Origin of the sequence: Hungatella hominis, assembly GCF_014288005.1 — a bacterium.
GTDB classification, from domain to species: Bacteria; Bacillota; Clostridia; order Lachnospirales; family Lachnospiraceae; genus Hungatella; species Hungatella effluvii.
The window spans coordinates 57672-115342 of record NZ_JACOPB010000002.1 but is presented as its reverse complement, the minus strand read 5'-3'; the positions used below and the strand labels follow the sequence as shown (position 1 = coordinate 115342).

General features: G+C 48.7%; 51 protein-coding genes (2 of these 51 cut by a window edge). 47 read left to right on the top strand and 4 right to left on the bottom strand.

Going from position 1 to position 57671, the window contains the following annotated elements:
* The 26 genes from H8S75_RS04810 to H8S75_RS04685 form a co-directional block, all read left to right on the top strand.
* A protein-coding gene (locus H8S75_RS04810) for an NUDIX hydrolase (protein ID WP_002602129.1) crosses the window boundary here: on the top strand, positions 1 to 100 show its 3' end. Its footprint begins 449 nt before the window's first position; the window shows 100 of its 549 coding nt (coding positions 450-549); the start codon falls outside the window, past its left edge; it ends in the stop codon at positions 98 to 100.
* Between the two features lie 91 nt (positions 101 to 191).
* Positions 192 to 818 (top strand): stage II sporulation protein M, encoded by a 627-nt coding sequence (locus tag H8S75_RS04805; RefSeq protein ID WP_187019774.1) that lies wholly within the window; start codon positions 192 to 194, stop codon positions 816 to 818.
* A 263-nt stretch (positions 819 to 1081) separates the two neighbouring features.
* Entirely contained in the window at positions 1082 to 1969 is an 888-nt protein-coding gene (xerD, locus tag H8S75_RS04800) for a site-specific tyrosine recombinase XerD (RefSeq protein ID WP_187019773.1), read from the top strand.
* A 224-nt stretch (positions 1970 to 2193) separates the two neighbouring features.
* The gene (locus tag H8S75_RS04795) at positions 2194 to 3420 is read left to right on the top strand and encodes a helix-turn-helix transcriptional regulator (RefSeq protein WP_187019771.1); all 1227 of its coding nucleotides are present in this window, start codon (positions 2194 to 2196) and stop codon (positions 3418 to 3420) included.
* A 152-nt stretch (positions 3421 to 3572) separates the two neighbouring features.
* Complete coding sequence (locus H8S75_RS04790; protein ID WP_187019769.1) at positions 3573 to 5045, top strand: MFS transporter; 1473 nt, start codon at positions 3573 to 3575, stop codon at positions 5043 to 5045.
* An 18-nt stretch (positions 5046 to 5063) separates the two neighbouring features.
* On the top strand, positions 5064 to 5942 hold the full coding sequence (locus tag H8S75_RS04785; protein WP_187019767.1) for a sugar phosphate isomerase/epimerase family protein: 879 nt from the start codon (positions 5064 to 5066) through the stop codon (positions 5940 to 5942).
* Between the two features lie 18 nt (positions 5943 to 5960).
* A complete protein-coding gene (locus tag H8S75_RS04780; protein ID WP_187019766.1) occupies positions 5961 to 7154 on the top strand; it encodes a Gfo/Idh/MocA family protein in 1194 nt (397 codons plus the stop codon).
* Positions 7155 to 7209: 55 nt separating this feature from the next.
* Positions 7210 to 8214 (top strand): Gfo/Idh/MocA family protein, encoded by a 1005-nt coding sequence (locus H8S75_RS04775; protein ID WP_117633361.1) that lies wholly within the window; start codon positions 7210 to 7212, stop codon positions 8212 to 8214.
* Positions 8215 to 8234: 20 nt separating this feature from the next.
* Positions 8235 to 9101, top strand: coding sequence for a sugar phosphate isomerase/epimerase family protein (locus tag H8S75_RS04770; RefSeq protein WP_187019764.1), 867 nt, complete (start codon positions 8235 to 8237; stop codon positions 9099 to 9101).
* A 60-nt stretch (positions 9102 to 9161) separates the two neighbouring features.
* Positions 9162 to 9536, top strand: coding sequence for a TM2 domain-containing protein (locus tag H8S75_RS04765; protein ID WP_187019762.1), 375 nt, complete (start codon positions 9162 to 9164; stop codon positions 9534 to 9536).
* Positions 9537 to 9827: 291 nt separating this feature from the next.
* Positions 9828 to 10352 carry an adenine phosphoribosyltransferase gene (locus H8S75_RS04760; RefSeq protein WP_187019760.1) on the top strand — a complete coding sequence of 175 codons (525 nt, stop codon included), beginning with the start codon at positions 9828 to 9830 and terminating at the stop codon, positions 10350 to 10352.
* A gap of 31 nt (positions 10353 to 10383) precedes the next feature.
* A complete protein-coding gene (locus H8S75_RS04755) occupies positions 10384 to 11997 on the top strand; it encodes an amidohydrolase (RefSeq protein WP_187019758.1) in 1614 nt (537 codons plus the stop codon).
* A gap of 14 nt (positions 11998 to 12011) precedes the next feature.
* A complete protein-coding gene (locus H8S75_RS04750) occupies positions 12012 to 13100 on the top strand; it encodes a LacI family DNA-binding transcriptional regulator (protein WP_002602141.1) in 1089 nt (362 codons plus the stop codon).
* A 273-nt stretch (positions 13101 to 13373) separates the two neighbouring features.
* Positions 13374 to 14747, top strand: a complete 1374-nt coding sequence (locus H8S75_RS04745) for a sn-glycerol-1-phosphate dehydrogenase (RefSeq protein WP_187019756.1) — start codon at positions 13374 to 13376, stop codon at positions 14745 to 14747.
* A 14-nt stretch (positions 14748 to 14761) separates the two neighbouring features.
* The gene (locus H8S75_RS04740) at positions 14762 to 16417 is read left to right on the top strand and encodes a ribulokinase (RefSeq protein WP_187019754.1); all 1656 of its coding nucleotides are present in this window, start codon (positions 14762 to 14764) and stop codon (positions 16415 to 16417) included.
* On the top strand, positions 16414 to 17709 hold the full coding sequence (locus H8S75_RS04735) for an alkaline phosphatase family protein (protein ID WP_187019753.1): 1296 nt from the start codon (positions 16414 to 16416) through the stop codon (positions 17707 to 17709). Before H8S75_RS04740 ends, H8S75_RS04735 begins: the two co-directional genes overlap by 4 nt.
* Positions 17710 to 17749: 40 nt before the next feature.
* Complete coding sequence (locus tag H8S75_RS04730) at positions 17750 to 18799, top strand: ABC transporter ATP-binding protein (RefSeq protein WP_002602145.1); 1050 nt, start codon at positions 17750 to 17752, stop codon at positions 18797 to 18799.
* Positions 18796 to 19680, top strand: a complete 885-nt coding sequence (locus H8S75_RS04725) for a carbohydrate ABC transporter permease (protein ID WP_002602146.1) — start codon at positions 18796 to 18798, stop codon at positions 19678 to 19680. The genes H8S75_RS04730 and H8S75_RS04725 overlap by 4 nt, the downstream gene beginning before the upstream one ends.
* 12 nt (positions 19681 to 19692) lie before the next feature.
* Entirely contained in the window at positions 19693 to 20523 is an 831-nt protein-coding gene (locus H8S75_RS04720) for a carbohydrate ABC transporter permease (RefSeq protein WP_002602147.1), read from the top strand.
* Between the two features lie 20 nt (positions 20524 to 20543).
* Positions 20544 to 21929, top strand: coding sequence for an ABC transporter substrate-binding protein (locus tag H8S75_RS04715; RefSeq protein WP_187019751.1), 1386 nt, complete (start codon positions 20544 to 20546; stop codon positions 21927 to 21929).
* Positions 21930 to 22012: 83 nt separating this feature from the next.
* Entirely contained in the window at positions 22013 to 22699 is a 687-nt protein-coding gene (gene rpe / locus H8S75_RS04710; RefSeq protein ID WP_187019750.1) for a ribulose-phosphate 3-epimerase, read from the top strand.
* Between the two features lie 22 nt (positions 22700 to 22721).
* Complete coding sequence (locus H8S75_RS04705) at positions 22722 to 24089, top strand: sn-glycerol-1-phosphate dehydrogenase (RefSeq protein WP_187019748.1); 1368 nt, start codon at positions 22722 to 22724, stop codon at positions 24087 to 24089.
* Complete coding sequence (locus H8S75_RS04700) at positions 24086 to 24859, top strand: sugar phosphate isomerase/epimerase family protein (protein WP_187019747.1); 774 nt, start codon at positions 24086 to 24088, stop codon at positions 24857 to 24859. Before H8S75_RS04705 ends, H8S75_RS04700 begins: the two co-directional genes overlap by 4 nt.
* A 6-nt stretch (positions 24860 to 24865) precedes the next feature.
* On the top strand, positions 24866 to 25690 hold the full coding sequence (locus tag H8S75_RS04695; RefSeq protein ID WP_187019745.1) for an HAD-IIA family hydrolase: 825 nt from the start codon (positions 24866 to 24868) through the stop codon (positions 25688 to 25690).
* 309 nt (positions 25691 to 25999) lie between these two features.
* Positions 26000 to 26872 carry a helix-turn-helix transcriptional regulator gene (locus tag H8S75_RS04690; RefSeq protein ID WP_187019743.1) on the top strand — a complete coding sequence of 291 codons (873 nt, stop codon included), beginning with the start codon at positions 26000 to 26002 and terminating at the stop codon, positions 26870 to 26872.
* 188 nt (positions 26873 to 27060) lie between these two features.
* Positions 27061 to 28278 carry an NAD(P)-dependent oxidoreductase gene (locus H8S75_RS04685; protein ID WP_187019742.1) on the top strand — a complete coding sequence of 406 codons (1218 nt, stop codon included), beginning with the start codon at positions 27061 to 27063 and terminating at the stop codon, positions 28276 to 28278.
* 157 nt (positions 28279 to 28435) lie between these two features.
* Here H8S75_RS04685 and H8S75_RS04680 read toward each other — a convergent pair whose 3' ends face one another.
* Genes H8S75_RS04680 through H8S75_RS04670 form a run of 3 tightly spaced genes read right to left on the bottom strand, consistent with a single transcriptional unit; the run spans position 28436 to position 30668 of the window.
* On the bottom strand, positions 28436 to 29590 hold the full coding sequence (locus tag H8S75_RS04680; RefSeq protein WP_187019740.1) for a hypothetical protein: 1155 nt from the start codon (positions 29588 to 29590) through the stop codon (positions 28436 to 28438).
* A complete protein-coding gene (locus tag H8S75_RS04675) occupies positions 29572 to 30117 on the bottom strand; it encodes a nitroreductase family protein (protein WP_187019738.1) in 546 nt (181 codons plus the stop codon). The genes H8S75_RS04680 and H8S75_RS04675 overlap by 19 nt, the downstream gene beginning before the upstream one ends.
* 5 nt (positions 30118 to 30122) lie before the next feature.
* Positions 30123 to 30668 (bottom strand): cupin domain-containing protein, encoded by a 546-nt coding sequence (locus H8S75_RS04670; RefSeq protein WP_243270180.1) that lies wholly within the window; start codon positions 30666 to 30668, stop codon positions 30123 to 30125.
* Between the two features lie 159 nt (positions 30669 to 30827).
* On the opposite strand from H8S75_RS04670, the gene add reads away from it, so the two are divergent.
* From add to H8S75_RS04645, 5 genes are all read left to right on the top strand, one after another.
* Positions 30828 to 31817: an adenosine deaminase gene (gene add / locus H8S75_RS04665; protein ID WP_187019736.1), complete on the top strand. Its 990-nt coding sequence runs from the start codon at positions 30828 to 30830 to the stop codon at positions 31815 to 31817.
* A 244-nt stretch (positions 31818 to 32061) separates the two neighbouring features.
* Positions 32062 to 33525, top strand: a complete 1464-nt coding sequence (locus H8S75_RS04660) for an ABC transporter substrate-binding protein (RefSeq protein WP_187019734.1) — start codon at positions 32062 to 32064, stop codon at positions 33523 to 33525.
* Between the two features lie 63 nt (positions 33526 to 33588).
* Complete coding sequence (locus tag H8S75_RS04655) at positions 33589 to 34509, top strand: carbohydrate ABC transporter permease (RefSeq protein ID WP_187019732.1); 921 nt, start codon at positions 33589 to 33591, stop codon at positions 34507 to 34509.
* A gap of 2 nt (positions 34510 to 34511) precedes the next feature.
* Positions 34512 to 35339 carry a carbohydrate ABC transporter permease gene (locus H8S75_RS04650; RefSeq protein ID WP_187019730.1) on the top strand — a complete coding sequence of 276 codons (828 nt, stop codon included), beginning with the start codon at positions 34512 to 34514 and terminating at the stop codon, positions 35337 to 35339.
* A gap of 12 nt (positions 35340 to 35351) precedes the next feature.
* On the top strand, positions 35352 to 36590 hold the full coding sequence (locus H8S75_RS04645; protein WP_187019729.1) for an FAD-dependent oxidoreductase: 1239 nt from the start codon (positions 35352 to 35354) through the stop codon (positions 36588 to 36590).
* Here H8S75_RS04645 and H8S75_RS04640 read toward each other — a convergent pair.
* Entirely contained in the window at positions 36555 to 37424 is an 870-nt protein-coding gene (locus tag H8S75_RS04640; RefSeq protein ID WP_187019727.1) for a helix-turn-helix domain-containing protein, read from the bottom strand. The genes H8S75_RS04645 and H8S75_RS04640 overlap by 36 nt on opposite strands.
* A gap of 103 nt (positions 37425 to 37527) precedes the next feature.
* Here H8S75_RS04640 and H8S75_RS04635 point away from each other — a divergent pair, with 103 nt between their 5' ends.
* From H8S75_RS04635 to H8S75_RS04560, 16 genes are all read left to right on the top strand, one after another.
* The gene (locus H8S75_RS04635) at positions 37528 to 38853 is read left to right on the top strand and encodes an endo-1,4-beta-xylanase (RefSeq protein WP_187019725.1); all 1326 of its coding nucleotides are present in this window, start codon (positions 37528 to 37530) and stop codon (positions 38851 to 38853) included.
* A gap of 19 nt (positions 38854 to 38872) precedes the next feature.
* Complete coding sequence (locus H8S75_RS04630; protein WP_187019724.1) at positions 38873 to 40246, top strand: mandelate racemase/muconate lactonizing enzyme family protein; 1374 nt, start codon at positions 38873 to 38875, stop codon at positions 40244 to 40246.
* A gap of 4 nt (positions 40247 to 40250) precedes the next feature.
* Positions 40251 to 40979, top strand: coding sequence for an SDR family NAD(P)-dependent oxidoreductase (locus tag H8S75_RS04625; RefSeq protein WP_207729069.1), 729 nt, complete (start codon positions 40251 to 40253; stop codon positions 40977 to 40979).
* Complete coding sequence (locus H8S75_RS04620) at positions 40976 to 41878, top strand: RraA family protein (protein ID WP_187019722.1); 903 nt, start codon at positions 40976 to 40978, stop codon at positions 41876 to 41878. The genes H8S75_RS04625 and H8S75_RS04620 overlap by 4 nt, the downstream gene beginning before the upstream one ends.
* A gap of 17 nt (positions 41879 to 41895) precedes the next feature.
* Positions 41896 to 42960 (top strand): lactonase family protein, encoded by a 1065-nt coding sequence (locus H8S75_RS04615; RefSeq protein ID WP_187019721.1) that lies wholly within the window; start codon positions 41896 to 41898, stop codon positions 42958 to 42960.
* A gap of 294 nt (positions 42961 to 43254) precedes the next feature.
* A complete protein-coding gene (locus tag H8S75_RS04610; RefSeq protein WP_117623155.1) occupies positions 43255 to 45594 on the top strand; it encodes a RelA/SpoT family protein in 2340 nt (779 codons plus the stop codon).
* 107 nt (positions 45595 to 45701) lie between these two features.
* Complete coding sequence (locus H8S75_RS04605) at positions 45702 to 46346, top strand: MBL fold metallo-hydrolase (RefSeq protein ID WP_187019720.1); 645 nt, start codon at positions 45702 to 45704, stop codon at positions 46344 to 46346.
* A gap of 13 nt (positions 46347 to 46359) precedes the next feature.
* Entirely contained in the window at positions 46360 to 47820 is a 1461-nt protein-coding gene (gene hemZ, locus H8S75_RS04600; RefSeq protein WP_187019718.1) for a coproporphyrinogen dehydrogenase HemZ, read from the top strand.
* A gap of 15 nt (positions 47821 to 47835) precedes the next feature.
* A complete protein-coding gene (locus tag H8S75_RS04595; RefSeq protein ID WP_187019717.1) occupies positions 47836 to 49575 on the top strand; it encodes a cache domain-containing sensor histidine kinase in 1740 nt (579 codons plus the stop codon).
* Positions 49576 to 49587: 12 nt separating this feature from the next.
* Positions 49588 to 51117: a response regulator transcription factor gene (locus tag H8S75_RS04590; RefSeq protein WP_187019714.1), complete on the top strand. Its 1530-nt coding sequence runs from the start codon at positions 49588 to 49590 to the stop codon at positions 51115 to 51117.
* A 143-nt stretch (positions 51118 to 51260) separates the two neighbouring features.
* The gene (locus tag H8S75_RS04585) at positions 51261 to 52559 is read left to right on the top strand and encodes an ABC transporter substrate-binding protein (protein ID WP_187019713.1); all 1299 of its coding nucleotides are present in this window, start codon (positions 51261 to 51263) and stop codon (positions 52557 to 52559) included.
* Between the two features lie 96 nt (positions 52560 to 52655).
* Complete coding sequence (locus H8S75_RS04580) at positions 52656 to 53537, top strand: carbohydrate ABC transporter permease (protein WP_187019711.1); 882 nt, start codon at positions 52656 to 52658, stop codon at positions 53535 to 53537.
* Complete coding sequence (locus H8S75_RS04575) at positions 53538 to 54371, top strand: carbohydrate ABC transporter permease (protein WP_187019709.1); 834 nt, start codon at positions 53538 to 53540, stop codon at positions 54369 to 54371.
* 101 nt (positions 54372 to 54472) lie between these two features.
* Positions 54473 to 55414 carry a glycoside hydrolase family protein gene (locus H8S75_RS04570; protein ID WP_187019707.1) on the top strand — a complete coding sequence of 314 codons (942 nt, stop codon included), beginning with the start codon at positions 54473 to 54475 and terminating at the stop codon, positions 55412 to 55414.
* A gap of 210 nt (positions 55415 to 55624) precedes the next feature.
* Positions 55625 to 56902: a PTS sugar transporter subunit IIC gene (locus H8S75_RS04565; protein ID WP_187019705.1), complete on the top strand. Its 1278-nt coding sequence runs from the start codon at positions 55625 to 55627 to the stop codon at positions 56900 to 56902.
* A gap of 7 nt (positions 56903 to 56909) precedes the next feature.
* Positions 56910 to 57671: the beginning of a BglG family transcription antiterminator gene (locus H8S75_RS04560; protein WP_187019704.1), read on the top strand. The gene runs 1257 nt beyond the window's last position; the window shows 762 of its 2019 coding nt (coding positions 1-762); it begins with the start codon at positions 56910 to 56912; its stop codon lies beyond the right edge, outside the window.

Genomic DNA, 57671 nt, shown 5'->3' with positions numbered 1-57671 from the left:
AGTTGCTGATTTGGAAAAGCTTATTTTTGAAGGTAAAATTACGGACGGAAAGACGATTGCTGCCATCATGGCATACGCCAGAAAATACCACGTGGAATAACCGGACGGTTTAGCCGCCCCGACGAATCCGGTGCATAGAAATCCCCTTACAGGCATAGATTGTGACAAGACCTGTGAGGGGGTTTTTGTATATGGCCATACGACTTCGAACCATGGGACCGAGACTTCGGATACGGGGCGGTACGTTTACGCCCATCCATTTTCGAAAAAGCCCGGCTGCCCTGCCTGCCGTGGGATACGGAAGCGGCGGAAACCGTTTTATCCTGTTCTTTTTTGCCGGACTCCTGGCAGGGACAGCCGCGGCTAATTTCCTGCATGCTTCTTTAAGCGATCAGGCGGGATACTATTTAAATCTGCTGAGCCACCAGTCGAATCTGGGAAGAACGGAGCAGCTGGCGCTGTTTGGAGATATCTGTCGTCAGAGAATGATTGAAGTGCTGATCGCCTGGCTGATCGGCCTGACCGCCTACGCGGTGCCGTGCTTCTGCGTTCTGAGCACCGGTTTCGGCCTGTCGGTGGGGGTGGTCTTATCCGTTATGACGGGACAGAAGGGAATTCTGGGACTGCCGTTTTTTCTTGCGAGTGTGATGCCGCAGGCATTTCTGTACGTACCGGTCTGGTGTCTGCTGCTTATGTGGGGAATCAGGAGAAACGGAAGACTGAGAATTCCGGCGCTGCTTCTGGTGCTGGCATTTGTGGCTGCCGGAAGTGCGTGCGAGGTGTGGCTGAATCCCTACTTCCTGAGTATGACTGGGTAAAAATGTCTGAAAGACCGCATGAAAAGGGCATTTTCAGGCTAAATGACGAAAAAAGTCAAAAAAATATTTAAAACTTTTTTTACAACATGTTGCGAGAAAAATCCCTGCGTTTCCAACATGTTGTACTTTTTATGTAAAGTAGTACGAAAATGCCCCCAAAGTGGGAAAAATGTGTTTGATTTTATCGAAATAACTCTATATAATGGATAGGAAGAGGCCGATTTTGGGGCTGTTTTGATACCGGCAGGTTAGGGGACGTAGAGATGGTTACGGAGATAAATGAGTTTGTAAAGTACTTAAGAGAGGTGAAGAAGACCTCTAAGAATACGGAGGTCTCTTATCAGAGAGACTTACTGCAGCTGGCTTCCTATCTGGAGGCACAGGGAATTACGGATGTGGAAAAGGTTACAAAGACAAGCCTTAATTCCTATGTGCTGTATCTGGAGAAGGAGGGCAGGGCTACTACAACCATTTCCAGGACTCTGGCTTCCGTGAAAGCGTTTTTTCACTATGAATTCGGAGAGGGACGGATTCGAAGAGATCCGGCGGAACTTATAAAGGCTCCGAAGATTGAGAAAAAAGCCCCGACCATACTGACGGTGGAGGAAGTGAACAGCTTACTGGAGCAGCCAAACGGCGATTCGCCGAAGGAGATCCGGGACAAGGCCATGCTGGAGCTTCTTTATGCTACGGGAATCCGTGTTTCGGAATTGATTAATTTAAAGGTGGAAGACATCAATCTGGCAGTCGGTTTTATCACGTGCCGGGATGAACATAAAGAGCGCATGATTCCTTTCGGGAAGGTTGCGAAGCAGGCCATGCTGAATTACATGGAAAACGGACGCGTCAGTCTGTTAAAGGGCCAGGAGAGCGAGTGGCTGTTCACCAACTGCAGCGGCCGCCCCATGAGCCGCCAGGGCTTTTGGAAGATTATTAAATTTTATGGAGAAAAGGCCGGTATTCAGGCGGATATAACGCCTCATACGCTGCGCCACTCCTTCGCTGCCCATCTTCTTAAGAACGGAGCCGATATTCACGCGGTTCAGGCCATGATGGGCCATTCCGATATGGCGACGACCCAGATGTACATGAATTACGCCCAGGGAGAGGCGGTTCGCAGTGCATACGCGGGGGCACATCCGAGAAATTAACAGAGAATTTTATGAAAGAGCCAGTTTTCAGTACCTGGCTCTTTTTTTGATGCAGTAAACAGCAAAATTTCAGGAGTAACGATCATTTGGGGTAAAAATTTTACGATATATGCTTGAAATTGTTCTACCGATTTCAAATCGTTTTAGGGTATATTAGCAATTAGATCACAGGCAGTGTGTCCTGGTGCAGAATTCGTATATTTGTAAAACAGATGGAGGAAAAGATGCAGGTAGATTTATTGGAAGTCATTGAGGCGTTCGTAGGGGGCTTTGGAGTTAATATGACGGTCATAAAAACGCCTGATGACGAAATCGGGGATTTTGACCTGGGTATCAGGAAGATGTTTATGGCTGAGGGCGGGACCGGACAGACGGTGAGGCATCTGTACAGTATCTGTCAGGAGGGTATCCTGTACTTCTTAAATGACTGTTTTGAAATGGAATACTGCCTGTTCCGAATACCGAAGGAAGAAGGCCAGTATGGAGAAATGGTGTTAGTTGGGCCGTATCAGAAGGAATATGTGGATGAGTATCAGCTCAATATGCTTGTGCAGTCCCATAAAATCCCCATGGGACTGATGAAGGAGCTGCAGGAATACTATAATGCGGTTCCGGTTATGCTGCTCTATGAGCCATGGCTGGCAGTCCTTACAGCCCTGGCAGGGAAACTATATGGCGGACGGGAACTGGATATTGTCCGCAGAGAAAGCATTGATGAATGCGGGGATATGAATTCTTTCAGCAATCCTCCAACTGAGCCTCTGGCGGCAAAGCTGATTGAAGAAAGATATAAAGCAGAAGAGGAGCTGATGGCTGCCATAGCTCAGGGAAACTTAGAAAAAGCCTTAAAGGTCCATGGGAGATTTCGTAATTTCCACATTGCCAAACGGTATAAAGACCCTGCAAGGAACTTCAGGAATCTTATGATTACGGCCAATACGCTTTACCGGAAGGCGGCCCAGGCGGGATGCGTGCATCCGGTACATATTGATGAATTGTCCTGCAGGTTTGCGAAGAAGATAGAAACGCTGATGACGAAGACGGAGGCAGACCGGTTCAATCTGGAGATGATTCGCAAGTACTGTATGCTCGTGAGGAATTACTCTCTTCAGGGATATTCGCCTCTGGTTCAAAAGGTAGTCAACCATATTGATTTAAATCTGATGTCCGACTTATCACTCAGGAACCTGGCGGCAGAGTATTGTGTCAATCCCAGCTATCTGTCCTCGCTGTTTAAGAAGGAGATGTCAGTAACCATAACGGCATACGTAAACCAGCAGAGGATGAAGCAGGCGATCCGTTATCTGAATACGTCCAATATGCAGATTCAGAATATTGCGGCAGATGTGGGAATCTCGGATGTGAATTATTTCAGCAAGCTGTTTAAAAAGGCTACAGGTAAAACTCCCAGCGAGTATCGGGAGCTGATTCTCGTCCGGACCCAATTGTAGGGAGCTGACAAAAAATATAATAATATTACAGATTTCTACAAAAACTCTCCTCATACATTTTTTCGGGCAGTGTTAAAATGTCGTTAGAAAAAGGAGGACGACTGTCCTAAGGGGACCATGCTTTTATTAAATTATCAGGAGGGTTTATACATATGGGAACATCAACGAATACAAGCGGTATGCACCGCGCGAAGTTGTGGCAGATCGGGGGATTTGCATTTAATAATACGGCTACGAACCTGTACATGTTTATGATGAACTTTATCGCTTATTACTTAACCGGTTATGTGGGGGTAGGTGTAGTCGTTGCATCAACGTTGATCACCACGATGCGTATCTGGGACGGTGTCACAGACCCGTTCATCGGATATCTGGTAGATAAGACGAATACAAAATTCGGCAAAAACCGTCCGTTTATGGTCATCGGTAATGTGATTCTTGCCGTCGCAAGCTTTATCCTGCTTCATGTGACCCATCTCTTTCCGCAGGGGGCGCGTTTTATTTTCTTTGTGCTGATTTACATGATTTATATCATTGGCTATACGTTCCAATGTGTAGTTACGAAATCCGCCCAGTCCTGTCTGACCAATGACCCAAGGCAGAGACCTCTGTTCTCGATATTTGACGGCGTTTATAATACGCTCGTATTTGCGGTGCTTCCGATCTTTATTTCCGGTTATTTAGTACCGAAACACGGCGGCTTCAACGCCTCATTCTTCCACGAAATCTGGTGCTATGTGGCGGCCGTATCCGCGATCCTGACCTGTATTGCCATTTACTGCATTTCCAGCAAGGACCGCCTGGAGTTCTTTGGTACAGGCAAAGCGGTCAAGGTAGGGTTTAAGGATTACTGGGAAGTGCTTAAGAGCAACAGGGCTATCCAGATGCTGGTAGTAGCGGCATCTACGGATAAGCTGGCATCCTCTGTCCGAAGCAACTCTACCATAGGCGTTATCCTGTATGCCATCGTCTGCGGCAACTATGCGCTGTCCGGCGCTGTAGCCGGTTATACGTCCATTCCGAACATGCTGATCCTGTTCTTTGGTGTAGGCTGGATCGCAACCCGTTTAGGACAGAGAAAGGCCATGCTGTTCGGAACCTGGGGAGGTCTCATTTTTACAATTTTAAATATTGTACTGTTTGTGGTCGGAGATCCGTCCCAGATGTCATTTCCGGGTATTGCAGGCTTCACCGGCTGGAATTTCTTCACCCTGGCATTTCTGGTGTTGTATATTCTGGGACAGGGGTGTATGGGAGTATCCGGCAACATCGTTATTCCCATGACTGCTGACTGTGCCGACTATGAAGTTTACCGTTCCGGGAAATACGTTCCTGGCCTGATGGGAACCCTGTTCAGTTTTGTAGATAAGCTGATTTCCTCTCTGGCGGCGAGTATCGTAGGCGTTATGTGTGCCATGATCGGTTTTAAAGAGACTCTGCCTACTGTAGATACTCCCTATAGCCCTCAACTGAAATTCATCGGCCTGACCTGTTTCTTCGGATTGATTTTATTCGGCCTGTTCTGTAACCTGGTAGCCATGAAGTTCTACCCTCTGACAAAGGAAAAGATGGAAGAAATTCAGGAAAGGATCGCAGAAATCAAAGCGCAGGCGCAGCATGCTTAAAACAGGAGGTTGCTTCATATGGAGAAAATTATGATTTCCGGGTTTTCCGATGAGATCAGTTCTGATTTTGATGAACAGCTGAAGGTGGTTACAGGACTTGGTATGGAGTACATTTCCCTTCGTACTGCCGATGGTAAGAGTATAGCCGATTATACGGCAAAAGAGGTGAAGGAGAAGCTGCTGCCGAAGCTTAAGGACGCGGGAGTCCGGGTATCTTCCTTAGGCTCTCCCATCGGTAAAGTTGAAATCGGTGATGAGGAAGGGTTCGCAAAACAGCTGGTTCAGCTGGAGGAGTTATGCAGGATCGCAAAGGTACTGGACTGTCGTTACATTCGCATTTTCAGTTTCTATATTCCGGAGGGACGGAATCCGGAGGACTACCGGGAAGCAGTGATCGAAAAGCTGATAAAGTTTGACGCGGCAGCCAGAACGTACGGCGTTGTACTGATCCATGAAAATGAAAAGGGGATCTATGGAGATGGGAAGGAGCGCTGCAGGGTGATCCTGGATGCGTTGGGAAGCGATCATTTTAAGGCAGTCTTTGATTTTGCCAACTTTGTGCAGTGTGGAGAGGACCCTGTGGAGTGCTGGAAGCTTCTACATGACCAGGTTGTTTATATCCATATTAAGGATGCCGTGGCATCGGATAAAGAAAATGTGCTCTGCGGGACCGGCGAAGGAAAAATTAAAGAGATTCTGGAGAGAGCTGTCAGAGAAGAAGGATATGAGGGCTTCCTGACACTGGAACCCCATCTGGTAGTATTTGATGCGCTGAAATCCCTGGAGCTCGCGGATGCGGACAGCATCATCCGGGAAAACAAGGCCACGGACGGTGCGGAAGGCTACGCGATGCAGTATCATGCTCTGAAAGAGATATTAAACGCTATAGAGCGTTAGGTGGAAAGGAGAGTTTCTATGGATAAAGTAAGATTTGGATTAGTTGGAATCGGGGCGCAGGGAGGCGCGTACGCTGGATTTTTAACAGGCAGGGGCGGCTTCCCTGGGATGCCTGCGCCGGAGTGTCCGCCGCACTGTGCCCTCGGTGCATTGTGCGATACGGACCCTGCGAAGGAGGCCATGTGTAAAGAAAAGTATCCCGAGACACCGTTTTTTAGAGACTGGAAGGATCTGGTGGATTCCGGTACGGTTGACGCGGTAGTTACGACGGTTCCCCACTATCTCCACACAGAGATTGCGATTTACTGTCTGGAAAGGGGGATGAATGTCCTGGTTGAGAAGCCGGCGGGCGTATACGCAAAGTCTGTGCGTGAGATGAACGAATGCGCGGCGGCGCATCCGGAGACGGCTTTCGGTATTATGTTTAATCAGCGCACCAACAGGCTGTATCAGCAGGTTAAGGATATCATCGAGTCCGGAGAGCTGGGACAGATCCGCCGTTCTAACTGGATTATCAATTCCTGGTGGCGTCCGGACAGCTATTACCGTCAGAGCGGCTGGCGCGCGACCTGGGGAGGAGAGGGCGGAGGCGTCCTGGTCAATCAGGCTCCTCATCAGCTGGATCTGTGGCAGTGGATATGCGGAATCCCCAATAAGGTTTACGCAAAATGCATCTATGGCGATCACAGGGATATTATTGTGGAGAACGACGTTACCATTGTTACGGAATATCCTGGCGGAGCGACCGGGAGCTTTGTAACCTGTACCCATGATCCCATCGGTACAGACCGTCTGGAGATCGACCTGGACGGCGGAAAGATTGTCGTGGAAGACAGCAGAACAGCGACAGTTTACCGGCTGAAGAAAAAGGAAGACGAGTTAAACCGCACGATGTCCATGATGGAGCTGGTGAAATTGACACAGGGAAACGCTGCCGGAGCTGATGGCCTGTACACGGTGGAAACCTTTGAGAATACAGATGGATGGGGCGTGCAGCATATGACCGTAATGGAGAATTTCGCATGCCATATACTGGAGGGAACCCCTCTTTTGGCACCGGGGGCCGACGGCATCAACGGTGTAAACCTGGCGAATGCGACCCTGCTTTCCAGCTGGCTGGGAAAGGAAGTGGATCTGCCGGTTGACGAGGATCTGTATCTGGAAGAACTAAACAGGAAAATTGCCGCCGAAGGCAAATTCCCAACCCGTTAGCGTAAATGCGCCGGTGCAGAACCGGCGTATATCCGCAGAACCTGGAGGAAGAAAGATGAAGAAGGCCGCAGTTATTGGACTGGGAGATATATCCAAAATACATATACCGATCATAGAGTCAAGTCCGGATATGGTTCTGTGCGCGGTTTGCGACAGCAATCCGGAGGCGAAGGAAGCAGCACCGTCCGGCACAGCCTTTTATACGGATTACCATGAGATGGTGGAGAAAGAAAGACCGGACTGTGTTCATGTGTGTCTGCCCCATTACCTGCATTATCCGGTGACGAAAGAACTGGTGGAGATGGGCTGCAGCGTCTTCTGTGAAAAGCCGGTGGCCCTAAATACGGAGGAAGCCGAACGGTTTGTCCGGCTGGAAGAAGCGCATCCGGAGGTCCGTATCACCATCTGCCTGCAGAACCGTCTCAACGAGAGCGTGGAGCTGTTAAAGAAGCTCATAGAAAGTGGTGAATATGGGCAGGTGGTGGGGACGAGAGGCATCGTCCCCTGGTACCGTCCGGCCGAGTATTACCGCGTAAAGCCCTGGAGAGGAAGCTGGATTACGGCAGGGGGCGGTTGTATGATTAATCAGTCGGTGCATACTCTGGACCTTCTGTACTATTTAGGCGGAAACATGAAAGGGCTGAAAGCCTCTGTAAGCCAGATCCTGGATTACGGCATCGAGGTAGAGGATACGGTGACCGCAAGGCTGGATTATGCAAATGGTGCGAGAGGTCTGTTCTTTGCCACGAATGCCAACTATAAGAACGAGGCGGTGCAGATTGCGGTCCAGCTGGAACGCGCTGAGTTCCGTATAGAGGAAAATATCCTGTATCAAATCCTGCCGGGTGGAGAAAAAAAGTATCTGACTGAGGACAGGAAATTTCCAGGGACCCGTTTCTATTACGGCGCCAGTCATGAAAAACTAATTCGCAGGTTTTATCAGGTACTGGAAGAGGATAAAGGGGACTATATCCGAGTAAAGGACGCGGAAATGAGCATTCGCCTGATAGACGCCATTTTAGAGTCTGGCAGGAGCGGCGCTTACGTAACCATATCGTGATTTCAGAGAGGAGATATCGTATGAATAAGGGACTGATCGGAATTCAGATGAGTACCATCAAAGATAAAATTGCAGAGCTTGGGGCCTATGGGACATTAAGGGCCTGCGCAGAGCTGGGGTATCACTGCGTGGAGGTGTCTCAGATACCTATGACAGAGGGGAATGTTGCAGGCATGAAGAAGGCCTGTGAGGAATTCGGAATTAAAATCGCAGCTTTAAGCGCAGCTATGGAGCCGATGATGCCGGGGATGCCAGGGGAGTACCTGACTACGGATTTTGATAAGATTGTGACGGACTGCAGGACGTTAAACTGTGATATGCTGCGTATCGGCATGCTTCCAATGACCTGCATGGGGAGCCGTGAGAAGGCTCTGGATTTTGTGAAACGTGCAGATGAGATCGCCGGCAGATTAAAAGAGCAGGGAATTGATTTGTATTATCACAACCACCATGTAGAGTTCGTAAAGTATGACGGTGAATATCTGCTGGACATTATCAGGAACCATACAAGATATATGGGATTTGAGCTGGATATCCACTGGATCCACCGCGGTGGAGAGAATCCGGTGGAATTCATAAAGAAGTATGATGGAAGAATCCGGCTGCTCCATTTAAAGGATTACCGCATCGGACAGATTCAGATGCCGGAGGGACCGTTTGATCCGAAGGCCTTCATGGCTGCATTTTCTGACATCGTGGAATTTGCGGAGATAGGAGAGGGGAATCTTCCGGTTAAGGAATGTATAGAAGCCGGTTTTGCCGGAGGCAGCGAATATTTTCTCATTGAACAGGATACCACGTACGGGAGAGACCCGTTTGAAAGCCTGAGGATCAGCAAAGAGAATCTGGAGAAGATGGGATATGCGGACTGGTTTTTCTTGGATTAGAGCGTGTTTGAAAATTGCTATCTGCCAGATGTGCGGCTCCCGGCGGCAGGAGGCAAAACGATGAGGAAAAGAAGTATGCAGGACCATCCAGACTACATTGATCCCAACCAGATGATCGCTCTGGAAGAGGAGATGGCTGCGCTGAAAAAAGAGTACGGAATCGTGGATAAACCGAAGTGGTGGATGCGTCTTGGTGATTTCATCGCAAACCATGCCGGGAACAGACAGCCGGTACCGGTATACAGAAAGAAATATATCCTGCTGGCCCTGTGCCTGGGATGGGCCGGCGGCCATCGGTTTTATACGAAGCAGTATGCCCTGGGCTTTATTTACCTGCTGTTTTGCTGGACAGGAATTCCGTTTGCAATGACATTAATTGATTTGATGATTGCACTGCCCAGGCAGGCTGACGAGCAGGGCAGGCTGTTTCTGTAATGGCGCTGGGGTTTCTGCGTCCCGGCAGGCTGGAAGCTTTGGTACATTTTTTCGGCCGTATAGAGATAAGAAATGTAAAAAGAAAAGCAAAAAAATAGACTGATTTCTTTGTGGGCCTGTGCTATAATGAAAGAGCCGCGAAGAGCAAGGAAGATTCGGAACGCTGCCGGAAACCGCTCATGGTTTCCGGTTATTTTTATTTCGGTTATTTTTATTTCATAGGAACTCTTGTCCTATGAAATGATGTATGAAAAAAGTAAAACTACAAAATATAAAGAAGAGGTAAAAAGCATGAAAAAACTAGAAGATTACGTAACAAGTATCCCGGATTTCCCGGAGCCGGGCATCATTTTCCGTGATGTCACCACTATTCTGCAGGACGCGGACGGGCTGGCACTGGCGGTTGACGGCGTGCGCGGGATGTTAAAGGATGTGGATTACGATGTCGTAGTCGGCCCGGAATCGAGAGGGTTTATCTTCGGCGTTCCGGTTGCCTACGCGGAGCACAAAGGCTTCGTCCCGGTGAGAAAGCAGGGAAAGCTTCCGAGAGAGGTTATCTCCGCCGATTATGAGCTGGAATACGGCAAAGCCACCATCGAGATGCACAGAGATTCCATAAAGCCAGGCCAGAAGGTCGTGATCATCGATGATTTAATCGCCACGGGCGGCACTACCCAGGCCATTATCGGACTGATAAAGGAGATGGGCGGTGAGGTTGTAAAGATCTGCTTTATCATGGAGTTAAAGGGCTTAAATGGAAGAGAAAAATTAGATGGATATGAGGTGGAATCCCTGATTGCCTACGAGGGTAACTAAACGGAGAACATGAATCACAGAGGTGTAGAGAATGGATAAAATCCTGTACCATGGAACCTTTTTAACAATGGATGAGTCCCGGACTGAACCGGAGGCGGTTCTGATCCGGGACGGAATGATCGGCGGAACCGGCACGCTGGAGGAGATGAAGGCGCTGGCTCCGGACGGCGCGCTTTGGGACATGGAAGGCCATACGGTGCTTCCCGGCTTTATCGACGGCCACTCCCACTTAAGCGCGGTGGCGTACCAGCTGTTAATCGCCAACCTAAAACCGTCGCCGCTGGGAACCTGCGACAGCGTGGAGGACGTGGTGCAGGTGCTGAAGACCTTTTTGGAGACGCATTCACTAAAAACGGGCCAGTGGCTGCTGGGCATGGGATACGACAACAGCGTCTTCCCGGAGGGCGTTCATCCCACCAAGGAAGATTTAGACCGCGTGAGCACGGAGATTCCCGTCGCGGCGACTCACGTCTCCGGCCATCTGTGTGTGGTGAACACGAAAGGGCTGGAGCTTTTGGGATACACGGGAGATCATTTCACAGTTCCCGAGGGCGGAGTCGTGGAACCCACAGGGCTTTTGAAGGAACAGGCATTTCTCGGGAAAAACGGAGAGATGCAGGGGCCTGCTCCCGAAGATGTGGTGAAGGCGGTGGGAGATGCCTCAGAGCTGTACGCATCCTATGGCCTGACTACGGTTCACGACGGCAAAGTCACGGAAGGGCAGTATCAGCTCTTAAAGGGAGCCGCGTCCATGGGACTTCTAAAGAACGATGTGGTCATGTATCTGATACCGGAACTGGCCGGTCAGTTTCTGACGGAGCAGGGACCGGAAGCGCTTGCGGCGAAAGGCTATGAAAACCATCTGCGCCCCGCGGGAGTGAAGCTGTTTCTGGATGGCTCGCCTCAGGGAAAGACGGCCTGGCTGTCAGAGCCGTACTATGTGGTTCCGGACGGCGAGAAGCCGGATTACCGGGGATTTCCGGTGCAGACGGAAGCCTATGTGATGGATATCATGCGCACCTGCGTGAAAAACCGCTGGCAGATCAATGTACACGCCAACGGGGATGAAGCGATCGAGCAGATGATCCGCTGCTATCAGTCGGTACTTGAGGAGACGGGGAGTGAGAAGAATCTGCGCCCTGTGGTCATTCACTGCCAGACCGTGCGGGAAGATCAGCTGGATCGGATGAAGGAGATCGGCATGATCGCCAGCTTTTTCCTCGACCATGTGTATTACTGGGGCGACTACCACTATGAGTCCGTGCTGGGCCCGGAGAGGGCGGCCCGCATCAGTCCGGCCCGTTCGGCCCTGGAGCGCGGAGTCTCCTTTACGCTTCATCAGGACAGCCCGGTGGCTCCGCCCGACGTGATGGGGGCGGTACACAACGCTGTGAACCGGAAGACGGCAAAGGGCCGTGTGCTGGGAGCAGAGCAGACGATCACTGTAATGGAAGCGCTTAAGGCCGTGACGGTGAACGGAGCGTACCAGATTTTTGAAGAGGACAGGAAGGGAAGCATAGCGGCGGGGAAGGCTGCGGATTTTGTGATCCTGAAAGAGAACCCGCTCCTGGTTCCTGAAGAGAGACTCAGGGATATAAAAGTTCTGGAGACGGTCAAGGCCGGAGAGACGATATACAAACGATAAGGAATAACTACATTATGACAAAGAAGAAACCGACTTCCAAGGATGTTGCCCAGTTGGCCGGTGTTTCCCAGCCCACTGTTTCCATGATTTTAAACAACTATGATAATGTCCGCTTTTCGCCGGAGACGGTACAGCGTGTGATGGACGCCTGCACGAAGTTGAACTACCGGGTTCCTTCTAAAAGAAAAGGAAACAGCGGGGAGCGGTACGAGAAGCTGATTATGGCCATGTGTCCGTCGTACACCAATCTGTACTATATCAGTCTTCTGGAGGCCATGTGTAATCAGGCGGAGGAGCGGGGGTATTCTCTCACGGTCTTCTCCAGCGGACGAAATATGAAGCTGGAAGGCCAGTTTGCCAACCTCGCCTGCCAGCAGGACGCGCTGGGAGCGCTGCTTCTTTACAAGCCCGCAAATTCCGTGGCGCTTCAGCAGCTCATTGCGAATATGCCCGTGGTAGCCATCTGCGACAAGACGGAAGTCTCCAATATGGATATCATAGAACTGGACAGCGAAAAGCTGGGGATGATCATCGCCGAGCATCTTCTGAGTCTGGGACACAGGAAAATTGCCTATATTTCCACCGAACTGAACGAACGCCATCCGGCCAGGCTTTACCGGCTGAAGGGCATGCAGAATGCCTATGCCAGGGCAGGAGTCAGTCCCTTCAACATCCTGACCTGTACCATGGACAGCGAGAAGATTGCGTATACGAAGGACATCACATCGTATGAGACCGGCTACTGTCTTGGAAAACGCGTGGTGGAAAAGTATGATGACATCACCGCCCTAGTCGGGATGAACGACATGGTGGCCATAGGAATTATGGATGCGCTGGCAGACAAGAAGTATAAGGTTCCACAGGACTATTCTGTCTGCGGCTGTGATAATACGATGATTTCCCAGTACAGGACTATTTCCATGACATCGGTAGAGCATTTTGATGCCAACCGGGGACGGGAAGCCGTCGATGTGTTGATACGAAAAATCGAGCAGGAAAATGGAACCGACGGGGATTTGTGGCCGGCCAGTGCCGTGCGTGTGGAATTTGTCCCAAAACTGGTTGCGAGAGCCTCGACAGGGCCAAACCGGAGAAAAAAATAGAAAAATTTTGAAAAATTATTACTAATAATATTAGTAAGCAAAAAGCAGGGGAACGGCGAAACGAAGAAATATTGATTTAAAAAGTGGATAAAACCGTAATGGACGGATAAATAGTTAATTTTATTACTAATAAAATTAACTATTTATCCGTTTTTTTGGGGTTTATTAATTTTTGAGTAAAAGTGCACAGGTTGACAAAGGGAATATTGACATTATTATATAAAATATACAACAAAAAAATTGATAAATCAAAAACAGATAGGAGACTGAAAGATGCAGATCGAGCCTGAATGCTTTACTATTGAGGATTATTTACATCATACCTTTTCCTGCGAATGCGGACGTTCTCATCATACCGATGTGGAAAAAATCCTGATTTCGCAGGGAGCACTGGAGCGGGTGCCGGAGGCAGTGGAAGAACTGGGATACCATCACGTATTTCTGGTATCCGACTATAATACGTATCAGGCGGCGGGAGAACGGGTGGAGAAGCTGTTGCGGGATCGGAACCAGGCCTGCACCTCTTATGTGATTCCCAGAAAGATTGTGGTGCCGGATGAGCATACGCTGGGTGAGCTGCTTGTCCACTTCAATCCGGAGTGCGACCTGATTATCGGAGTCGGCACCGGTACGATCAACGATATGTGCAAGTTTTTAAGCTATCAGATGAAGATGGAATACATGATTATCGCATCGGCCCCTTCCATGGATGGCTTTGCTTCGGTTGGCGCGGCTTTAATTGTAAATAATCTGAAAACAACTTATAATGCTCATGTACCGAAGGCAATTGTTGGAGATGTTGATATTCTTGCAAAGGCCCCCATGAATATGATCGCGGCCGGCGTGGCGGACATTCTCGGAAAATACACCTGCCTCTGTGACTGGCATTTATCGAATCTTGTGAACGGCGAATATTTCTGCCCCGTCATTGAGCGGATGGTGAGATATTCGTTAAAAAAGATGATGGAGCAGGTCAAGAACTTAAAGGAACGGACCCCGGAGACGATTCAGACGGTCATGGAGTCCCTGGTTCTTACCGGCATTGCCATGAGCTTTGTGGGAAATTCCAGACCGGCTTCGGGCTGTGAACATCATATGTCTCATTATTGGGAGATGAAGTTCCTGTTTGAAGGGAGACCGGCGGTCTTACACGGCACAAAGGTAGGCGTAGGAACGATGACGGCGATTCGGTTGTATCAGAAATTTATGGAATCAGAAATCGATTATGAGGAGGCGGTGAGGAGAGCAGAGGCATTTGATTTTGCGGAATGGTCGGAGAATATGAAACGGACTTACGGTGCAGCGGCGGACGGAGTGATCGCCAATGAAAAGACAGAACTAAAAAATGACCCGGAGGAAGTGAAGAAACGTCTGGTGGTTATACGGGAAAAGATGGGAGACATCAGAAGAACCGTCAGCGATTTAGTGCCGAAGGAAGCGCTTATAAGGGGGATTTTAAAGGATTTGGAAGCGCCCGTTAATCCGCTGGAACTGGGAATCGACTGCGGCATGGTGAGTGACAGCATAGAGGTGGCTAAGGAGGTCAGGGACCGCTATACACTGCTTCAGCTCCTGTGGGATCTGGGAATTCTGAAGACTGTCGCAGAGGAGACGGCCGCTTCTTTTCAGAAAGAGATGGAAAAGTAAAGAGGGATAGATGGATGGAGAAACGATATGCAATCGGTCTGGATTATGGAACTCTTTCCGTGAGGGCACTGCTCCTTGATATGGACAGCGGAGAGGAAGCCGGCACAGCGGTGTATGAATATCCCCATGGCGTGGTGTCAGGGAGTCTGCCGGATGGCAGCCCGATCCCGCCTGAATATGCACTCGCGGTTCCGGAGGACTATCTGCAGGGATTAAGCCAGGTGGTAAGGGATTTACTGAGGGAGAGCGGCGCGGTGCCGGAGTCGGTGAAGGGGATTGGCCTGGATGCCACGTCGGCCACGGTGATTCCGGCAGATAAAAGCGGTATGGCCATATCCATGCTTCCAGGTTTTGAAAGCAGCCCTCACGCTTACATCAAGCTGTGGAAACACCATGGGGCAAAAAAATACGCGGAAAAGATGTACAGTCTGGCAGATAACTGGAAAGAGGAGTGGCTGACTCTTGTGGGAGGCAAAGTAAGCTGTGAGGCATTTCTGCCGAAGACCCTGGAGACCCAGGAAGAGGATGAAGCCGTTTACAAACGCTGCCACACCTTTCTGGAGGTGGGGGACTGGCTGACATGGTATATGACGGGAGAATGCGTCCGGAGCACGTCCATGGCGGGCTGCAACAGCTTCTACCAGCGGGGAATCGGATATCCAGATGAGGATTTCTTAAGGAAAATAATGCAGGAGTCAGAGCCGGTTACCAGAAAGTATAAAGGCCGGTTTGTTGCCCTGGGGGGCTGCGTAGGACGGCTGACACAAAGGGCGGCGGACCGTATGGGACTTCTGCCGGGAGTGCCGGTGGCAGCGGCCATGATTGATTCTCATGCCGCGGTGGTCGGCGCAGGGGCCGACCGGGTAGGCGACGTGACGGCGGTTATGGGAACCAGCGCCTGTTACCTGCTGAATTCTCATACCGGGGAGGGGATACCGGGAATTTACAGCTGTGCTTATGAGGCTCATATACCGGAGCTGTTTGGATATGAAGGAGGCCAGTCCTGTGTCGGCGAGTGTCTGGAGTGGTTCGTGGACAACTGTGTACCGGAAAGCTATATGAAAGAGGCAGGGCAGGCGGGAATCGGCATTCATGAGCTGCTGCAGAGGAAGGCGGCCGCCATACGGCCGGAGCAGCGCGGACTGGTGGTTTTAGACTGGTGGAATGGGGTGAGAAGTCCGCTGATGCGACCAGAACTGACGGGAGTGATGACCGGACTGACTATCTATACGAAGACCGAGGAAATGTACCTGGCGCTAATGGAGGGAATCTGTTTTGGGGCCAGGGTCATAGTGGATACCTTCCGTGATTCGGGGCATTCCGTGGAACGTCTTATTGCGGCCGGCGGGATCCCGATGAAAAGCCCGTTGATGATGCAGATGCTGGCTGATATCTGCGGTACGGAAGTACGGGTGTGCGAAAGCAGACAAAGCAGTGCCAGAGGAAGCGCCATTATGGGCGCGGCGGTGGCGGATGGGACGGAAAAAACGTCTAGAATACTGAAGGACTGGATTCATAAGCTGGGAGCGGGGACGTCCGCAGTCTATGATCCAGACTGCGGAAACAGGGCAGTTTATGAGGAAAAATACAGGAAATATATACGGTTAAAAGAAATATTTGTGAACATTGACAGCAAAGGTTTACTAAACGGGGAGGAAGACAAAAAATGAAGAAGAAACTGATTGTTTTTTCGGCAGATGCAATGGTGTCTGAGGATGTCGATTATTTAAAAACATTACCCAATTATCAAAAATACTTGGCAGGCGGCTGTATGGTCCAAAAAGTCGATTCTGTCTACCCGACCATTACGTATCCCTGCCATACCACGATGTGCAGCGGCGTGTGGCCGGATAAGCACGGCGTCGCGGGGAATCTGCAGATGATACCGGGAACATCGCCGCTTCCATGGAAGTGGGATTACAGTAATACCAGATGGAAAGAGGATATTTTTACTGAGGCGAAAAAGGCGGGATACACGACAGCAGCCGTCTTCTGGCCGGTAACGGGCAACCATCCGGCCATTGATTATCTGATCGATGAATACTGGACTCAGTTTCCGGAGGATACGCCCCGTGAGGCGTGGAAACGCATGGGCTCCAGCGAGGAGATGCTGGAGATCGTAGAACGCCATATCGGGGACAATAAGATCAGAATTCATCCGCCGACGGAGCGGTTTATCGTGAGCTGTACCTGCGATATTATCCGGCAGTATAAGCCGGATGTGATGTTCCTTCATCCGGCCAACATTGACGCCTACCGCCATCAGACAGGGCTGTTTAACGACAGAATTCTGACCGGTATTGAAGAGACAGACCAGTGGATCGGTGAAATCATGCAGGCCGTGGAGGAGATCGGGGAGCTGGAAAATACGAATCTGGTGCTGACCAGTGACCACGGGCAGATGGAGATCAAACGCGTGATCAACCCCAACGTGATTCTGGCGGATCATGGACTGATCCGGAAGAATGAGGAGGGAACGCTGGAAGACTGGGAGGCATGGTGCCTGTCAGGGGGATTGTCGGCACTCGTATATTTAAAGAATCCGGAAGACCGGGAGACTTATGAGAAGACATACAGCCTTTTAAAATTTATGGCGGAGGAAGGCATTTACGGAATCAGTCAGGTGTTTACCACAGAAGAAGCAGATGAGAAGTATCATCTCGACGGCCCGTTCTCCTTTGTACTGGAATCGGATGACTATTCTTCGTTCGGCGATTCGATTCATCGTCCAATTGTGACGAACTATGAGGTATCAGACTATCGTTATGGAAGAGCTACCCACGGGCATCTGCCCTTTAAGGGGCCGCAGCCAGTCTTTCTGGCAAAGGGACCTGACTTTAACGAACATGTGACGCTTCAGAGAGGAAGGCTGGTTGACCAGGCGCCGACCTATGCGAAACTGCTCGGATTCGAGCTTCAGGGAGCCGACGGTCAGGCCATCGAATCTTTCATACGAAAATAGCGAAAAAGACAAAAACCAGTGAATGGAAAGGAGTATTACAGTGGCAGCCATTGAATTTAAAAGTGTTACCAAAAGCTTCGACAACAATGTGGTCATCAGGGATATCAATCTGAAAATAGAGGATGGCTCATTTACTGTTTTAGTAGGACCGTCGGGGTGCGGAAAGACTACGCTTCTACGCATGATCGCAGGAATCGGACCGCAGACATCGGGAAAGGTATTGATTGATGGGCAGGATGTAAGTGAAATTGCTCCGGGAAAACGGGGTGTAGCCATGGTATTTCAGAACTATGCGATTTACCCCACCATGACCGTGCGGGAAAATATCGAGTTCGGACTGAAGAATAACAAGATACCGAAGGATGTGAGAAAGCAGCTGATCGAAGAGGCCAGCGATAAGGTGGGACTTTCCCAGTTCCTGGACCGCATGCCAAGCACTCTGTCCGGCGGTCAGCGTCAGAGAGTCGCGCTTGCGCGTGCCATGGTGAAAAAGCCATCCGTGTTCCTGATGGATGAACCGCTGTCCAACCTGGATGCAAAGTTAAGAGTCCAGATGCGCGTGGAATTAATCGAGCTTCACAAAAAACTGCAGACGACCTTCGTCTACGTTACACACGACCAGGTGGAGGCCATGAGTATGGCCGATACGGTAATTCTGATGAATAACGGTCTGATTCAGCAGATCGCCTCCCCGGAAGAGATATACAGCGATCCGGCAAATTTGTTCACCGCCCGCTTTATCGGTTCTCCGGCAATGAATATCGTGGCACTTCAGGGGGGAAACCGGCTGGGGTTCCGGCCGGAACGGGGAATTCTCACAAGAGAAAAACGGGACTCCGGCGTCTTCCATACGAAGGGGATTGTCGTTACAAGAGAGATGCTGGGGCGTGAGACGACCTATTCCGTGCGGGATAAGATGGGGAGAACCTATATGGTAACCGGGCTGGAGGATCCGTTCCGGGTAGACGATATGGTATTTTTAAGCGTAGATATGGAGCATATCTATTTCTTTGGAAAGGATGAGACGCGTATCCGCCCGGGAGATGAGGAGTACGATCCCTGCCTGGAACTGTTAAGGAGGGACGTATGAAAGGAAAGATTACTGAAAAAATAGTTCCCTATATCCTGGTGGCTCCGGCAATGATTGGGATTCTGCTTTTCGTGGTCTATCCTATCATCAAGCTGATACATATGAGTTTTTACAAGGTAAACCAGTTAAACGCAGCCAAGACGAAATTTGTGGGACTGGAAAATTATGAGAAGATATTTAAGACTTCAGAGTTTCAAAAGGCGCTGGTCAATACAGGGTATTACTCCCTTTTCATGATTCTGATCGTGCTGGGATGTTCCCTGATCTTCGCGGTATGGCTCGGCTCCCGCGCGACAAAGATGAATTCCTTTACGCAGGCGGCCGCATTTCTTCCGCATATCATTTCCATGGTATCCATCGGCCTTATTTTCCAGCAGATGATGGACCCGGACTTCGGCGTTTTTAACTCGGTGTTAAAGGCGCTGGGGCTGCCTGCAAGCCAGTTCTTAAGGAGTTCCGACACTGCGCTGGCATCGGTTATCTTTACCTCTGCGTGGAAGAGTATCGGATATTACACACTAATTTTAATCGCAGCGCTCCAGAGTATACCGCAAAGTATCTACGAAGCTGCGGATCTGGACAACGCGGGAAAATGCCGGACATTTTTCAAGATTACGCTGCCTCTTATCTCACCTCAGATCTTTTTCGTGCTGATCGTTATGACAATCGGAAATTTCAAGGTGTTTGAGACCATCCGCGTCATGACGGCGGGCGGCCCCAATAACGCGACTACGTCGCTGGTATACTACATCTACAACAAGGTGTTTATGGACTTCAATGTAGGGCGCGCCGCGGCGGGCGGGGTGGTGCTTCTGGTTCTGGTAGGAATCATGACCGTTCTCTATTTTGTCAGCTTGTCGAAAAAAGTACATTATCAGTAGGGGGGACGAAACATGTATAAATTGAATCAGAAAATATGGGCAGCCATAGGGATCGTGTTAAAAGCAGCGCTGGTGCTGGTGTTTGTATTTCCGTTTTTCTGGATGGTCTCCGTGGCCCTGCAGACGGAAGCGGAAATCAGTTCTTCTCCGCTCACGCTGTTTCCGGCAGTTCCTCAGTGGATCAACTTTATAACCGCGTGGCAGAAGGGACCGTTTTTGCTGTATTTGAGAAACTCCCTTTCTATCATTGTAAGCGTGATTGCGCTTCAGATGGTGATCATGGTACCCGCGGCCTATGCGTTTGCCAAATATGAGTTTAAGGGGAAAAAGATCATGTTTGGTCTGGTGCTGATTGCATTTATGACGCCGGGGCAGATCACCTTCCTTCCGATCTATCAGATGATGTCAGATTGGGGAATCATGAATTCCCTGCTTCCGCAGATTCTGCCGTTTATGACGAATGCGTTTGGAATTTTCCTGCTGAGACAGTATTTTATGCAGGTTCCGGACGAATTAATCGAAGCGGCAAAGCTTGATAATGCAGGCGCGCTGAAAATTGTCTATAAATTAATGCTTCCCATGGCGAAACCGGCCATGAGCACGATCGTGCTGTTCAGCTTTGTCAGCCACTGGAACGATTACTTCTGGCCGCTGGTTATGACCCAGTCCACAGAGGTCCGTCCGCTGACAATCGGAATCGCAATGCTTAAGAATACCGAGGGTGTAACAAACTGGAATACCATTATGGCGGGGAACTTGATTCTGGTATTCCCGATTCTGATCGTATATGTATTGTGTTCAAAATCAATTATAAAGTCATTTGCCTATTCAGGCATCAAATAAAAAAGAGGAGGATTTACAACATGAAAAAAGGATTAAAGAAAGCAGCAGTACTGGCGATGGCAGCGGCGATGGCGGCAGGTCTGACCGCATGCGGAGGCGGTGAGACCGCAGCTACGACGGCAGCGAAAACGGAGGATGCGTCTAAGGCAGAGACCACGGCAGCTGCGAAGACGGAGGAGGCGAAAAAAGAAGAGACGGCTTCCGGATCAGACAAGGCGGAGGTGACGTTCTGGCATTCCATGAGCGGCAAGAATGGGGATCTCTTAAATTCGATCGTGGAGATCTATAATACCTCTCAGGACAAAATCAAGGTGGTCGCCGAATACCAGGGAAATTATTACGATGCCATTGCTAAGGCGCAGACGGCAATTTCCGCAGGCAACAGCCCGGATATTCTGCAAACCGGTTCCGGCCAAGTATCGATTCTGGCAAAGGAGGAAGGAATTCTGGAAAATCTGGTCCCTTATATGGAGAAGTCCGACATGAAAGTATCAGACTTCAACCCGACCTTTATTACTGGCATGAGCCTCGATCCGACCGTCGCAGACCAGCTGGTGGCGTTCCCCATGGGCTGTTCCACACCGGTTCTGTTCTGCAACATGGACTTACTGGAGGAGGCAGGTGCCGAGGTTCCCGTGACATGGACGGATTTATCGGATATTTCGAAAAAACTGATCAACGAGGGCAAGGTAGAATATGGATTTACGATTCCTCACGATCCATGGTATTTCTGGATGTTTGTAGCGCAGAACGATACGAAGGTGTTCAGTGAAGACGGATTAAAACTGGCCTGCGTGGATGATGGCACCGGCATTGACGCAATGCAGAAGGTTCAGCAGATGTGCAAGGATAAGGTGATGTATTTCGGACCGGTATCTGACTCTGATTCGACCTGCCGCGGCATGTTCCTGGAAGGAAAGAGCGCGTTCTATGTATCTTCGATCGCAAACCTGGGAAATGTGGACTCAAACGCCAAGTTCCAGTATTCCGTACAGTACGTTCCCAGATTCAAAGTAAACGCGGTTCCAAGCGGCGGTAATACGCTGACCATGCTGGCTTCCGCAAAGAATAAGGATGCGGCCTGGGATTTCCTTTACTGGCTGTACAACGACAACGCGGGTGTAGCGACCTTTGCTGCTGAAACCGGCTACCTGCCGTGTTCCACGAAGATCAGCGAAATGCCGGTAATCAAAGAGAAATGGGCTCAGAATCCCAATTGTGAAATCGCCTATAACCAGCTTGAATACGGCAATAACGACCATATGGTTATGCAGCCCAACAATGGAGATATCGCCAACAACGTAGCTGCTATGATGGAAGCGTGTTTCTACGATTATGAGGATGTAACAGAGCAGATGAACATATTGAAAGAAGAAGCCGAAGATATTCTGGCTGATCTCCAGTAAAGAAACAGAACATACACTGCGGGGCTGCTGTCAGAAATGGCAGCGGTCCCGCAGCCGTTTGAGGAAAGGAGAAGGACTGCGGTATGAACCCAATGATTTCGGCCTCTATTATGTGCGCGGACATTATGAATCTGGAACCCCATCTCAGGGATCTGGAGAAAAGCTGCTGTGATTATATCCATGTCGATATCATGGACGGCACGTTTGTGCCAAATTATACACTTGGTACGGAATTGATACGCAGGCTGCATCAGGACACCAGGATACCACTGGATATCCATTTGATGGTGGAGAAGCCGGAAGAAAAGCTGAACTATTTTGAGCTGCTTCCCCAGGATGTGGTGAGCGTTCATGTGGAATCTACGAAGAATATCCAGAAGATCATCGAAACAATACGGAAGAAGGGGGCCAGGGTCTGTGTGGCTCTTAATCCGGCGACGCCTCTCTGTTATCTGGATTACCTGTATGATGAGATCGATATGATCTTAATTATGACTGTTAATCCAGGATTTTCAGGACAGAAACTGATTCCGGCCACGTTAAAGAAGATTGAAGATTTGAGGGCGCATTTAGATGCCATAGAGAAAAGCGGTATTCTGATTGAGGTGGACGGGAATGTCAGTTTTGAAAATGCACCGGTGATGGCGCGGGCAGGAGCCGACGTCTTTGTCGCCGGCAGCAGCAGTATATACTGGCAGGGAAGTTCTTTTACAGATAATGTCAGCCGTCTGAGAAACGTGGTTCTGGCGGAGATGAAAAAAACATCATAGGAAACAGCGGAAGGAGCGCGGAATGGAAGGAAAAACTTTGGCTTCAATGCCACTTGAAAGCCTGCTGTGGGACGAAGGGGTGGCCTGTTCCTGCAAAAGGCTGCACAAGTCGCCAGTAAGGCAGATCGAAGTGGGAAAGAACATTCTGTGGAAAATCGCGGTCATGGCAAAGGAGCGGGGAATGAAGAACCCTGTCGTGACAGCGGATCGGAATACGCAGAAAACAGGAAAAATGGTCTGTGAGATTTTGAAGGAAGCGGGGATCCAGCCTGTCTTTTTTGTCATGGATTCCAGGCGTCCGGAACCGGATGAGTTCTGGGTGGGCTCTCTCGCCCTGCAGTTTGACAGGCAGTGGGACGGCATCGTGGCAGTTGGTTCGGGAACGATCAACGATATCTGCAAGATTGTGGCGGATATGACAGGGCTTCCCTATCTCATCGCGGCGACAGCTCCCTCCATGGACGGGTACGCGTCGAATACCTCCTCCATGCTTCGAAGCGGAGTGAAGGTTTCCCTGCCTTCCAAATGCCCCGAAGGGATTCTTTTGGATACCGCGATTCTCGCACAGGCGCCGATGGAGATGATTCAGGCTGGAATCGGTGATATGGCTGCAAAGTATGTCAGCATCTGCGAATGGAAGATTGCCCATGTTATCACAGGAGAATACTATTGCGGGGAGATCGCGGAGCTGGTAAAAAAGTCCTTAAAGACCTGCATGGATTCTTCCGCGAAGCTGGCAGAGCGAAACGAAGACGCGGCGGGGGATACGGCCTTCGGTCTGGTGCTTTCCGGAATCGCCATGAGCTATGCCGGAATTTCCAGACCGGCTTCCGGGACCGAGCATTACTTTTCCCATATCTGGGAGATGAGGGCACTTCAGCAGAAGAAGCCGCGTTCCCTTCACGGAATCTCCGTAGGGGTAGGAACGCTTTTGACAATTCCCGTGCTCAAATATATTGGACAGCTGGAGCCGGACCGTGAAAGGGCGCTGAGGCACGCAGAAGATTTTGATCCGGAGGAGTGGAGAGCCTTTGTGAGGCGGGTGTTCGGCACTGCGGCCGACACGATAATCCGGCGCGAGGACGAGGAAAAGAAGTACGACAAGATGCTGCATAAGGAGCGGCTGGAGATCATTCTTTCCAGATGGGATGAAATACAGAAGATTATCAGGGAAGAGTTGCCGGACGAGGAGTGGCTGAAAGAACGGCTTCTCCTCGCAGGAGTACCGGTCAGTCCGGCGCAGCTGGGCCTGTCTGCGGACGATGTCAGGACAGCATTTCTGGCCACAAAGGATATACGGGATAAATATATTTGCACGAGGCTATTATGGGATCTGGGAATGCTGGAAGAGGCGGCAGACCGTCTCTTTGGATCATGGAGGGCAACATGAAGTATACAGTCAGTTCTTTAAGCTTTACCTGTCTTACCGGCAGTCAGATGGCCTTGCTGCCGGAGCACTTCGGAATAGAGATTTTTTATGGCTGGGCATCGGAACGATACTGGACAGAGCTGCTGAAACGTTGTTATCGGGGGAAACGGAAATCATTCAGCATCCATTCGCCGTTTGATTTTTACCATATGGACAGTGATATATCGGACGATCAGTTGTTTGATTATCTCTCGGAGCCATTTGACCTCTATCACCGGTTTTCCGGTACGCATTACGTGGTTCATACCGACAGCGGGGGCTGCCGGAAGCTGAATGAGAGGGAGAAAGAGCGCCTGAGAGCCAGATGTATGGAACGGATTAACCGGTTTTCTGAAATCTGTGAAAGCAATGGGATCGGTCTGGTCATTGAAAATGTTCCGTGTCCCGGCGGCAGCGGTCTTTTCAGCCAGAAGGATTTTACCCGCCTGTTTCAGGAAAACTCCGGTCTGCACGCGCTTTACGACACCGGTCATGGAAATATGAGTGGTTATGATGTGAGAATGCTTCAGGCAGAGCTAAAAGGTCAGCTGGCCGGGTATCACCTCCATGATAATTTTGGAGATTCGGACAGTCATCTGCGGATTGGCAAGGGCAATATGGAGTGGAGAGCGTTTATGAAAGGCGTCAAAGCGGATACGCCGGAGGCGTCCATGGTTCTGGAGTACAATGAGGCCTCAGTGAGCGATTATGAAGAGGATCGAAAAATCTTAGAAAGTTTAGCCGGAGAATAAGAAAAAATGAAGGAAATGTATGAGACAGAGGAACGCAAAAAATGTCTGCTGGATCAGACGGAATTATTTGTCATCGATATGGATGGCACCTTCTACTGCGGGGAAAAGATGATAGACGGCGCGCTGGATTTTTTGAAAGCGGTGGTGAAACGGGGAAAGCAGTTTCTGTTTTTCACCAACAACACGTCAAGGGCGCCGGAAGAGTACATAGAAAAGCTTCACCGCATGGGCTGCAATATAAGCAGATCACAGATTATGACCGCAGGGGACGTGACTATCCGGTACCTGAAGACTTATTACGGCGATCAGCGTGTCTACCTTATGGGAACGCCTCAGCTGGAGCGACAGTTTGCAGACGCCGGAATTCGGTTATCGGAGGATGACGCGGAGATCGTGATGACGGCCTTTGATATGACGCTGACCTATGAAAAGCTGGACAGAGGCTGCCGCCTGATCCGCGAAGGAGCCTCCTTTATGGCGACCCATCCGGACATCAACTGTCCGGTCGAGGGGGGCTTTCTGCCGGACTGCGGGGCCATCTGTGCGGCAATCACCCTTTCTACGGGAAGGGAACCTCGCTATTTTGGGAAACCCTATAAGGAGACAGTGGAGATGATCGTGGACAGCATGAAGGTTCCCGTCGGGCAGATCGGCTTCGTAGGGGACCGGCTCTATACGGATATCGCCACCGGTGTGAATCATGGAGGCAAAGGCTTTCTGGTTCTGACGGGGGAGACTGTGCCGGAGGATCTGGAGACATCAGCAGTGAAGCCGGACGCGGTCTTTGAATCGCTGGGAGAGATGGGGAAATATTTATTGCTGCAGGAATAAGGGCAGCAGCTGCAGTGCATTTTTGACTTATATATATTGTGTCAACCCTCCCTTTATGATATGATGTGGTCGATAAACAGTAGACAGGGTTGTGAAGGAACGGTTATCCGTGAGGGAGGACCGGCCGCATGATCGGGCTGCCAGGAGGCAGGTCATGCGGCCGGCCTTTCTTAACTTTTTGGCCTGAAATAAGGGATGCAACCGCAAGTAGCATGAAAAAAATGGAATTGCTACGTCAGGTTGGTGGAAGTGGCGGCCATGCAACTGTAGAATAAAAATATAAAATATATCCTACAGGAGGGAAAATATATGAGCTTTTCTGATAATTTACAAGTGTTGAGAAAAAGAAACAATCTGACCCAGGAACAGTTGGCGGAGCAGCTGGAGGTATCACGGCAGGCGGTTTCCAAATGGGAATCAGGTCAGTCTTATCCGGAGATGGAAAAACTGTTAATCATCTGCGATATGTTTCACTGTGACATGGATTCCCTGGTCAAGGGAGATATGACGCTGGAGGACCAGGCGGATGCTGCGGGATACGACCGTTTCATGAACAGCTTCTCCCATCGCATAACAGGCTGCGTTACATTAATTCTGGCAGCGGTCACGCTGATGGCTTTCCTGGATGGAATCGTTCATGAGGATATTCTGGCGATCTTTTTGATTGCAGTCGTGGGTGTGTCGGTGGCCGTTATGATTGTGACTGGCATCAACATGGAAGCATTTGAAAAGAAATATCCACATATCCAGGACTTTTATTCGGAAGAAGAGCGTTCCGTCTTCACCAGAAGATTCGGCATTGCCATCGCTTTTGCAGTATGTTTGATCCTGTTTGGAATCTGTGTGAATATCGCGCTGGATTCCATAAACATTCCTTTAAAAGAACAGTTTTCAGGCGGCTTTTTCCTGCTCTGTGTCACCATTGCGGTTGGCATGTTTGTGTACTTTGGAATTCAGAAGGAAAAGTACGAGGTCGAGGAATACAATAAGCGCCACGATGGGAGCAAAGAGAAAGGGGAGGCGATCGTGGGAAAGGCGTGCGGCGTCATCATGCTTCTGGCTACGGCTCTCTTCCTCTATCTGGGGCTGGCATGGGATATGTTCCGAATTGCCTGGATCGTTTACCCCATCAGCGGAATTCTCTGTGCCGTTGTAGCGGTGATCTGGGGGGATAAGAAGTGAGGGGAGTGAACTGTAACGTTTAAATCGTTTAAAAATAAACGAAAAAGATAATAAAATATCAAAATTTATTTTTTTCAATACATGAAGTCCAGATATTGATTACTGGTTTCCTTTGTGCTATGATGTGGACAAAAATAATTGTATACAAAATACAGCAGTGTTCCAAACAGCGAAAGGAAGGGATTGTCATGGCTGTTCATGTGATTGATGAAGCAAACAGATGTTTAAACTGCAAGAAGCCTATGTGTCAGCAGGGGTGCCCGATACACACACCGATTCCAAAGATGATCGAGGCGTTTAAGGATGGCGATTTAAACCGGGCGGGAGATATGATATTCGCCAATAATCCCATGTCCTTAGTCTGCTCTCTGGTATGTAATCATGAGAATCAGTGTGAGGGCCACTGCATACTTGGCAGAAAAGGACAGCCAGTCCATATCAGCAGCATTGAAAATTACATTTCCGATACTATTTTTGATAAGATGAAGATTGAGTGTCAGCCGAAAAATGGAAAGAAGGTTGCAGTTATCGGCGCAGGCCCGGCTGGAATTACCATCGCTATTCTGCTGACAAAGAAGGGATACAGCGTCACCATCTTCGATTCGAAGGATAAGATCGGAGGAGTCCTTCAGTATGGAATCCCCGCGTTCCGTCTGCCGAAGACGATCCTGGACCGCTATAAGAAAAAGCTGCTGGAGATTGGCGTGAAGATCAGGCCCAACACGGCCATCGGCACGGCGCTGGAGATTAAAGATCTGTTCCGGGACGGATACGAGAGCATCTTTATCGGAACCGGAGTCTGGAGGCCGAAGACCCTGGGCGTCAAGGGGGAATCCCTTGGAAATGTACACTATGCCATCGACTATCTGGCGAATCCGGACGCCTACGATCTGGGAGAACGGGTGGCGATTATCGGCATGGGGAATTCGGCCATGGACGTGGCCCGTACCGTGATCCGCCACGGCGCCCGTGAGGTGACCTTATATGCGAGAGGCCTTGCCAGCAATGCCAGTGAACATGAGACTGCCTATGCCAGACTGGATGGTGCGGCTTTCGAGTTTGGGAAACAGATTGCAGAGATCACAGATGATGGACCGGTGTTTGAAAATATACTTTACGATGCGGAGGGCAATCAGACCGGTGTCAATGAGAAGAGGGAACAGATTTACGCCGATTCCACGATCATTTCCATCAGCCAGGGTCCGAAAAGCAAGCTCGTCAATACGACGGAAGGGCTGAAGGCTTCGCCCAATGGCCTGTTGATGACCGATGAGAACGGCCAGACAACAATCCCGGGGATATTCGCCTCCGGCGACGTGGTGCTGGGCGCGAGAACTGTGGTGGAGGCGGCCGCCTATTCCAAAGTGGTGGCGGAAGCCATGGATGAATATATGAAACGAATATAAGAGATGAAATCGAACCGTCAGGTGTCATAAAAAACAAGTGAAAATGGCTGCGTCAGAAAGCACAGTATATCTCATAGTACTTTCCGGCGCAGCCATTTTTATATACATGAGCAGAAAGACATGCTTGCATATCCTTCCATCTATCTCCCGGGAGGGACTAATCCACGGTAATGCCCTGCGTTGACGGCGATCCGTTCCACTGGTTTCCGTCAGACCGGTAATACTGCCTCGAAACAGAACCGTCGGTTTTTGTGTAGTCTATGACAAAGACCTGTCCGGTTTCGATCCGCATGGGGTAATTGCGATAGGGAAGCTGCTCTCCGGTTAAAGCACAGCCCTTAAAATCATCGTATGCATTGTCCAGGCGCCAGAATTTACGGGATAAATAATCCTTAAAGCCTGTTAAATCCTGTTCCCCGAAATAGGAAGCCTCGTACTCTTTTCCATTGACGGTGAGTTTGTCGGTTCGGACGGGAGTGTCGTCTTTCACTGCCAGAGCCAGGTTCTCCGAATGAATGACATCACCGTAATGCTCCTTTAGCTGGTTTGCCATGCATGGAATGGTGCCGGTGCTGTCAAGGGACTCGGGATTTGTGTGGGCGCCTCCGTAGATGCCCATAATGTCTAGGTTATTTAACTTATCGTATTCCTGGATAAAGTTTTCTACCATCATGTTTTCACGGTAGACATCGTCAGTATGGTCGTAATAGTATTTTCCCTGTTCGATAACCTTCTGTGAAAACTGGTACTGCTCGGAGTTTTCCTGCCCGTTTTCTTTCAAATACGCCAGATATCGCTCTCCGGTTGAGAAGTACTGGTGCCCCACATCGGTTCCGTGGAAAATGGTCTCGGGGCAGTTTTCCTTAATTGCCTTATAAAATGGCCTGATGTAAGGATTGTGGGCAGCGGAGCCGTCCCAGTCATCGTAGATGGCATCGAGGATGTCGTCGCTGTCCGACTTCATCCACAGGTTTAAATATTCTGCGGTATAGTATGGAAGCTCCACAAATAAATGTCTCATATTTTGGTTGTGGTAATAATCGTTCCATATTTCAACCTCTTTATTCAGGATTTTTTCCACGCCATGTTCCTCACCGAACAAGTAGATCTGGCCGGCAGACGGGGCTGTGGAATCGACAGCGGCGGTCTGCTGTCCGGCTGTATCGGAGGCCGAAGACTGCTTCGTGGATGTCTGGGAGGAGGAATCCGCTTCCTCTGCCTGGCTTTTTGAGCAGGCGGTCAGGCTCAGGGCCAGAGTCAGGGCAAGGAAGGTGAGAACGCCTGTTTTTTTCATTATTCTGGTGAAGTGCATGATTTGGCGCCCCCGTATCCGTTGAACCATACCCGTTCCTCAAACGGCTTCTTTTTGGCGTCAGGACCGGGTTTTGCGGGATAACCCACCGGCATATAGATATAGACGGTCTGATCCTCCGGCACACCCAGTAATCTGCCCATCTTTTCTGCCCTTTCTCCGCGGATCTGTCCTTCGATCCACACCGTTCCAAGGCCCTTGTCGGCGGCAGCCAGATAGATGTTTTCAGCGGCTGCACAGTAATCGTGGACGTGGTAGGAAACTCCGCTGGGTGACATGGTGTAGCTGCCAATCAGAAGGATGGCGGCGGTGGCTCCCTTTGCCCATTCGTGGCTGTAGATATCGGCAAGTCCGGCCAGAAGCTCCGGATCATCCACGCCGATCAGCCTGGTGGTCTGTAAGTTGCAGCCGGAGGGGGCTAAGTAACCAGCCTCCAGAAGTTCGGTCAAATCTTCCCGCGATACGGGAGCGTTTGTAAAGGGGCCGCGAAAGCTTTTGCGATTGCGGATTGCGTTCATAGTGTCCATTATTGTTATTCTCCTTTCTTGGGTTTGCATGGCTGAGTGTCACGGTGACTCGTACGCAGAGCGGGCGAATGACCATTCGGGGCGGAAGACCAGTCGCTTTCGGTGGCATCCGCGCGGTAAGTTCTTCTCTCTCCATTTGATTTGTGCAGATACATCTGCTCGTCCGGATAGTAACAGGTATCCTCTGGATCTACGGTTCCGATATCAAGAATATATAAATTCTCTTTGCCGGAATTGTAGAAGGAATGAGCGATGTTTTTGCCCGCGGGTTTGGCGAGAAAGTCATCTGGTCCGACCGGATAGTTTTCATCATTGAGACGAAGTGTTCCGGTTCCTGACATAATATAGAAGAACTCTTCCTGGCAGGAATGACTGTGATACGATGTGCTGAAAGCACCCGGAGGTACAATGTCCAAGTGAATATAAATTCGTTCACTTCCTACGGATTTTCCCAGTTCTTTTGTGATGAGCCCGGCCGCATCTTTCCAGATGAAAGACGGGTCTAAGGAATGGGTATTACCTGTATTGCTGTTTTCTTTTTTGTTTTTCATGAAGCTCCTTTTTATGTAAGATTGATCTGCCGCGGAGGTCCGTATCCTGATTCTAATCATAATGCTTTTTTCAAAAAAATACAACTGGAAACGCTCTTTCACGAATTATATGATTATGTTATACTGAATCTATCATTTTGCAGAAACGAGGGATTGATTATGAGACGACCGGAAACGGATTTACACCTGCATCTCGATGGATCGCTGTCCATTGATGCAGTAAAAACACTGGCAGATAGAATTGGATATGACTTTAAAGGGAAGGATGTAAAAAAAATGCTGTCGGTAGGCGAAAACTGTGAAAGCCTGCCGGATTATTTAAAATGCTTTGATTTGCCAGGCATTCTGCTTCAGACAAAGGAGGCACTGGAATATGCGGCCTGTGATCTGGTGAAAAGGCTGGCCGGGCAGGGGCTGGTTTACGCAGAGATTCGATTTGCACCGCAGCTTCATAAACAGAAGGGACTTACGCAGGGACAGGCGGTGGAAGCCGTTGTGAAAGGCGTGAGAGCAGGATGTCTGGAGACCGGAATTTACGCAGGTGTACTGCTTTGCGCCATGGTAAACGGCAGCGATGCGGAGAATGCGGCGACCATGGAACTGGCGAAGGTGTTTTTCGGAGAAAAGACCGTGAACGGTGTGATCGGAGCCGATATCGCCGGGCCTGAGGGATTCGTTCCGATGGAACATTTTGAAGGAATGTTTAAGCGGGTGTATCAGGCCGGGGTACCGTTTACGATTCACGCCGGGGAATGCGGAGATTATGAGAATGTGGCGAGAGCCGTAGCGTTTGGCGCGAAGAGAATCGGGCACGGCTGCGCGGCCATTCAGTCGGAAGATTGCATGAGGCTGCTGGAACGGGAGAAGATCACCCTGGAGATGTGCGTGGTGAGCAATCTGCAGACAAAGGCTGTGGCCGGAATCAAGGAGCATCCTCTGAAGAAGTTTTTCGACAGGGGCATAAGAGTCACGTATAATACCGATAATATGACGGTATCCGACACTTCCCTGGAGCGGGAGGCGGAATTGATTATGAGTGAATTGGGATTCCGGGAAGAGGAACTTAAGAAAATGAATGAGTATGCGATTGATGGAGCGTTTGTGGGGGAAGAGGTGAAATGCAGAATTCGTGAGCTCATGAGGAAATAGGAAAAAGTACATAAGTAATGGTAACAGCAGCGCCGGGAACCTGGTTTTATCAGGACCCGGCGTTGTTTTGCATTTCGCTTGGCTGGCTTATCCTTTCCGGCAAAACGCAGAAACAAATATATTTGTCAAACAGTATAATATATTTGTTGTAAACTAACTCTCATTTGCTAAAATATACACATATCTTATGAAGATACAGAGTCATCGAATCCATTTATAAAACTATATCGGAGGAGGATTTACTATGAAAAAGCATCTGACGTTATTAATGGGAACAGTAATGGCTGCAGGACTTTTATCTGGCTGTGGTTCATCGGGGGATGAGACAAAAGCAGTAGAAAGTACGGTGGCGGCTGCGGAACAGTCAGCGCAGGCGTCACAGACCACCCAGGCGGAAAGCGGCGGGGAGGCGGGAACCAGCGAGGAAGAGATAACCCTGCATGTATATGGGCCGGGACTGTTTGCAGAGCAGGGAGAAAAGGGAAGTCTGGACATGATTACAGGGGAAGAGACACCGGGATACGATGTTGTCGTAAATAAGTGGAACGAGCTGCATCCCAACGTTCATGTGGAAATTGAAGCCGTGCCATGGGAAAACTGGCAGTCTTCCATACAGACGGCAGTGTTGGGCGGGGGAATCGATCTGATACTGCACGGGGCCAGTATATGTGATCTTGTAGAGCCTTTGGACAGCTATTTAGAAGCAGATCCGGAGTTTCGGAAGCAGATTTATGCAGTGGAACAGAGACGTACGGATGCGGTAAACGATCTCTCCGTATCCACAACAACCGGGATTCAGTATGTGGTTGATCCTATGATCGTATATCTGGACAAGGATATTTTCGAACATTACGGCGTGGAACTCCCGGGGGAGGACTGGACATGGGAAGATATGCTTGCCATGGCGGAAAAGATGACGGGAATTGATCCGGTTACCGGAAAACAGACGTATGGGGTTCAGCTGGTAGATACGAATAGTACCGCCAACAGCTTTTTTAATTATCAGATGATGGCCTCAGGGTTTGACGCCAAAGTAATTACGTACGGAAAGACCCCATTGGACAGTAAGGTTGATTTTACAGGCGATGGCACGGTTAAAGCATTAAAGATGCTTCAGGATCTGGGGCAATACTGCAGCTCCAATGTAAGAGAAGGCGTCAACGTCGATAAAACCCTGACGGCTGAAAACGATACGGCAATTCGCTGGGATCAGAGTGCATATAAGCATTATAAAGAAGCGAAGGCGGCCGGAGTCGAAGATAAGTTTGTTTTCTGGAACATGCCGGCCATAGAAGCCGGAGAGTATAAAGGAAAACCATCCGCTTTTATGGGAAGCAACAATGTGGCGATCTGCAAGACCAGTGAGAATAAAGAATGGGCATGGGAATTCCTGAAATTCATATCTACGGATGAAACCGTATCAAAATGGGTTTCCGATTGCGGAAGAATTCCTAATAATCCATCTGGCATGGAATTCGTAAAGACGGAAATGGGTGATAAGGTTCAGGCTATTAACAGAGCCATGGAAGAGATACCGGATGGCTTTAACAATTCCACTAATGATTTCTTTTATAATGTGAGTTTTGGGCCGGTAACCTCGACGATGGGTGTCGTTATCAGTGATCTGCTTAATCAGGTTACAACACCGGAAGAAGCAGTTAAGACACTTCAAAACTCGGTCGATGAATATTTGAAATCCATTCAGTAACACAGGCATAATGATGGGAAATGGTTCTGACCATTTCCCATCTCCTGATAGAAAGCAGGAGGTATGATGAAACAAAAGAAATGGACAAAAAGAAAGATAAAAAAACAGATGACATGGTACTCTTTTATTATTGTCAGTATTGTAACGCTGCTGCTGTTGGTTTACCTTCCTATGCTTACAACAATCAAATACAGCTTGTTTGACGTGTCAGTAATCGGATTTGGAGAAAAGTTCGCGGGACTAAAAAATTATAAGGTCCTGATGACACAGTCAACCTTCTTAAAATCTTTATGGAACACTGTTTTATTGGCTCTTTTGGGGCTGCTGACAATTCCTTTGGGTTTTATACTGGCAACTATGATTAACAGTCTCGGTTCCGGTAAGACGCAGAGTTTTTTCAGAATTGGCTTCTATCTTCCCAATATTATTACAGGAGTCAGTGTAATTCTGATGTTTCAGGCTGTTTTACAGGGGGATGGGGGACTATTAAATACATTTTTAAGCCGGATTCTGGGGCGTGAGATAACCATTGGGTGGTTGTCCAATGCTAAATATGCAAAGATCGGAGCGACGATCCTGTGGTGCTGGATGAATATGGGGTATTCCATGCTGATTAATCTGGCAAGCATGCAGTCTGTGCCAACGGAAATTTATGATGCGGCGGCTGTTGACGGAGCCAACGGCTGGAAAAAAATCTGCTATATAACGATTCCCTGCATGAGAGGCTGCTTTTCCTTCTTGCTTGTAACGACGATGATTAATGGGTTATCCAGATTTACCGATCTGTTTATCATAGGCGGAAACAGTTCTGCAGGCGTACCGGGAGGCACTCTGCAGACAATTTTAATGTATATTTATCAGTTTAGCTTTGAAGTGCCTAACTATGGTATTTCCTCAGCCGGAGCAATGATTTTATTTGTTATGGTATTTGCGTTTACCATGCTGAATGTTAAGTTGACGGGCTTTTTGGATGAGGAGAAATGAGTATGAGAAAAGCAAAAATCAGAAAATCAGTTATAATCGTTATCTTATTAGTCATTCTGGCAATTATTCTGACACCGCTGTGGTGGGCGGTTGTTCTGTCCTTTGACCGTGCCGCGACGACAGCACTTCCGCCGTTTTCATGGTTACCGTACGAAGCTGCTCTGTTTAACTATAAGGCCGCTGCAAAACTGATAGACCTGGCCAGATACTATGGAAATACGATTTTCATTACAATTGTGAACACCCTGATTTCCGTATTTTTCTCCCTTATGTGCGGGTATGCATTCGCAAAAGGAGATTTTGTCGGAAAGAAGTTCTGGTATATTTTTATGCTTGCTGTCATGATGGTTCCTTTTGAATCGAGGCTTGTACCGCTGTATCTGCAGTATAAGAGCTGGGGGCTTTTAAATACATACTGGCCTTTGATCCTGGGGAATTTTGCCTACGTATACGGCGTGTTCTTTGCAAGACAGAATATTGCATCAATCCCGGATTCACTGGCGGAATCGGCATATCTGGATGGAGCGGGAGAATGGCGTGTTTTCTTCAGCATCATTCTTCCTCTGTCAAAACCGGTTATGGCTACATTAAGTATCCTTCAGGTGATTGCTAACTGGAATTCCTACTTATGGCCGCTGGTAGTTATCCGTGATTCGGCAAAGCAGGTGATTTCCGTAGGCGTGGCTATGTTTAATGCACAGCAGAACAGCGTATATTACGGTCCCAGAATGGCCGTGGCGGTGTTAAGCGCGATTCCCTTAACAATTTTGTTTCTGCTGCTTCAAAAGCACATCGTGGCCAGTATTGCAGTGTCAGGAATTAAACAGTGATGGAGGAGAGTAATGGAGCAATATATAAAAGAAGAGTTAAAGATTCCACTTTCCCCTTCCGTTGACGTGTTGGTGGCTGGCGGTGGAATTGCGGGAATATCAGCGGCGTTGGCAGCAGCCAGAAGCGGGGCGGAAGTTCTTCTCATTGAAAAACAGTGTATCCTGGGAGGCTTAGCGACAGCCGGTCTGGTGACGATCTACCTGCCGCTGTGCGACGGCAGAGGTAATCAGATGTCCTACGGCATAGCAGAGGAGTTGTTTCATCTTTCTATAAGCCAGGGAGTCCAGGAGCGTTATCCCAATGCCTGGCTTGAAAATGGTACAAAAGAGGAGCGATCAAAACAGAGATTTGAGGTTCAGTTTAACCCGCAGAGTATGGCTCTTCTGGCAGAAGAATTACTGCTGAAAAATGGAGTGAAAATTCTCTATGATACCCGGATCTGCAGTGTGCATATGGAGCGTGATAAAGTTCGTGCACTGGTAATTGAAAATAAAAGCGGGAGAAGTGCTGTCTGTGCAGCAGCCTATGTGGACGCAACGGGAGATGCGGACCTTTATTGGCTGGCCCATGGAGATACAGAAGAGTATAAGAAAAAGAATACGCTTGCCGGCTGGTATTACCAAAACGGCAGAGAGGGGGTAAAACTCAGAATACTGGGATTTGCTGACGCTCCGGAGGATACGGAAAGAGATAAGGGAGAGGCACTGTTGAAACGCCGTTTTTCAGGTCTGGACGGAAAAGAGAACAGCGAACTGCTGTTTGCTTCCCATAAAGCAACTCTGGAAGATATCAGACAAAATAAATTAAAAGATGATTCTTTTGAACCGGTTACGATCAGTACGATACCGCAGGTCCGCATGACAAGGCGTCTCTGCGGCGAATATACACTTAAGGAATCTGAAAATGATAAGCAATTTGAGGACTCAATCGGTATGGTTGGGGACTGGAGAAAAAGGGGGATGGTGTATGAGATTCCATTCCGGTGTCTCTACTCCGGAAAAATAAGAAACTTAATCGGCGCGGGCCGGTGTGTATCCGTGGATGACGGTATGTGGGATATCATCCGGGCAATTCCCGGCTGTGCGGTGACAGGGGAGGCGGCAGGCATCGCTGCCGCTCAGACCTGCGACTTTTCACAATTAGACAGGAGGGCTCTGCAGGACATGCTTAGAAAGCAAGGGCAGAAGATTCATTTTGCTGAGGCCGGTTTAGCGTCAGATACTTTTCCGGTAAACACCCGGAGAGAGTGAGGTTATCTTTTTAAAGGCGTAATTAAAATTTGTAGTGCTGTTAAATCCGCATAATCCTGCGATTTCTGTGATATCCTTGCTGGTTTGAGTAAGGTAATGGATAGCTAAGTCAATCCGTTTGATCGTAATAAAATCCCAGACGGAAATGCCGTTCATTTTCTTAAAAATAGTAGAAAAATACGTTCTGCTTAAACCGGCATGGCGGGCAATATCATTTAAAGTAAGCGAAGCAGTTAAGTTGGTCATGATATACTCGATCGCATGTTCCAGGCATATCAGATTTTCTTCATTGGCAGGGGAGGCAGTGATCTGTTCCTGCGGATTGTAGTGGCGGGTGATCTCAATTAAGATGGCCAGTAAGTGAACTTTAACCATGGATTCATATTCCGGGAGACGGTCGCAGAATTCTTTCCGGATGTCTAAAAGCCGCATTGTCAGCTGAGCATTAAACGGATCTCCTGTTGGCAGGTGATAATTGAATTCAGGTCTGGAAAATACATTTAAATATCTGGGATTAAACATGCCATTGCCAGGAGACCAGATAAGTGTCGGTTCCAGAAAAATATTGAGCACTTTCAAATCAGAACTGCGTTCAAGTTTTAAGATTCGGTGGTCTGTGTTGCTCGGGAAAATAAATATATCACCAGGCTGAAAATGGTAGATGATACCGTCGATGCTGTATTCACCAAAACTGTTGTAGAGTCCAATCTCAATCTCCGTGTGATGGTGCTCATAGAGAAGTACCTTGTCTTTATGCAGGGTCAGAACCTCCGTCATACGTAGCTGAGAAGTGGGAGTGCTGTGCCCCGGGATTATGTATTCTTTGGCAATCATGATAGCCTCCTGGGTAATATAAAGTAGGGTGTTCTAATCACATTATAAGAGTTTTTATGATAGCAGTCAATCAAAGCAAAAAAGGGAAAAGGTGGAAATAAAGATGGGAAGAAAAGAAACAGCTTTCAAGTATTTTAATGAACAGAAAGAATATACGGATGACCGGGTGGCTCTTGGAATTGAAAAAAACAGAAAGGGATTTGCGGAACTGAGTATCAAAGACCGCGATGGAGCCCCTCTAAAAGGAGTCCGTATAAAAGCGGTTTTAGAGAAACATGAATTCAAACACGGCGCAAATCTGTTTATGCTGGATGAGTTGGAGACAAAAGAGAAAAATGACAAATACAAAGAACTGTTTAAAGAGATTTTTAATCTGGCCACACTGCCGTTTTACTGGAAAGATTTAGAGCCGGAGCAGGGGAAGCCGCGTTTTGAAAAGGACAGCCCCAGAGTATATCGCCGTCCGGTTCCGGATCTCTGTCTGGAATACTGCGAAGAGAATGGAATTACGCCGAAGGCCCACTGTTTAAATTACATGCCATGGTCGCCAGACTGGGTGCCGGACGATATTGATGAGACCAAGCGGCTGTTGGACAAGCGTTTTCATGAGCTGGCAGATCGTTACGGTGACAGGATTCATGGCTGGGAAGTAATTAATGAAACCATGGAAATCAAGCTTTTTGAGGACCGGAAATTCTTTAAAGAACCTGATGTGGTTGAATGGAGTTTTGATCGTGCAGACCGTTACTTCAAAAATAATGAACTGATCATCAATGAGGCATCCAGTGCATCCTGGGAACAGTTTAAATATAATCGATCCGCGTATTATCTGCAAATCGAAAGAGCACTGTTAAACCATACACCCATCGATACCATCGGTATGCAGTACCATATGTTCTATCCCAGAGAGCAGGAAAATGTATGTATTGAGCGGATGGGAAATCCTGAGAAGCTGTTTGCTGTTCTGGATCAATATGCAAAGCTTAACCGGCCGATCCAGATTACAGAGATTACGATTCCCGCATATTCAAAGGAGGAGGAAGACGAAGAAATTCAGGCGGAACTCATAAAGCAGCTGTACTCCATCTGGTTCAGCCATGAGGCGGTAGAAGCCATTATTTACTGGAATATGGTAGACGGGTATGCCGCTTTTGCGCCGCAGGGCGATATGGCGTCCGGAGAAAATTATTACCATGGCGGACTTCTCCGTTTTGATATGTCGGAAAAACCCGCCTATAAGGTTATAAAGAATTTATTCCAGAACGAATGGCATACAGAGGAAGACTGTATGACTGATGGGGAGGGTAAAACACATTTTAAAGGATTCTACGGTAAATACAGGCTCACGTTTGACGTGGCTGGTAAGAGCGTAGAAAAAGAAATCGATTTCTCGAAAAAGGCCTCTAATCGTTTCGAGATCATTCTTTAACAATGGAGGAGACAGCAGAATGGAAAACAGGCTTATATCGGATATTGTATCAGAAAACACAAATATGCGTTCCGGTCCATCGAATTTAAAGATTACAGATATCAGAGTTGCCAATATAGATGGAGCGCCCAAACACTGCCCGTTAATCAAGGTTTACACGAATCAGGGACTAATCGGTTACGGAGAGGTGAGAGATGCCTCCAGCGACACCTATGCTCTTATGTTGAAAAGCAGGCTGGTTGGAGAGAATCCGTGTAATGTGGATAAGCTTTTTAACCGGATCAGGCAGTTCGGCGGCCATTCCAGACAGGGGGGCGGTGTTTCCGGAATTGAGATAGCACTGTGGGATCTGGTCGGAAAAGCGTACGGTGTGCCGATGTATCAGTTGCTTGGAGGCAAATACCGTGACAAGGTAAGGGTATACTGCGATACCGATGTGGATGGGAAGCATACGGGAACGGATATGGGAAGAGCACTGAAAAAACGGATGGAGGCTGGATTTACGTTTCTTAAAATGGATCTCGGAATAGAAATGCTTCTTGAAGAAAAGGGCTGCTTAAACGCTCCGATGGGCTTTCTGGATGATATTAAAAAGTATTCTGCCAAAGCGGTCATGCATCAGAGCGGTTCTATTGACTATGAACTTATGAGAGGAGAAAATTACCGGGTTTTCACAATCCCTCATTATGCGACAGGAATCCAGATAACGGAAAATGGCCTGGATTATATGGAGAATTACGTCCGTGAAGTTCGGGAAGTAATCGGATATGAGATTCCTCTGGCGATTGATCACTTAGGACATATCGCATGGCAGGACTGTATAAAAGTTGCAAGACGCTTAGAAAAATATAACATTGCATGGCTTGAGGATGTAGCGCCCTGGCAGAATACACAGCATTATGTAAACATATCACGGGCAACTACGATTCCAATAGCGACCGGCGAGGATATCTATCTGCATGAGAATTTCGAACCGCTGATGGAAGCGGGGGGCGTGTCCCTCGTTCATCCGGATGTACTGACGATCGGCGGTGCAATGGAGACGAAAAAGCTGGGGGATATGTGCAATAAATACGGTGTTGCCATGGCGATCCACATGGCCGAAAGCCCTATTGGCTGTATGGCAGCGGTTCACTGCGCGGCCGCAGTGCGTAATGTGATGGCGGTAGAATTTCATTCCATTGATATACCATGGTGGAATGACCTGGCGAAGGGAATTGCCAATCCGCTGTTCCAGAATGGATTTATAGATGTTCCGGATAAGCCTGGACTTGGAATTGATGAATTAAACGAAGAATTAATTGCTGAGCATCTCCACAAAAAGTATGCAGGACAGTGGGAGTCTACAGCCCAGTGGGATCATGAATGGGCTAATGACCGGGAATGGAGTTGATAATATGTTTGATTTAACTGGAAAAACAGCACTGGTTACCGGTTCTACCCAGGGAATCGGGTATGCCGTCGCTTCCTGTCTGGCAGAGCGGGGAGCCGCAGTATTTGTACATGGTTCAAAGAGCATGGAGAAATGTGAAAAAGCGGCAGCTGGCATTCCGGGCTCCAGGCCGGTGACGGCAGATTTATCGGAATCGGGAAGCTGCAGCGAGTTATACCGGAAAACCGGCGACGTCGATATTCTTGTTCTGAACGCATCCGTTCAGATCCGCAAGCCATGGAATCAGATTACACCGGAGGAGTTTCATCTGCAGGTCCATGTGAACTTATTGAGTACGTTGGAACTGATGCAGCTGTATGGACCTTATATGGCGAAAAAGGGCTGGGGAAGAATTGTAGCGGTGGGAAGTGTCCAGCAGTATAAACCGCATCCGGAAATGGGCATTTATGCGGCGACAAAGGACGCGCAGTATAATCTGGTAAGAAATGTGGCAAAACAGATGGCCCCCTTTGGAGTAACCGTCAACAATATGTCTCCGGGAGTCATTGCGACACCAAGGAATGAGGCGGCTCTGTCTGATCCGGAATACTCAAAAAAAGTGATGGACGGTATTCCCTGTGGTTACGCAGGACGTGCGTGTGACTGCAGCGGAGGCGTGCTGCTTCTGTGTTCAGAGGAAGGACGCTATATAACAGGCACAGACCTGGTGATTGACGGAGGAATGCATCTATGAGATATAATGTGCGTGAGGAGATTATCGCCCTGACTCCTGAATGGAAGGGGGAACGTTTTCCGGATGGAAGACCGAGAGTGCCGGATCATTATCTGGAGGCGCTGCGGGGAATGACGTTGGAGGAGATCTGGAAGCCCCTTTTTGTAAAGGGCTATGACAATCAATTTGAGGGAAAGCTTAAGCGGCTGCATGATGATGAGAGAAAACTGATTGGCAGGGCAGTCACTGCCGCCTTTGTACCGACGAGACCTGACCTTCATGAGGTATGCTTTCATGCAGGAATGGCAGAAGGACGCAAAGGTAATTATAATCAGTGGGTGATCGACAGTCTGGTAGAAGGCGATGTTGTAGTTGCAGATATGTATGATAAAATCTATAAAGGTACGTTTGTGGGGGGCAATCTGGCTACGGCAATTCAGACGAAAACAAAGACCGGAGGCGCTGTTATATGGGGGGGCGTTCGGGACATGGAACAGATGAGAAAAGTGGAAGGATTTCAGGCGTATTACCGGGGCATTGATCCTACGCCGATCAGGGACTTTATTATGACCGGATTTAATACGGTCATTCGGTTCGGAAATGCAGTCTGCCTTCCCGGGGATATTGTATTTGCCGATTACAGCGGAGTGTTCTTCATTCCGAGCCACGAGGTGGAAGAGGTGGTTAATGGCGCAGCAAAGACTCATATTAAGGATATTTTCGGTTTTGAGATGATTACGCAGAATGTCTTTACAACGGCCCAGATAGACAGAAATACCTGGACGGAAGAGATGCTTAATCAGCTTGTTGCATTCATCGCTAATGATCCTCAGGGCAGCGAATACAGAGAGCTTGACTGGTCAAATGAGTATGATCTGGCGCGTCATGGAGACCCGAACGATACTCAAACTGCTCTATAATCAATCAGAGGTGGGATATGATGAAAAACAGATTATTTATCGGAACGTATACACAGCAGAACAGCAGAGGGATCTATCAGATTACCATGGACATGGGATATGCACCGGAAACGCCTCTTAAGCTTGTGGCGGAGATGATATCACCTACCTATCTGATTGTGTCCGGAAACGGGAAAATACTGTATGCCGTATCCGAAGCACAGCCGGGGATCAGGGGAGAGATTGCGGCCTTCCACTGTACGGAGAAAGGGCTTACTCTGATTAATAAGGTTCTGGCGCCAGGAGCAGGACTCGTTCATGTTGCGCTGGACCCGGAAGAAAAACTTTTATTTGCCGTGAGCTACCGGGATGCAAGCGTCCTGATGTATGAGATCAGAGAAGACGGGGGGATTGGCAGTCTTCTCGATGAAAAAGTGCATACCGGTCAGGGACGCGATCCGGTAAGGCAGGAGAAAGCTCATGCACATTCTGTCTCGATTACACCCGATGGAATGAGAATTTGTGTGTGTGATTTAGGAATAGACCGTCTGATTGTCTATGAGGTTGACCGGTGTCAGGGCAAATTGGTTGAAAAGAAAGATCTGTGTGTCACATTTCCGCAGGGATCAGGGCCAAGACATTTGGTGTTCCATCCAAACGGCAGATTTGCATATGTTCTGGCGGAACTCACCTCTGAAGTGTTTACCCTTGAGTACAGCAGTGAAGCGGGCTTTGAGACAGTTGGAAAGGAGAGCGCCCTCTGCCGGTATGAGGGGTATTCCATAGGTGCCGCTATCCGCATCAGCAGAGATGGGAAATATCTCTACAGCTCTAACCGGGGATCCGATGATATCGCAGTATACAGAGTATCTGAAAATGGACGGATAAAACGGATCATGAATTTTTCCTGTAAGGGAAAACACCCCAGAGATTTTATTCTGGCTTCCTGTGACAGGTACTTGCTTTGCACCAACCGGGATACAGATAATATCACTGTTTATTTAAGAGACAGCGAAACCGGGGGCCTCAGCTATCTGCGGGAAATAAAGGGGATAAGCATGCCTGTATGCCTTGTAAATACGCAGTTGAATAAAGAAACTTAATATATAACGCAGAACGTCAGTCCCAGTTTTTGAGGCTGACGTTTTCTATGGAAATGATAACCCGGCGGCGTGTGCAAAATAGAAGGAAGCGCGGTAGGACAACACTGAACCTGTTATAGATTTATGTTAAGTTGGATAGTATTATAAAAAGTACAGGTGGGGTTTAAAAAATTCAATAGTATTGTATGAACGTATCTGTTGATAAAAAACCATTTGCATTTTTCGTCAAAAAAATTTATAATGAATGTTAACTATGTTTATAATAACCGATAAGTTGCGAAAAGGTGACAGTATATGGCAGATGAATCAACCATGGAAAAACTGAATAGGACTCCATTGGGAGTTGGAAGGGTTGACGGTGCGGTGGAGATCAAGTCGCCTAATGATGAGGAACTGGAGGCCCCGGCTGATTTTACCAGTCCGGAGGTGCTGTATCAGGAATTGATCGCCAGTATCCGCAGATACCATCCTTCCGATGATATCAGCATGATCGAAAAGGCTTACCATGTTGCTGATAATTTTCATAAGGAGCAGAAGAGGAAGTCGGGTGAACCGTATATTATTCACCCTCTTTGTGTTGCCATTATTCTGGCCGATTTAGAGATGGATAAGGAGACGATCGCAGCAGGAATCCTTCACGATGTGGTGGAAGATACTGTTATGACGCTGGATGAACTGGGAAAAGAGTTTGGGGGAGAGGTGGCGCTTCTTGTCGACGGCGTTACGAAACTGACTCAGCTGTCCTGGTCCATGGATAAGATGGAGCTGCAGGCCGAGAATCTGAGGAAGATGTTCCTGGCCATGGCGAAGGATATCCGTGTCATCATCATCAAGCTGGCGGACCGGCTCCATAACATGAGAACGCTCCAGTACATGAAACCGGAGAAACAAAAGGAAAAAGCCCGCGAGACCATGGAGATCTATGCGCCCATTGCTCACCGCCTGGGTATTTCCAAAATTAAGATAGAGCTGGACGATCTGTCCTTAAAATATTTGCAGCCGGATGTGTATTACGATCTGGCTGAGAAGATTTCCTTAAAGAAAGACGCCAGAGAGTCGTTTGTAAAGAGCATCGTGGATGAAGTGCAGGAACACTTAAACGAGGCGGCCATCGTAGCCAAGGTGGACGGAAGAGTGAAGCATTTCTTCAGTATCTACAAGAAGATGGTAAACCAGAACAAGACTCTCGACCAGATTTACGACCTGTTTGCTGTGAGAATCATCGTGGACAGCGTCAAGGACTGCTATGCGGCGCTGGGCGTCATCCATGAACTGTATAAGCCGATTCCGGGCAGGTTCAAGGACTATATCGCCATGCCGAAGCCCAATATGTACCAGTCACTCCATACGACACTGATCGGGAGCAACGGACAGCCGTTCGAGATTCAGATCCGAACGTATGAGATGCACCGGACCGCGGAATACGGTATCGCCGCCCACTGGAAGTATAAGGAGAGCGGAAGCGGACAGGTGGCGGCAGGCAAGGAAGAGGAGAAGTTAAGCTGGCTGCGCCAGATTCTGGAATGGCAGAAAGACATGTCAGACAACAAGGAATTCTTGAATATGGTCAAGGGCGATCTGGACCTGTTTTCCGACAGTGTGTACTGTTTCACCCCCTCCGGCGATGTCAAGAATCTTCCAAGCGGCTCTACACCTATTGACTTTGCGTATTCCATCCACAGTGCGGTTGGCAACAAGATGGTCGGCGCACGGGTGAACGGCAAGCTGGTCAATATCGATTATGTGATCCAGAACGGCGACCAGGTGGAGGTCATCACCTCCCAGAACTGCAAGGGGCCGAGCCGCGACTGGCTGAATATCGTAAAGAGCACACAGGCCAAGAATAAGATCAACCAGTGGTTTAAGACTGAGCTCAAGGAGGACAATATTCTCCGGGGCAAAGAGATGGTGGACCGCTACTGCAAGGCGAAGGGTATCGTCTATTCCGATATCAACAAGCCGGAGTACCAGGATAAGGTCATGAAGCGCTATGCGTTCCGCGACTGGGAGTCCGTGCTGGCGTCGATCGGACACGGCGGACTGAAAGAGGGCCAGGTCATCAACAAGATGGTGGATGAGCGGGCCAAGAAGATGAAGAAGGAAGTCACCGATACCACGATTTTAAATGATATCGAGGACATGAGCAATAAACTGCCTGTCAACAAACACAGCAAGAGCGGCATCGTGGTCAAGGGAATCCATGATCTGGCGGTCCGTTTTTCCAAATGCTGCAGCCCGGTACCGGGCGACGAGATCGTAGGCTTCGTCACGCGCGGCCGTGGAATTTCCATCCACAGGACCGACTGCGTAAATGTCATCAACCTTCCGGAAGATGAGAGAAGCCGTCTGATCGATGCGGAGTGGCAGACACCGGAGGGCGATGATACGAAGGAACGCTACTCGACGGAAATCAAGATCTATGCAAACAACCGGATCGGTATGTTCGTCGATATTTCCAAGGTCTTCACGGAGCGCCAGATTGATATCACCTCCATGAATTCCAGAACGAACAAACAGGGAAAGGCTACCATCACAATGACTTTCGATATTCACGGCGTGGAGGAGCTGAACCGGCTGACCGATAAACTGAGACAAATTGAAGGCGTAATTGATATAGAGAGGACTGCGGGATAACGCAGTTCTCTTGTTTCATAGGAACGGTAACTCTGTGAGTCTGCAGGGCAGATTTTGCCATGCAGTACTGTTCAGGTAAAAGGAATAGGAAGAGAGAGGATGAGCGTATGAGTAATTTCAGAATCAGAACGTGTACCGTTGGAATGGTCGGAACTAACTGCTACCTGGTTTACCGGGAAGATTTGAAGAAGGCGGTTATCGTGGACCCGGGAGACAACGGAGCCCATATTCTGAATAAATGCAGGGAGTATGGAATCATTCCGGAGGCGATTGTGCTGACCCACGGCCATTTCGATCATATTTTAGCGGTGGAGGAGATCCGCCGTGCTTTTCAGGAGATTACCGTCTATGCGGCAGAAAAGGAAGCGAAGCTTCTGGGAGATCCCAGGCTTAATATGACAGGCTCCTACGGAACCGGCTTTTCGCTGAGCCCGGACCGTCTGGTAAAGGATGGGGATGTCCTGGAGCTTGCCGGTTTTAAATGGCAGGTTATAGAGACTCCCGGCCACACCGCGGGCTCCATGTGCCTGTGGATAGAAGAGGAGGACGTTCTGATATCCGGGGATACCTTATTTGCGGAATCCCTGGGACGGACCGATTTCCCGACAGGAAGCTCTGCGGATATCATTCGCTCCATCAAAGAACGGCTGTTTGTTCTTCCGGAGGACACGATGGTTTATCCGGGACACGGGGAGCCGACCACCATCAGACACGAGAAGGCCCATAATCCAGTCGCATTTTACAACAGATAGGAACGAAAATACCATGATAGGAATTATATTAGACGACAACGCCTTTGAGCAGGATATCCGGGAACTGCTCATGGCATTTTACCCGGGAGAAACGTATATTCATGAAGAAGTGGACGGGGAAGAGAAGCCCCGTCTGTCTGTGTATGGGAAGACGGGAGAGAACGACTATTTCCTGACAGTCAGAGAGTATGTGGAAGACGGAGAAATCCTGGAGAACGAAGCGGCGGTGGAGGCGGACTATTCCAACCGTTTTGAGACAAAGAACCGGATTAAGCGCATGCTGTACGGCCTGCTCTCAGAAAAGACGAAGAAAGAGCTGCCCTGGGGAACGCTTACGGGAATCCGTCCGACGAAGATTGCCATGACCAAGCTGACAGAGGGAAAAGGGGAGGACGAGGTCCGTTCCTATATGAAAGAGACTTACTTAACCAGCGACGCGAAGATCGATTTAAGCATCGAGATCGCTGAGCGTGAGCGGGAACTTCTCTCCGCGATCGATTATGAGAACGGCTACAGCCTGTATGTGGGAATTCCGTTCTGCCCGACTACGTGTCTCTACTGTTCCTTTACCTCCTTCCCTATTAAGAGCTGGGAGAAGCGGATGGAGGAATATCTGTCCGCGCTTTTTAAGGAGATGGACTACGCAGCCCGGACCATGGCCGGCCGTACCCTGGATACGGTATACTTTGGCGGAGGAACTCCTACCTCGCTGTCTGCGGAACATCTGGAGATGGTAATGAGAAAGCTGAAAGCCACGTTCGACTTTACCTCAGTCAAGGAATTTACCGTAGAGGCCGGGCGTCCGGACAGTATCACGGAGGAAAAATTAAAGGTTCTGCTGGATTACGGAGTCACCCGTATTTCCATCAATCCTCAGACCATGAAACAGGCGACGCTGGACTTGATCGGCCGCCGCCACACCGTAGACATGGTAAAAGAGAAGTACCGGCTTGCGAGGGAGATGGGATTTGACAATATCAACATGGATTTGATTATCGGGCTTCCGGAGGAAGATTTGGAAGATGTCCGCCACACCATGGAGGAGATCAGGGCGCTTGATCCGGACAGTATCACCGTTCACTCTCTGGCGATCAAACGTGCGGCCCGGCTTAACATGTTTAAGGAAAAATATGGGGATTTAAAGATAACAAACACCCAGGATATGATCGATTTAACCGCTTCCTGTGCCCGTGAAATGGGGCAGGAACCGTACTATTTATACCGTCAGAAAAACATGGCCGGCAATTTTGAAAACGTAGGCTATTCCAGGCCGGGAAAAGCGTGTATCTATAACATTCTGATTATGGAAGAAAAGCAGACAATAGTGGCCTGCGGGGCAGGGACTACCACAAAGGTGGTATATCCGGCGGAAAACCGGCTGGAGCGGGTGGAGAACGTAAAGGATGTGGAGCAGTATATTGCCAGAATTGATGAGATGCTGGAGCGGAAGGAACGACTGCTTAACAGAAATTAATACAGGGGGAAGAGATTGAAAAAGCAGCGGTCAATTGTAACTCAGACAGTTATGAGAGTTTCCGGTGTGTTTATTACGGCGATTATTCTGTTGACCATTGTATTTACCATCTTTATTGGCAGATACATGAGGGACAACATCCTACGGAGTAAGGAGGAGCAGCTGGTCACCGTGGCAGACACGCTGGACAGCAGGCTGAAAAGTCTGGAGGAGCCTTTTGTTACGCTGGCGGGCTACACACCTGCGGTCAGGCTGCTGCGGGGCCATTATAAGCTGTACTCCGCCGAGTGGATGCAGGCCATACGCAGTGTCGACACGTTTCTGACCAATATAAATCTATTCAGTGATTACATAACCGATGTACTATTCATACAGCCGGATTCCACCGTTGTGTACAGCATGAATGATATTCTGCGCAGCGGCTATGATTATGTAAGTGCAGACTGGTTTCAGGAGGCATTAGTGAATAAAACATTTGTAAGATATGCGTCGCCCCATGGAAGAGACCACATGTACGAAAATAAAGGGCCATACAGGACTGTTACGGCTTTTTTTCCGGTTTATCAGTCGGATCTTCTGATCGGCTATATTTTGATGGAATGCGATCTGTCGAAGCTGACGGAGTTCTTTTCCGCACAGCAGATGTCGGATTCAGGGTTCCTCATTCTGGATGAAGATAACCGCATGATTCTGGACTATAAAAATGGCCGGTCCTGGTCAGATCAGGTGGAGGAAGAATTTTTAGACAGCCTTAAGGAAGGGGACTGCGGAGCAGCGCAGAACGATCAGTCGGTCTACATTGCGAAAAAGCTGTCAAACAGATGGACGATGGTATCGGAGAACAGTCTGGCAATCATCATACAGCCGATCATGCAGCTTCTTACCGTTGCAGCGCTTCTCATGGCAGTGGTTCTGATCTTTCTGGTACTGATCTCTGCCTATAACAGCCATTTGATCAAACGGCCTTTCAACGCCCTGATTCAGAGAATTGTTTCCTATGACGGAAGCCGTTCCACGGATATCAGCGGCTTTGAACATGCGCCGCAGGAGCTGGCTGTCATACGTTCCCGCTTCGAGGAGATGGCAGACCATATGAATGATCTGATTAATGACGTCTATGTGGCGAAGCTGAAACAGAAAGAGGCGGAGCTGGAAGCGCTGACGAATCAGATCAATCCGCATTTCCTTTACAATGTATTTCAGCTGATCCAGGCAAAGGCTGTTCTGTCTGACAACCTGGAGATTGAAGAAATGATTCAGGCGCTCAGCCGGATGATGCGCTATACGATGGAGCGGAAGAGGGAAAGCGTCTCTCTGAAAGAAGAACTGGAGTATACCGATGACTATCTGATGTTTTATAAGAAAAGGTTTACCCAAATGTTTACTTATGAAATCAGCTGTGATCCGGAACTCTACGACTGCCGGACCTGCAAGTTTGTGCTGCAGCCGGTCGTGGAAAACTGCTTTAAGCACGCGCTTAAGAACCGGACTGGCGGTGTAATTGCCATCCGTGTGTGGAAAGAAGAGAAAGACATCCTGATACTGGTAAGAGATAATGGCCGTGGGATGGGAAAAGAGGCTCTGGAGGCTCTGCGGTGCAGGCTGAACGGCCAGGCGGAATCTGGAGGAATCGGGATTATCAATACGAATTCCAGGCTGCATCTGACCTACGGGGAAGAGTATGGCATTACCATCGACAGCAGAGAATCAGAGTATACGGAGGTTACCCTGCGTATCCCGTACGAGACCGTATAATTGGGGGAAATTATGTATAAGGTTTGTTTTGTGGATGACGAGATCATTAATTACCAGCTCTTTGAAAAAATGGTTCCCTGGGAAGAGAAGGGATTTCAAATTGTGGGAACAGCGGCTGATGGCCAGGAAGCTCTTCAAATGTACGAACGCCTCCAGCCGGATCTGATTTTTATGGACATCCAGCTGCCGCTTCTGGACGGCCTTGAGTGCATCCGGTGTATTAGAGAAGAAAATCAGGATGTCCAGATCGTAATTGTCAGTGCATACAGTGATTTTTCTTACGCACAGAAGGCCATCCGCTATGGCGTACAGGATTTCCTCCTAAAACCGGTGAGCCGTATGATGCTGAACCAGCAGGTGGATAAAATCAAAAAAACACTGGATTCCAGATGCCGGCAGGAGAAAAACCGGGATCTGTATTCCAATCCGTATACAGACGAAATGAATCAGATATTCGCCTGTATTTCCCAGAATGCGGACGGAAAAATGCCGCCGTATAAGTACCTTTCAGAAATGAAGGCCCTGTACCGCCTGATTCTGCGTCCGCTTACCGGTGACGAGGCGCCGGCGGCGAGGATGAAAGAACTTACAGCGGGGCTGGCGTCACAGCCGGTTGTCTCTGAGGGGCTGGATCTGATCTTTATTCTGTCGGGGACCTCCCTTTACCTCGGTTACGGCGATGCAGTTCCCGATGAGTCTGCGGCACAGGCCATAATAGCGTTTTTTCGGGAAAATGATTACGCCGCAGAGCTTTACTTATGGAAACTCGAAGAGAGTACATGGCCGCTCTGCGATTTCCTTACGCGGTCCTATTCACAGGAAAATTACGGTTTCTATGAGAAATACGGCAGCGTATACAAGCTGGAGGATTATCCGTTTCAGGATACGGAGCTGAAGGCGCCACTGGACGGATTGATCGTGGCAGCGCTGGCAGAGAATACACCGGAGAGTCTGATAAGTCTGATAGACGGCCAGTTTAATAAGGCCAGGCTGGAGCAGATCTCGCCCCGTCTACTGAAAAATTTTGCGCTGGATGTTCTGGTAAAAATAAAGTTCGGTTTAAAAAAGTTTGCACCTGAGGAGTCCTTTCACCTGATGAGAAATCTTCGCATGGAGAAAATCTACGATACGGTCAGCTGCGATGTGCTGAAGCGCTTCTTATGCCGCAGGATAGAAGAGGCATTCGATGAGCTTGACCATACGATGCGAAAGGCGGGAAAAGGAGAACACGCCGTATTCCGGGCAAATTCCTTTGCGGAGCTTAAGTTCTCGGATCCCGGCTTTTCTGTCCAGATGGCGGCGGACTTTATCGGAATCAGCAAAAACTATTTTACCAGTCTGTACAAAGAAAAAACGGGGATTGGGTACTGGGATTACGTCACACAGCTGCGGATGCAGAAGGCAAAAGAGCTTCTCACAACGACGGATGATACCATCGGGACTGTTGCAAGGCAGATCGGATATGAAAGCGAGTACCATTTTTCGCGAAAGTTCAAAGAGTATACGGGACAGTCTCCCAACCGGTACCGCAGGCATTCGTAGTTTTGAGCAACAGAAGCGTAGTATTTAGCAGGATTAACGGCAGACCCCCTTGATAAGAAGCAAAAATCCCCGAGTTTTAAACATTTAGAAATGGATCCCGGACGGATATAATGGACTTATCAAAGAAAGGGAGGGTTCCTGAAATGAAAAAAGGAGCAGCATTATTAGCAGGCGTATTAGCAGCAGCGGCGGTTCTGTCCGGCTGCGGCGGCCAGGGGAACAACGGATCGACTACTTCGGCGGACAGTGCCGCAGCGGAGAGTACAACAGAGGGAAGTGCGAAAGCTTCAGGGGAAAAGGTAACGATCAGTCTTTTGTCGTGGAATACAGATGAGATTCTGGGAGAGTTTATTGCGGGCTTTGAACAGGAAAATCCCAATATCAAAATAGACCTTCAATACGTTCCGCCGGTACAGCAGTATGTGGATAAATTCAGTGTATTAGCTGCCTCCGGGCAGATGACCGATATGTTCTATATCGCGGCAGAGAATAAGCAGGAGGTTATCAGCAAGGGCGTAGCGGAAGATATCAGTGATATGGAGATATTCTCCAGAATCGACCCTGCAACCTCGGCGACCTACGGAAAAGATGGGAAGATATACGGGTATTCTCCGGATGCCTGGATTGGCGGAATCTTCTATAACAAAGATCTGTTTGAACAGGCCGGTATTGAGAAGGAGCCTGAGACATGGCAGGACTTCGTGGACTGTGCGGCAAAACTGAAGGCGATTGGCGTGGAACCCTATCTGGATGATGCCGATAATGTTCATAACCTGGCGCAGGATCTGTATCAGTGCAGCGTCATCAGCCAGGAACCGGATGCGGATGTCCAGATCAACGAGGGAAAGGCAACGTTCCAGGAGAAATATACGGAGCCGCTGAAGCTCTGGTACAACGATATGATAGCCAGCGGACTCTACAGCCAGATGGCGCTTGGACTTAACAGCGATCAGGTGATCGACATGTTTGCCAACGGTGAGGTTGCCATGATGCACGGCGGTCCATGGAATATTGCCACGATTGAACAGAAGAACCCCGAGCTGAACTACGATATTTTCGGACTTTCCGACAACAGCGGAAACCGTGTCCTGCCGGGTGCGGTGAATGTAGGATTGTCTGTCAGCACTACCTCCGAGCATAAGGATGCCTGCCGTGCATTTATAGAGTATATGGCAAGGGATGAAAATATTGTGAAATGGCAGAAGGTTACAAATAATGCGATCATCGTGGAAGGAATCGACTATACCATGGGAACTGTCTTTGAGAAATTCAAAGAGGATGCGGTTTCCGGCAGCTTCTATCTGCCGCAGATTGTATGGAATAATTCCTCCGGTATCTACAAAGAGTTCTTATCCGGTATCCAGGATACGATTACAGGAGCCGATACGATCGAGAATATACCTGTGAGGCTTGATGAAAAACAGGCAGAATTAAGTCAATAGCTTTCATCACATAAGAGCTATAAAAGGGTGCTGCAAAAGGAACATACCCTTTTGCGGCACCCTTTTTCTACCCATTTTCAGGAAAGGATGATTGAAATGAAGGTTAAACTGAGAAAAGAACTGCCCTATCTGCTGTTTATTCTGCCTGCGTTTATTGTATATACGATACTTACGGTAATACCGCTGGTCCAGACCCTGGGACTGTCTTTTACCAACTGGGATGGATATTCCATGAGTCACTTAAGCTTTACGGGACTTAAAAATTTCAGGCTGGTGTTTGCGGACCGGTCTATGAAGACAGCTCTGCTGAACACGTGCTTTTACAGCATTGTGTTCCCTCTGGTGACAACTGTTTTTGCCATTCCGCTGTCACTGGTGTTAAACTCCGGAATGAAAACGAAGAATCTCCAGAGAGCCGTATTCTTTTTCCCATCTGTTCCCAGTGCGATTATTCTGGGCTATCTATGGGCGTATATTTTATCGCCTACAGGCAACGGATTGCTGAATAAGCTGCTGGGACTGTTCGGAATCAATCCGGTCATGTGGCTGGCTGTTCCGAAATGGGCCATGTTTTCCGTGCTTCTGGTCAACTTATGGAGTGTTGTCGGCTGGCACGCCTGTATCTATCTGGCGCAGCTTCAGAGCATTCCAACGGAGTATTATGAGGCCGCCAATGTGGACGGGGCGACTGCGTGGCAGAAATTCCGGTATATCACATTTCCCATGCTGGCTTCCGCTATGACGGTCAGCGTCATGCTTCTGCTCTTAAATTCCATGAAGCTTTATGATCTGCCGTTTGCACTGACCAGCGGAGGTCCCGGTACATCGACAACACTGGTTTCACAGATAATTATAAAAACGGGCTTTGTCGAAAAGTCCTATGGCAAAGCGACGGCCATGTCGACGATTTTCTTTGTCTTTATCGCAGTGATCAGCGTGATTCAGTTAAAGCTTATGAAGAAACGGGAGGTGGAATAAATGACAGTAAAGAAGCGAGGCGTAAAGAGTATTCTGGGTGAAGCGGCGATGCTGGGCGTCTGTATTATTTTCTTCATACCATTTTATTATCTTCTCGTCAATACGTTTAAGCCAGCCAGGGAAGCAACCGTATCCCCGCTTTCTCTCCCTGTAAAAAGCTTTACTCTTGATTTGTACAGACAGGCGCTTGATACAATCAATTTCTGGAGCAGCTTCCGCAATTCGATTCTGATTACGGTGGTATCGGTGGTCATTATCATATCTATCGGCTCTATGGCTTCCTATGCCATAAGCAGGAGAAAAAATAAGCTGACCCAATTCCTTTTCTTCTATTTTCTGATTGGCTTCATGGTTCCGGTCCAGACGACGCTGATTCCGCTGTTTAACCTGATGTCCTTCTTTAAACTGCAGAATTCCGTAGCCGGTATGATTGTGCTGTATTCCAGCTGGTGTAATTTCGCCATGTTCATGTATCAGGGATTTTTAGGAGGAGTGCCAAAGGACCTGGAGGAGGCTGCGCTGATCGACGGAGCCAATCTCCGGAAACTGTTCTGGCGGATCGTATTTCCCCTGCTAAAGCCAGTTACCACGACGATTGTGATCTTTGATGTTATGTGGATATGGAATGATTTCATGCTGCCCTATCTCTTTATCAGTTCTTCGGATAAGTTTACGTTGATTATGGAGGTATACAAGGGGGTCGGACAGTTCGCCAACAACTGGACCGTGATGCTCTGCACCATGGTGATTGTGCTGATTCCAATTACGATTTTCTACGTGGCGATGCAGAAGCATATTATTGCCGGCATTACAAGCGGAGCAGTCAAAGGTTAAATGCAGCAGGAAGTGAAGGCTGAACTGTTACTGCGGCAGCGAACCAGGGTGACAGGTCAGGCTGGTGCACTGTCAGCGAAAATAAAGGAGGTCAATCATTAATGAAAAATACAGTAGTGCCCGGGGCTCCGCTGTTTCGCGATCCGATTTACGACGGCGCCGCGGATCCGGTAATTATCTGGAATAAACAGGAACAGAGCTGGTGGATATTTTATACAAACAGAAGGGCCGCAGCCGTCAATCATGGGTTTTCCTATGTACACGGAACCGACATTGGGATTGCCAGTTCCGATGACTGGGGGAAGACCTGGATTTACCGGGGAACCGCCCGGGGACTGGAATACGAGAAAGGCAGAAATACATACTGGGCGCCGGAGATTATGGAATATGAGGGCGTTTACCATATGTATGTGTCATACGTCAGAGGGATTCCCGCCACGTGGGACTGTAAAAGAACGATTTTACACTATACCAGCGGGAATCTGTGGGACTGGACGCTTCAGGGACCCCTTGCTCTATCTTCAGACCGGGTGATAGACGCCTGCGTGGTGCGCTGTCCGGATAGCACCTGGAAAATGTGGTATAAAGATGAGGTTCATGACAGTCATACCTATACGGCGTACAGCGAAGATCTTTACCACTGGACTGCGGGCGGGGCGGAGATTACGGACTGCCCTCATGAAGGCCCCAATGTCTTCTTCTTTAAGCATCATTACTGGATGATTACCGATCCATGGGAGGGGCTTGGGGTTTACAGAAGTGATGATTTAAAGCTCTGGGACCGCTGTCCAAATATTCTGGCACAGCCGGGCAGCAGGACCGACGACGGGACGATAGCGGCCCATGCCGATGTTCTGGTCCATAAGGACAGGGCATATATATTCTATTTTACCCACCCGGAGGTGAGCAGGGAGGAACGCAGTAATCCGGATTTTGTCTGGGAATACAGGCACAGGAGAACTTCCCTGCAGGTGGCGGAGCTGAAGGTGGAGGGGGAACAACTGGTATGTGACAGAGATCATGTGGATATAGATTTAGGATAAAAGCAGATGAATGCCTGAGGAGCGCGGCTCTTTGGGCATTCTTTTTTTGACTGCCGGCTTTCTTAAGGCCCTAAAATTATATCCCGGGATCGTGACATGGTTTCCTAACACTTAGGAAAAAGAACGTTTGCGGTGAAAAATAAAATCAGGTACACTCTAGTTACAATATTAAGGCCTTAAGAACAAATGATTAAAGGGGGAACTTTCTTTATGAATGAGAAAACCACAGGTTTTCAGGACAAGCTTATGAAGTACATGATGCCCGTTGCCAACTGGGTTGAGAAAAACAACTGGCTCCAGGCCATCAAAGACGGCATGATCGCAGATATTCCGGTTATCATTATCGGCTCCATCTGCCTTTTGCCGATCGCGCTGAACAACTTAATCGCTTCAGGACCGATCCACGATTTTATTTCTGCTCATATGGGTGTACTGACGTATGCGGCCGGCTTCACCAATGACCTGCTGTCGATTTTTGCAGCGTTCTTTATTGCCACAGCACTGGCTAAAAGATACGGAACCCATAATACGCAGACGGGTGTTACGGCTATTATCGTTCACCTGATTCTTTCCGCGGTTTCCATCGAAGGCGGTATCAGTACTGAGTTTTTAGGTGCATCGGGACTCTTTACCAGTATTATATCCGGTATTATGAGTGTGGAGATCACACGGTTCCTTATTAAGCGCAATGTGATTATCAAGCTGCCATCTTCTGTACCTCCGATGGTAGGAGAGAGCTTTGCTTCCCTGATCCCTCTGGTAGTCAATGTAATTGTAGCGGTCGCTATCGCCAATATTTCGATTGCGGTATCCGGTCTTGCATTCCCGGCGGCTATTATGAAGCTGCTGGCACCTGCGATCAGCACTATGGACACGCTTCCGGCCCTGCTGATTGTCATATTCCTGACACAGTTTTTATGGTTCTTTGGTCTTCACGGACCTTCCATCACCTCCGCGGTGTGGGCTGCATTTGCAATTGCTTATCAGGCTGAGAATATGGCCAATTACGCCTCCGGTGCTCCGGTTACCCATATTTTCACCTATGGACTCTACTACAATTTCCTTCAGGTGGCAGGTTCCGGATTGACATTAGGCCTCGTCCTGTTTATGATGAAATCAAAGGCGAAGTCGTTTAAATCCATCGGTGTGGCATCGCTCGTTCCATCTATTTTTGGCATCAATGAGCCGGTTATCTTCGGACTTCCGATTCTTTTGAATCCGTATATGTTCATTCCGTTCGTATTCGGACCACTGCTCATTACCGTTCTTACATACTTTAGCATGAAGATGGGGCTGGTTGGCTATCCGGTGGCAGCACCTCCAGGATTCTTACCTCCGGGCGTAGGCGCGTTCTTAACCACGTATGACTGGAGAAGCGTTGTACTCGTATTTGTATCACTGATTCTCATGGCACTGATTTATTATCCATTCTTCAAGATGATGGAAAAAGACGAATTGAAGAGAGAAGCCCAGAGCGAAGCGGAGTAGACAGAACATGACAGTTACGAAAAGGCAGATAGAAATCATAGAGTATATCATGAATAACGTGTCAGGCATCACAGGTGATAAACTGGCAAAATATTTTGGAGTGTCTTCCCGCACGATCAGGAACGATATTCTGCAGATAAACTCGGCTTTAAGCGGTGATCAATTACTCTGCCAAACGGAGGGAAGGCTGCTTTCCCCCTCCATAAAAGCCTCGAAAAGAATCGGTTATTATATCACGCAGGAGGATATGGAATATTTTCGGGCTGTTCTAAGCGGAGGCAGTGACAGGAATCATGTCATTGCCCCCCACAACCGCGGCTATGCGATTCTGGGCCACACCCTGGAAGAGGGGAGCTGCAACTTATACGATCTGGAAGAGGAACTGTTCTTATCCCAGACGGCGCTTCGGGAGGAAGTGCTGAAGCTTCGCAGGATGCTGAAGGATAAAATGGACTTATGCCTTCTGGTTCTGGAAGGAAACCAGATCCGGATCGTGGAAAATGAAGAAAAGATCAGACTTTCCATTTTTAACATTATCAAATATGAAGTACAGACTCATACGGATTGGGGCAGTGATTATCTGGAACTCCTGTTTCGCGGCCAGTTTGACCGGGTAGAGTATGAGTCGTTCATAAAAGCGGTCAAGGATTATTTCGGCGGTCATGAGATTCTTGTATCTGATGCCAGTCTCTACATGGTGGTGGGCGCCATTTACGCCACAGTCATGAGGAAACGCCAGGGCCATGAGCTCTTTGGAGTGAAGGCGGAC

What these genes read in the sequence shown, in the direction of transcription:
- H8S75_RS04675 (WP_187019738.1), bottom strand. Translation starts at nt 30,117, where the DNA reads ATGGACACTATGAACGCAATCCGCAATCGCAAAAGCTTTCGCGGCCCC.
- H8S75_RS04620 (WP_187019722.1), top strand. Translation starts at nt 40,976, where the DNA reads ATGAGATATAATGTGCGTGAGGAGATTATCGCCCTGACTCCTGAATGG.
- H8S75_RS04635 (WP_187019725.1), top strand. Translation starts at nt 37,528, where the DNA reads ATGGGAAGAAAAGAAACAGCTTTCAAGTATTTTAATGAACAGAAAGAA.
- H8S75_RS04745 (WP_187019756.1), top strand. Translation starts at nt 13,374, where the DNA reads ATGCAGATCGAGCCTGAATGCTTTACTATTGAGGATTATTTACATCAT.
- H8S75_RS04610 (WP_117623155.1), top strand. Translation starts at nt 43,255, where the DNA reads ATGGCAGATGAATCAACCATGGAAAAACTGAATAGGACTCCATTGGGA.
- H8S75_RS04720 (WP_002602147.1), top strand. Translation starts at nt 19,693, where the DNA reads ATGTATAAATTGAATCAGAAAATATGGGCAGCCATAGGGATCGTGTTA.
- H8S75_RS04795 (WP_187019771.1), top strand. Translation starts at nt 2,194, where the DNA reads ATGCAGGTAGATTTATTGGAAGTCATTGAGGCGTTCGTAGGGGGCTTT.
- H8S75_RS04655 (WP_187019732.1), top strand. Translation starts at nt 33,589, where the DNA reads ATGATGAAACAAAAGAAATGGACAAAAAGAAAGATAAAAAAACAGATG.
- H8S75_RS04565 (WP_187019705.1), top strand. Translation starts at nt 55,625, where the DNA reads ATGAATGAGAAAACCACAGGTTTTCAGGACAAGCTTATGAAGTACATG.
- H8S75_RS04690 (WP_187019743.1), top strand. Translation starts at nt 26,000, where the DNA reads ATGAGCTTTTCTGATAATTTACAAGTGTTGAGAAAAAGAAACAATCTG.
- H8S75_RS04705 (WP_187019748.1), top strand. Translation starts at nt 22,722, where the DNA reads ATGGAAGGAAAAACTTTGGCTTCAATGCCACTTGAAAGCCTGCTGTGG.
- H8S75_RS04630 (WP_187019724.1), top strand. Translation starts at nt 38,873, where the DNA reads ATGGAAAACAGGCTTATATCGGATATTGTATCAGAAAACACAAATATG.
- H8S75_RS04775 (WP_117633361.1), top strand. Translation starts at nt 7,210, where the DNA reads ATGAAGAAGGCCGCAGTTATTGGACTGGGAGATATATCCAAAATACAT.
- H8S75_RS04605 (WP_187019720.1), top strand. Translation starts at nt 45,702, where the DNA reads ATGAGTAATTTCAGAATCAGAACGTGTACCGTTGGAATGGTCGGAACT.
- hemZ (WP_187019718.1), top strand. Translation starts at nt 46,360, where the DNA reads ATGATAGGAATTATATTAGACGACAACGCCTTTGAGCAGGATATCCGG.
- H8S75_RS04715 (WP_187019751.1), top strand. Translation starts at nt 20,544, where the DNA reads ATGAAAAAAGGATTAAAGAAAGCAGCAGTACTGGCGATGGCAGCGGCG.
- H8S75_RS04685 (WP_187019742.1), top strand. Translation starts at nt 27,061, where the DNA reads ATGGCTGTTCATGTGATTGATGAAGCAAACAGATGTTTAAACTGCAAG.
- xerD (WP_187019773.1), top strand. Translation starts at nt 1,082, where the DNA reads ATGGTTACGGAGATAAATGAGTTTGTAAAGTACTTAAGAGAGGTGAAG.
- H8S75_RS04760 (WP_187019760.1), top strand. Translation starts at nt 9,828, where the DNA reads ATGAAAAAACTAGAAGATTACGTAACAAGTATCCCGGATTTCCCGGAG.
- H8S75_RS04725 (WP_002602146.1), top strand. Translation starts at nt 18,796, where the DNA reads ATGAAAGGAAAGATTACTGAAAAAATAGTTCCCTATATCCTGGTGGCT.
- H8S75_RS04695 (WP_187019745.1), top strand. Translation starts at nt 24,866, where the DNA reads ATGAAGGAAATGTATGAGACAGAGGAACGCAAAAAATGTCTGCTGGAT.
- H8S75_RS04680 (WP_187019740.1), bottom strand. Translation starts at nt 29,590, where the DNA reads ATGCACTTCACCAGAATAATGAAAAAAACAGGCGTTCTCACCTTCCTT.
- H8S75_RS04615 (WP_187019721.1), top strand. Translation starts at nt 41,896, where the DNA reads ATGATGAAAAACAGATTATTTATCGGAACGTATACACAGCAGAACAGC.
- H8S75_RS04765 (WP_187019762.1), top strand. Translation starts at nt 9,162, where the DNA reads ATGAGGAAAAGAAGTATGCAGGACCATCCAGACTACATTGATCCCAAC.
- H8S75_RS04770 (WP_187019764.1), top strand. Translation starts at nt 8,235, where the DNA reads ATGAATAAGGGACTGATCGGAATTCAGATGAGTACCATCAAAGATAAA.
- H8S75_RS04735 (WP_187019753.1), top strand. Translation starts at nt 16,414, where the DNA reads ATGAAGAAGAAACTGATTGTTTTTTCGGCAGATGCAATGGTGTCTGAG.
- H8S75_RS04785 (WP_187019767.1), top strand. Translation starts at nt 5,064, where the DNA reads ATGGAGAAAATTATGATTTCCGGGTTTTCCGATGAGATCAGTTCTGAT.
- H8S75_RS04590 (WP_187019714.1), top strand. Translation starts at nt 49,588, where the DNA reads ATGTATAAGGTTTGTTTTGTGGATGACGAGATCATTAATTACCAGCTC.
- H8S75_RS04805 (WP_187019774.1), top strand. Translation starts at nt 192, where the DNA reads ATGGCCATACGACTTCGAACCATGGGACCGAGACTTCGGATACGGGGC.
- H8S75_RS04580 (WP_187019711.1), top strand. Translation starts at nt 52,656, where the DNA reads ATGAAGGTTAAACTGAGAAAAGAACTGCCCTATCTGCTGTTTATTCTG.
- H8S75_RS04570 (WP_187019707.1), top strand. Translation starts at nt 54,473, where the DNA reads ATGAAAAATACAGTAGTGCCCGGGGCTCCGCTGTTTCGCGATCCGATT.
- H8S75_RS04740 (WP_187019754.1), top strand. Translation starts at nt 14,762, where the DNA reads ATGGAGAAACGATATGCAATCGGTCTGGATTATGGAACTCTTTCCGTG.
- rpe (WP_187019750.1), top strand. Translation starts at nt 22,013, where the DNA reads ATGAACCCAATGATTTCGGCCTCTATTATGTGCGCGGACATTATGAAT.
- H8S75_RS04575 (WP_187019709.1), top strand. Translation starts at nt 53,538, where the DNA reads ATGACAGTAAAGAAGCGAGGCGTAAAGAGTATTCTGGGTGAAGCGGCG.
- H8S75_RS04700 (WP_187019747.1), top strand. Translation starts at nt 24,086, where the DNA reads ATGAAGTATACAGTCAGTTCTTTAAGCTTTACCTGTCTTACCGGCAGT.
- H8S75_RS04650 (WP_187019730.1), top strand. Translation starts at nt 34,512, where the DNA reads ATGAGAAAAGCAAAAATCAGAAAATCAGTTATAATCGTTATCTTATTA.
- H8S75_RS04755 (WP_187019758.1), top strand. Translation starts at nt 10,384, where the DNA reads ATGGATAAAATCCTGTACCATGGAACCTTTTTAACAATGGATGAGTCC.
- H8S75_RS04640 (WP_187019727.1), bottom strand. Translation starts at nt 37,424, where the DNA reads ATGATTGCCAAAGAATACATAATCCCGGGGCACAGCACTCCCACTTCT.
- H8S75_RS04780 (WP_187019766.1), top strand. Translation starts at nt 5,961, where the DNA reads ATGGATAAAGTAAGATTTGGATTAGTTGGAATCGGGGCGCAGGGAGGC.
- H8S75_RS04750 (WP_002602141.1), top strand. Translation starts at nt 12,012, where the DNA reads ATGACAAAGAAGAAACCGACTTCCAAGGATGTTGCCCAGTTGGCCGGT.
- add (WP_187019736.1), top strand. Translation starts at nt 30,828, where the DNA reads ATGAGACGACCGGAAACGGATTTACACCTGCATCTCGATGGATCGCTG.
- H8S75_RS04670 (WP_243270180.1), bottom strand. Translation starts at nt 30,668, where the DNA reads ATGAAAAACAAAAAAGAAAACAGCAATACAGGTAATACCCATTCCTTA.
- H8S75_RS04790 (WP_187019769.1), top strand. Translation starts at nt 3,573, where the DNA reads ATGGGAACATCAACGAATACAAGCGGTATGCACCGCGCGAAGTTGTGG.
- H8S75_RS04585 (WP_187019713.1), top strand. Translation starts at nt 51,261, where the DNA reads ATGAAAAAAGGAGCAGCATTATTAGCAGGCGTATTAGCAGCAGCGGCG.
- H8S75_RS04660 (WP_187019734.1), top strand. Translation starts at nt 32,062, where the DNA reads ATGAAAAAGCATCTGACGTTATTAATGGGAACAGTAATGGCTGCAGGA.
- H8S75_RS04645 (WP_187019729.1), top strand. Translation starts at nt 35,352, where the DNA reads ATGGAGCAATATATAAAAGAAGAGTTAAAGATTCCACTTTCCCCTTCC.
- H8S75_RS04625 (WP_207729069.1), top strand. Translation starts at nt 40,251, where the DNA reads ATGTTTGATTTAACTGGAAAAACAGCACTGGTTACCGGTTCTACCCAG.